Source organism: Streptomyces sp. NRRL F-5755 (assembly GCF_001279365.1).
Lineage (GTDB): Bacteria > Actinomycetota > Actinomycetes > Streptomycetales > Streptomycetaceae > Streptomyces > Streptomyces rimosus.
This window is the reverse complement of the sequence record NZ_LGCW01000263.1, coordinates 1-54,918: the sequence shown is the minus strand read 5'-3', so window position 1 is coordinate 54,918 and position 54,918 is coordinate 1. Positions and strand designations below refer to the sequence as shown.

Annotated in this window: 55 protein-coding genes (1 of these 55 only partly in view); 37 read left to right on the top strand and 18 right to left on the bottom strand. The window is 71.9% G+C overall.

Annotated features, from left to right (window positions below; genetic code table 11):
- The 3 genes from ADK86_RS22895 to ADK86_RS22885 form a co-directional block, all read left to right on the top strand.
- On the top strand, positions 1–563 hold the 3' portion of the coding sequence (locus ADK86_RS22895) for a DUF5819 family protein (protein WP_030374479.1). 106 nt of this gene lie to the left of the window's left edge; the window shows 563 of its 669 coding nt (coding positions 107–669); the start codon falls outside the window, past its left edge; the stop codon is at positions 561–563.
- A 164-nt stretch (positions 564–727) separates the two neighbouring features.
- Positions 728–2,122 carry an HTTM domain-containing protein gene (locus tag ADK86_RS22890; RefSeq protein ID WP_420718874.1) on the top strand — a complete coding sequence of 465 codons (1,395 nt, stop codon included), beginning with the start codon at positions 728–730 and terminating at the stop codon, positions 2,120–2,122.
- A gap of 89 nt (positions 2,123–2,211) precedes the next feature.
- Positions 2,212–3,045, top strand: a complete 834-nt coding sequence (locus tag ADK86_RS22885) for a TrmH family RNA methyltransferase (protein WP_053698266.1) — start codon at positions 2,212–2,214, stop codon at positions 3,043–3,045.
- A gap of 9 nt (positions 3,046–3,054) precedes the next feature.
- Here ADK86_RS22885 and paaN read toward each other — a convergent pair whose 3' ends face one another.
- Positions 3,055–4,761: a phenylacetic acid degradation protein PaaN gene (gene paaN, locus ADK86_RS22880; protein ID WP_053698265.1), complete on the bottom strand. Its 1,707-nt coding sequence runs from the start codon at positions 4,759–4,761 to the stop codon at positions 3,055–3,057.
- Between the two features lie 223 nt (positions 4,762–4,984).
- Here paaN and ADK86_RS22875 point away from each other — a divergent pair, with 223 nt between their 5' ends.
- Complete coding sequence (locus tag ADK86_RS22875) at positions 4,985–6,505, top strand: 3-hydroxyacyl-CoA dehydrogenase (RefSeq protein WP_053698264.1); 1,521 nt, start codon at positions 4,985–4,987, stop codon at positions 6,503–6,505.
- Positions 6,506–6,507: 2 nt separating this feature from the next.
- A complete protein-coding gene (locus ADK86_RS22870) occupies positions 6,508–7,095 on the top strand; it encodes a TetR/AcrR family transcriptional regulator (protein WP_053698263.1) in 588 nt (195 codons plus the stop codon).
- 43 nt (positions 7,096–7,138) lie between these two features.
- On the opposite strand, the gene ADK86_RS22865 is transcribed toward ADK86_RS22870, so the two are convergent.
- Positions 7,139–7,630, bottom strand: coding sequence for an Lrp/AsnC family transcriptional regulator (locus ADK86_RS22865; protein ID WP_003985299.1), 492 nt, complete (start codon positions 7,628–7,630; stop codon positions 7,139–7,141).
- A gap of 226 nt (positions 7,631–7,856) precedes the next feature.
- Here ADK86_RS22865 and pdhA (ADK86_RS22860) point away from each other — a divergent pair, with 226 nt between their 5' ends.
- The 9 genes from pdhA (ADK86_RS22860) (at position 7,857) to ADK86_RS22820 (ending at position 18,761) form a co-directional block, all read left to right on the top strand.
- Positions 7,857–9,050, top strand: coding sequence for a pyruvate dehydrogenase (acetyl-transferring) E1 component subunit alpha (pdhA, locus tag ADK86_RS22860; protein ID WP_053698262.1), 1,194 nt, complete (start codon positions 7,857–7,859; stop codon positions 9,048–9,050).
- On the top strand, positions 9,047–10,081 hold the full coding sequence (locus ADK86_RS22855; protein WP_053698261.1) for an alpha-ketoacid dehydrogenase subunit beta: 1,035 nt from the start codon (positions 9,047–9,049) through the stop codon (positions 10,079–10,081). Before pdhA (ADK86_RS22860) ends, ADK86_RS22855 begins: the two co-directional genes overlap by 4 nt.
- Positions 10,081–11,571, top strand: coding sequence for a dihydrolipoamide acetyltransferase family protein (locus tag ADK86_RS22850; protein ID WP_053698260.1), 1,491 nt, complete (start codon positions 10,081–10,083; stop codon positions 11,569–11,571). Before ADK86_RS22855 ends, ADK86_RS22850 begins: the two co-directional genes overlap by 1 nt.
- A gap of 114 nt (positions 11,572–11,685) precedes the next feature.
- Complete coding sequence (locus ADK86_RS22845; protein WP_053698278.1) at positions 11,686–12,609, top strand: NTP transferase domain-containing protein; 924 nt, start codon at positions 11,686–11,688, stop codon at positions 12,607–12,609.
- Positions 12,606–14,654, top strand: a complete 2,049-nt coding sequence (locus tag ADK86_RS41215; RefSeq protein WP_234345969.1) for a molybdopterin molybdotransferase MoeA — start codon at positions 12,606–12,608, stop codon at positions 14,652–14,654. Before ADK86_RS22845 ends, ADK86_RS41215 begins: the two co-directional genes overlap by 4 nt.
- Positions 14,651–15,799, top strand: coding sequence for a potassium channel family protein (locus ADK86_RS22835; RefSeq protein ID WP_053698259.1), 1,149 nt, complete (start codon positions 14,651–14,653; stop codon positions 15,797–15,799). Before ADK86_RS41215 ends, ADK86_RS22835 begins: the two co-directional genes overlap by 4 nt.
- Before the next feature lie 68 nt (positions 15,800–15,867).
- Positions 15,868–16,845 (top strand): NAD(P)H-quinone oxidoreductase, encoded by a 978-nt coding sequence (locus ADK86_RS22830; RefSeq protein ID WP_030374489.1) that lies wholly within the window; start codon positions 15,868–15,870, stop codon positions 16,843–16,845.
- A 363-nt stretch (positions 16,846–17,208) separates the two neighbouring features.
- The gene (locus ADK86_RS45240) at positions 17,209–18,054 is read left to right on the top strand and encodes a hypothetical protein (RefSeq protein ID WP_159393915.1); all 846 of its coding nucleotides are present in this window, start codon (positions 17,209–17,211) and stop codon (positions 18,052–18,054) included.
- A gap of 140 nt (positions 18,055–18,194) precedes the next feature.
- Complete coding sequence (locus ADK86_RS22820) at positions 18,195–18,761, top strand: bacterial proteasome activator family protein (RefSeq protein WP_030589819.1); 567 nt, start codon at positions 18,195–18,197, stop codon at positions 18,759–18,761.
- A 121-nt stretch (positions 18,762–18,882) separates the two neighbouring features.
- On the opposite strand, the gene ADK86_RS22815 is transcribed toward ADK86_RS22820, so the two are convergent.
- Positions 18,883–20,601, bottom strand: coding sequence for a Stk1 family PASTA domain-containing Ser/Thr kinase (locus ADK86_RS22815; protein ID WP_053698257.1), 1,719 nt, complete (start codon positions 20,599–20,601; stop codon positions 18,883–18,885).
- Positions 20,602–21,068: 467 nt separating this feature from the next.
- Between ADK86_RS22815 and ADK86_RS22810 the strand changes: the two genes are divergently transcribed.
- Positions 21,069–22,727: a protein kinase domain-containing protein gene (locus ADK86_RS22810; RefSeq protein WP_053698256.1), complete on the top strand. Its 1,659-nt coding sequence runs from the start codon at positions 21,069–21,071 to the stop codon at positions 22,725–22,727.
- A gap of 106 nt (positions 22,728–22,833) precedes the next feature.
- On the opposite strand, the gene ADK86_RS22805 is transcribed toward ADK86_RS22810, so the two are convergent.
- The 3 genes from ADK86_RS22805 to ADK86_RS22795 all read right to left on the bottom strand — a co-directional run bounded on the left by ADK86_RS22805 (position 22,834) and on the right by ADK86_RS22795 (position 25,208).
- Positions 22,834–23,874: a phosphotransferase gene (locus ADK86_RS22805; RefSeq protein WP_053698255.1), complete on the bottom strand. Its 1,041-nt coding sequence runs from the start codon at positions 23,872–23,874 to the stop codon at positions 22,834–22,836.
- Between the two features lie 23 nt (positions 23,875–23,897).
- Entirely contained in the window at positions 23,898–24,314 is a 417-nt protein-coding gene (locus tag ADK86_RS22800) for a pyridoxamine 5'-phosphate oxidase family protein (protein ID WP_053698254.1), read from the bottom strand.
- A gap of 234 nt (positions 24,315–24,548) precedes the next feature.
- The gene (locus tag ADK86_RS22795) at positions 24,549–25,208 is read right to left on the bottom strand and encodes a response regulator (RefSeq protein ID WP_030180780.1); all 660 of its coding nucleotides are present in this window, start codon (positions 25,206–25,208) and stop codon (positions 24,549–24,551) included.
- A gap of 349 nt (positions 25,209–25,557) precedes the next feature.
- Here ADK86_RS22795 and pdhA (ADK86_RS22790) point away from each other — a divergent pair, with 349 nt between their 5' ends.
- From pdhA (ADK86_RS22790) to ADK86_RS22780, 3 genes are read left to right on the top strand one after another with little or no spacing between them, the layout of a single operon-like run.
- Positions 25,558–26,748: a pyruvate dehydrogenase (acetyl-transferring) E1 component subunit alpha gene (gene pdhA / locus ADK86_RS22790; RefSeq protein WP_053698253.1), complete on the top strand. Its 1,191-nt coding sequence runs from the start codon at positions 25,558–25,560 to the stop codon at positions 26,746–26,748.
- A 2-nt stretch (positions 26,749–26,750) separates the two neighbouring features.
- Positions 26,751–27,734 carry an alpha-ketoacid dehydrogenase subunit beta gene (locus ADK86_RS22785; protein WP_030374496.1) on the top strand — a complete coding sequence of 328 codons (984 nt, stop codon included), beginning with the start codon at positions 26,751–26,753 and terminating at the stop codon, positions 27,732–27,734.
- A gap of 21 nt (positions 27,735–27,755) precedes the next feature.
- Positions 27,756–29,174 (top strand): dihydrolipoamide acetyltransferase family protein, encoded by a 1,419-nt coding sequence (locus ADK86_RS22780; protein WP_053698252.1) that lies wholly within the window; start codon positions 27,756–27,758, stop codon positions 29,172–29,174.
- A gap of 81 nt (positions 29,175–29,255) precedes the next feature.
- Here the strand turns inward: ADK86_RS22780 and ADK86_RS43875 are convergent, their stop codons facing one another.
- A complete protein-coding gene (locus ADK86_RS43875) occupies positions 29,256–29,432 on the bottom strand; it encodes a hypothetical protein (protein ID WP_199821603.1) in 177 nt (58 codons plus the stop codon).
- A gap of 237 nt (positions 29,433–29,669) precedes the next feature.
- Here ADK86_RS43875 and ADK86_RS41210 point away from each other — a divergent pair, with 237 nt between their 5' ends.
- The gene (locus ADK86_RS41210; protein WP_053698277.1) at positions 29,670–30,455 is read left to right on the top strand and encodes a GNAT family N-acetyltransferase; all 786 of its coding nucleotides are present in this window, start codon (positions 29,670–29,672) and stop codon (positions 30,453–30,455) included.
- On the opposite strand, the gene ADK86_RS22765 is transcribed toward ADK86_RS41210, so the two are convergent.
- Positions 30,418–30,858 carry an ATP-binding protein gene (locus ADK86_RS22765; protein ID WP_053698250.1) on the bottom strand — a complete coding sequence of 147 codons (441 nt, stop codon included), beginning with the start codon at positions 30,856–30,858 and terminating at the stop codon, positions 30,418–30,420. The two genes, ADK86_RS41210 and ADK86_RS22765, sit on opposite strands and share 38 nt — an antisense overlap.
- A 152-nt stretch (positions 30,859–31,010) precedes the next feature.
- On the opposite strand from ADK86_RS22765, the gene ADK86_RS22760 reads away from it, so the two are divergent.
- Complete coding sequence (locus tag ADK86_RS22760) at positions 31,011–31,883, top strand: helix-turn-helix domain-containing protein (RefSeq protein WP_053698249.1); 873 nt, start codon at positions 31,011–31,013, stop codon at positions 31,881–31,883.
- 3 nt (positions 31,884–31,886) lie between these two features.
- Entirely contained in the window at positions 31,887–32,096 is a 210-nt protein-coding gene (locus tag ADK86_RS22755; RefSeq protein WP_053698248.1) for a DUF397 domain-containing protein, read from the top strand.
- 24 nt (positions 32,097–32,120) lie between these two features.
- On the opposite strand, the gene ADK86_RS22750 is transcribed toward ADK86_RS22755, so the two are convergent.
- Both ADK86_RS22750 and ADK86_RS22745 read right to left on the bottom strand, forming a co-directional pair.
- On the bottom strand, positions 32,121–32,384 hold the full coding sequence (locus ADK86_RS22750; RefSeq protein ID WP_053698247.1) for a hypothetical protein: 264 nt from the start codon (positions 32,382–32,384) through the stop codon (positions 32,121–32,123).
- The gene (locus tag ADK86_RS22745) at positions 32,377–32,736 is read right to left on the bottom strand and encodes a hypothetical protein (RefSeq protein ID WP_030589856.1); all 360 of its coding nucleotides are present in this window, start codon (positions 32,734–32,736) and stop codon (positions 32,377–32,379) included. The genes ADK86_RS22750 and ADK86_RS22745 overlap by 8 nt, the downstream gene beginning before the upstream one ends.
- 196 nt (positions 32,737–32,932) lie before the next feature.
- On the opposite strand from ADK86_RS22745, the gene ADK86_RS22740 reads away from it, so the two are divergent.
- The gene (locus tag ADK86_RS22740) at positions 32,933–33,229 is read left to right on the top strand and encodes a hypothetical protein (RefSeq protein WP_053698246.1); all 297 of its coding nucleotides are present in this window, start codon (positions 32,933–32,935) and stop codon (positions 33,227–33,229) included.
- A 63-nt stretch (positions 33,230–33,292) separates the two neighbouring features.
- Here ADK86_RS22740 and ADK86_RS22735 read toward each other — a convergent pair whose 3' ends face one another.
- Entirely contained in the window at positions 33,293–34,039 is a 747-nt protein-coding gene (locus ADK86_RS22735) for a TetR/AcrR family transcriptional regulator (protein WP_053698245.1), read from the bottom strand.
- A gap of 148 nt (positions 34,040–34,187) precedes the next feature.
- Between ADK86_RS22735 and ADK86_RS22730 the strand changes: the two genes are divergently transcribed.
- Positions 34,188–35,162 (top strand): NAD-dependent epimerase/dehydratase family protein, encoded by a 975-nt coding sequence (locus ADK86_RS22730; protein WP_053698244.1) that lies wholly within the window; start codon positions 34,188–34,190, stop codon positions 35,160–35,162.
- Here the strand turns inward: ADK86_RS22730 and ADK86_RS22725 are convergent.
- Entirely contained in the window at positions 35,125–36,597 is a 1,473-nt protein-coding gene (locus ADK86_RS22725) for an MFS transporter (protein WP_053698243.1), read from the bottom strand. The genes ADK86_RS22730 and ADK86_RS22725 overlap by 38 nt on opposite strands.
- Complete coding sequence (locus ADK86_RS22720; RefSeq protein ID WP_053698242.1) at positions 36,594–37,208, bottom strand: TetR/AcrR family transcriptional regulator; 615 nt, start codon at positions 37,206–37,208, stop codon at positions 36,594–36,596. The genes ADK86_RS22725 and ADK86_RS22720 overlap by 4 nt, the downstream gene beginning before the upstream one ends.
- Before the next feature lie 163 nt (positions 37,209–37,371).
- Here ADK86_RS22720 and ADK86_RS22715 point away from each other — a divergent pair, with 163 nt between their 5' ends.
- The 5 genes from ADK86_RS22715 (at position 37,372) to ADK86_RS22695 (ending at position 43,356) form a co-directional block, all read left to right on the top strand.
- Positions 37,372–37,707 (top strand): hypothetical protein, encoded by a 336-nt coding sequence (locus tag ADK86_RS22715; RefSeq protein WP_063789062.1) that lies wholly within the window; start codon positions 37,372–37,374, stop codon positions 37,705–37,707.
- A 211-nt stretch (positions 37,708–37,918) separates the two neighbouring features.
- Positions 37,919–39,346: a UDP-glucose dehydrogenase family protein gene (locus ADK86_RS22710; protein ID WP_053698240.1), complete on the top strand. Its 1,428-nt coding sequence runs from the start codon at positions 37,919–37,921 to the stop codon at positions 39,344–39,346.
- A 90-nt stretch (positions 39,347–39,436) separates the two neighbouring features.
- Positions 39,437–41,134 (top strand): MFS transporter, encoded by a 1,698-nt coding sequence (locus ADK86_RS22705; RefSeq protein ID WP_234345968.1) that lies wholly within the window; start codon positions 39,437–39,439, stop codon positions 41,132–41,134.
- 201 nt (positions 41,135–41,335) lie between these two features.
- Positions 41,336–42,040, top strand: a complete 705-nt coding sequence (locus tag ADK86_RS22700) for a GntR family transcriptional regulator (protein ID WP_053698276.1) — start codon at positions 41,336–41,338, stop codon at positions 42,038–42,040.
- Positions 42,037–43,356 carry an MFS transporter gene (locus ADK86_RS22695; protein ID WP_078952192.1) on the top strand — a complete coding sequence of 440 codons (1,320 nt, stop codon included), beginning with the start codon at positions 42,037–42,039 and terminating at the stop codon, positions 43,354–43,356. The genes ADK86_RS22700 and ADK86_RS22695 overlap by 4 nt, the downstream gene beginning before the upstream one ends.
- Before the next feature lie 111 nt (positions 43,357–43,467).
- On the opposite strand, the gene ADK86_RS22690 is transcribed toward ADK86_RS22695, so the two are convergent.
- The gene (locus ADK86_RS22690; RefSeq protein ID WP_053698238.1) at positions 43,468–44,292 is read right to left on the bottom strand and encodes a maleylpyruvate isomerase family mycothiol-dependent enzyme; all 825 of its coding nucleotides are present in this window, start codon (positions 44,290–44,292) and stop codon (positions 43,468–43,470) included.
- 143 nt (positions 44,293–44,435) lie between these two features.
- Between ADK86_RS22690 and ADK86_RS22685 the strand changes: the two genes are divergently transcribed.
- On the top strand, positions 44,436–45,224 hold the full coding sequence (locus tag ADK86_RS22685) for a carbon-nitrogen family hydrolase (RefSeq protein WP_053698237.1): 789 nt from the start codon (positions 44,436–44,438) through the stop codon (positions 45,222–45,224).
- A 14-nt stretch (positions 45,225–45,238) separates the two neighbouring features.
- Here ADK86_RS22685 and ADK86_RS22680 read toward each other — a convergent pair whose 3' ends face one another.
- Positions 45,239–45,733, bottom strand: a complete 495-nt coding sequence (locus ADK86_RS22680) for an LURP-one-related/scramblase family protein (RefSeq protein ID WP_053698236.1) — start codon at positions 45,731–45,733, stop codon at positions 45,239–45,241.
- A 177-nt stretch (positions 45,734–45,910) separates the two neighbouring features.
- Between ADK86_RS22680 and ADK86_RS22675 the strand changes: the two genes are divergently transcribed.
- Both ADK86_RS22675 and ADK86_RS22670 read left to right on the top strand, forming a co-directional pair.
- Positions 45,911–46,099 carry a hypothetical protein gene (locus ADK86_RS22675; RefSeq protein ID WP_053698235.1) on the top strand — a complete coding sequence of 63 codons (189 nt, stop codon included), beginning with the start codon at positions 45,911–45,913 and terminating at the stop codon, positions 46,097–46,099.
- Between the two features lie 101 nt (positions 46,100–46,200).
- Complete coding sequence (locus ADK86_RS22670) at positions 46,201–48,048, top strand: NHL domain-containing thioredoxin family protein (protein WP_053698234.1); 1,848 nt, start codon at positions 46,201–46,203, stop codon at positions 48,046–48,048.
- Between the two features lie 45 nt (positions 48,049–48,093).
- On the opposite strand, the gene ADK86_RS40175 is transcribed toward ADK86_RS22670, so the two are convergent.
- Positions 48,094–48,750 (bottom strand): DUF4232 domain-containing protein, encoded by a 657-nt coding sequence (locus ADK86_RS40175; protein ID WP_063789060.1) that lies wholly within the window; start codon positions 48,748–48,750, stop codon positions 48,094–48,096.
- A 351-nt stretch (positions 48,751–49,101) separates the two neighbouring features.
- On the opposite strand from ADK86_RS40175, the gene ADK86_RS22660 reads away from it, so the two are divergent.
- The 6 genes from ADK86_RS22660 to tgmC all read left to right on the top strand — a co-directional run bounded on the left by ADK86_RS22660 (position 49,102) and on the right by tgmC (position 53,679).
- Complete coding sequence (locus ADK86_RS22660; protein WP_053698274.1) at positions 49,102–50,304, top strand: helix-turn-helix domain-containing protein; 1,203 nt, start codon at positions 49,102–49,104, stop codon at positions 50,302–50,304.
- A 195-nt stretch (positions 50,305–50,499) separates the two neighbouring features.
- Positions 50,500–50,883, top strand: coding sequence for a hypothetical protein (locus tag ADK86_RS22655; RefSeq protein ID WP_234345967.1), 384 nt, complete (start codon positions 50,500–50,502; stop codon positions 50,881–50,883).
- 166 nt (positions 50,884–51,049) lie between these two features.
- Positions 51,050–51,310 carry a hypothetical protein gene (locus ADK86_RS22650; RefSeq protein ID WP_053698231.1) on the top strand — a complete coding sequence of 87 codons (261 nt, stop codon included), beginning with the start codon at positions 51,050–51,052 and terminating at the stop codon, positions 51,308–51,310.
- On the top strand, positions 51,307–51,579 hold the full coding sequence (gene tgmA / locus ADK86_RS22645) for a putative ATP-grasp-modified RiPP (protein WP_078952191.1): 273 nt from the start codon (positions 51,307–51,309) through the stop codon (positions 51,577–51,579). Before ADK86_RS22650 ends, tgmA begins: the two co-directional genes overlap by 4 nt.
- Positions 51,580–51,590: 11 nt before the next feature.
- Positions 51,591–52,565 carry an ATP-grasp ribosomal peptide maturase gene (gene tgmB / locus ADK86_RS22640; RefSeq protein ID WP_053698230.1) on the top strand — a complete coding sequence of 325 codons (975 nt, stop codon included), beginning with the start codon at positions 51,591–51,593 and terminating at the stop codon, positions 52,563–52,565.
- Complete coding sequence (gene tgmC / locus ADK86_RS22635; protein ID WP_053698229.1) at positions 52,558–53,679, top strand: ATP-grasp peptide maturase system methyltransferase; 1,122 nt, start codon at positions 52,558–52,560, stop codon at positions 53,677–53,679. The genes tgmB and tgmC overlap by 8 nt, the downstream gene beginning before the upstream one ends.
- 40 nt (positions 53,680–53,719) lie before the next feature.
- On the opposite strand, the gene ADK86_RS22630 is transcribed toward tgmC, so the two are convergent.
- Positions 53,720–53,950: a DUF6458 family protein gene (locus ADK86_RS22630; RefSeq protein WP_003980373.1), complete on the bottom strand. Its 231-nt coding sequence runs from the start codon at positions 53,948–53,950 to the stop codon at positions 53,720–53,722.
- A 97-nt stretch (positions 53,951–54,047) separates the two neighbouring features.
- Positions 54,048–54,752, bottom strand: coding sequence for a DUF4232 domain-containing protein (locus ADK86_RS22625; RefSeq protein ID WP_053698228.1), 705 nt, complete (start codon positions 54,750–54,752; stop codon positions 54,048–54,050).
- Positions 54,753–54,918 lie beyond the last annotated feature (166 nt).

The window sequence follows — 54,918 nt, the reverse complement described above, 5'->3', positions numbered from 1 at the left end:
ATCTGGCGATGATGTTCCTGCACGTCGCACCGTCGAACACGCTGAGCAAGCAGCACGGCGAAGCGATCAACGACTACGTCTTCCCGGAGTACGAGCAGAACTGGAAGCTGTTCGCGCCCAATCCGCTCCAGCAGAACATCGCGGTGCAGGCGCGCGCCCAGCTGCGTACGAAGGACGGCGAGCGGCTGACCACCGGCTGGACCGACCTCTCCGCCCTCGACGGCCGGGCCCTGCTGCACAACCCCGTACCGAGCCACACCCAGCAGAACGAACTGCGCCGCGCCTGGGAGTACTACCTCAACACCCATGACGCCCAGGACCGCTCCACGGGTATGCGCGGCGAGCTGGCCGAGCAGTACATCCGGCGGATCGTGATGCAGCGCATGAGTACGCAGTGGACGGCGCGCGGCGCGGTCGAGCAGATGCAGGTCCGCTCGCGCACGACGGCCGTCAGCCCGCCGCCGTGGAGCACCGAGAAGATCAGCGACAAGCCCCGGTACCGCCAGGTGCCCTGGTGGCAGGTCACCGCGGCCGACCTGCCCGAAGGAGCGAGGATCCAGTGACAGCGCACAGGTTGCCTCCGCAGGCGGCAGGCGAGCCGGCGGCCGCCGGCTCCCGCGCGAACGCGACGGACGGAGCGGCCACGCCGGACGCGCCGGCCGCCGGCTCCCGGCCGGACACCGGCTCCCCGGCGACCCCGGCCGACGCCCGCGTACCCGCACCATCGATCGCGGCGGACTCGTCGAACACAACAGCCGCGTCCAGCACAACAGACACGCCGCCCCCCACCACCCCGGCCACCCCCGCACCCACCAAGAGCGCATGGCCCGCCCTCACCCCGCCGCCCCCCGCCGCATCGCGGCCCGGCGCCGGGAAACGCCCGCGCTCCGAAGAGACGCGCATAGAGCGCGCCTTCGGCCACGCCTTCCGGCGCGTCACGGGCAGCGCCTTCGCCCCGTACCAGTCCGCCGTCATCCGCATCGGATTCGCCGCGACCTGGCTGTTCTTCCTGCTGCGTGAGTGGCCGAACCGTCAGGAGCTGTACGGGCCCCACGGCCCCTGGAGCGGCGACATGGCGCGCCGGCTCCTCGCCGACAACCAGGCGTTCTCCGTCCTGACCTGGTCCGACGGGCGCGGCTGGTTCGAGCTGGTCTACACCCTCGCGATTCTCAGCAGCGCCCTGCTGCTGGTCGGCTGGCGCACCCGCACCATGTCCGTGCTGTTCATGGTGGGCGTGCTGTCGCTGCAGAACCGCAGCATCTTCATCGGGGACGGCGGCGACAACGTCATCCACCTGATGGCCATATACCTGGTGCTGACCCGCTGCGGACAGGTGTGGTCGCTGGACGCCCGCCGTGCGGCGAAGCGTGGGCAGGGGGCTGACCCGGGCCTTCCGGAGCGTGACATCACCGGTGTCGTCCTGTGGGCGGTGCTCGGTCTGTCCCTCGCTGTTGCCCAGGTCATGGGCCTGTCCGGCCTCTCCTGGTTCGGCGCCGGGCCGTTCCCGGGTGTGGGCTGGGGGCTGACCCTGTGGATCCTGTGGTGCGCGCACGGCGCCTGGTGGGCGGTGCGGCGGTACGCGCCCGGGGAGCCGCGCGTCGTCCTCGACATGCTCGGCAAGCTGGCGCACAACGGCGCCATGCTGGTGATCGTCGTCGAGGTGTGCCTGATCTACGCCACCGCCGGCTGGTACAAGATCCAGGGTTCGCGCTGGCAGGACGGCACCGCCGTCTACTACCCGATGCACCTGGACTACTTCTCGCCCTGGCCGGACCTGTCCCGGCTGCTCGCCGACAACGGCCTGATGATCATGCTGATCACCTACGGCACGGTGATCGTGCAGGTCGCCTTCCCCTTCACGCTCTTCAACCGGCGCCTGAAGAACGTGCTGCTCGTGGTGATGATCTGCGAGCACCTGTCGATCGCGTTCCTGCTGGGCCTGCCGTTCTTCTCGCTCGCGATGATCACGGCGGACGCGGTGTTCCTGCCGACGGTGTTCCTCGTCTGGCTGGGCGCCCGCGTCTGCGCCGTACGCGACCGGGTGCTCCCCCGGCGTGCACGGGACGGGGAAAGCGGGATGACGGCCCCGGCAGGGGCACCCTCAGAGGTGTCGGCGCCCTGAAGGCGCGCGGTCACGCGCTGTGCCGCCGGTGGCGCCCGTAGACGGATGTGCCGGATGTCCGCCCGGCGGGCAGTTGAGATAGTGGGGAAATGATCGAGAACGGGACCTCGGACGATCCGGTACGGTGCTGGCGCGCGAGCGCCGGGGACCCCGCCTCGGTCCTCCTGGACGGCTTCCACGCGCTCAAGCACGCGCTGCGCTTCGGCGGGGACGTACGGCAGGTGCTGACCAGCGACAAGGCGGCACTGCTGGCGCTCGCGGAGGAACTCGCCGACGACCTGACCGGCACGCTGGACGCGCTGGCGGAGCAGGTGCCCCTGGCGGCGCTGCGCACGCTGCTGCCGAAGGTCCACCCCACGGGCGTCGCGGCGCTGGCCGTACGCCCCGATGCCGAAGCGAATTTGGCCCGCCTACGGGCCGCGCCACGCCCCTCTCCCGTCGTCCTGCTGGAGAACCCGCGCAACTTGGGCAACATCGGCGCGGTCGTCCGCCTGGCGGCCGGTTTCGGCGCGACCGGTGTGGTCACCACGGGGTCGCTCGACCCCTGGCATCCCAACGCGGTACGCGGCAGCGCGGGCCTGCACTTCGCGAGCGCTGTGGAGCGCCTGACGCTGCCGGAGCTGCCGCCGGGGCCCCTCTATGCTCTCGACCCGGAGGGCGCGGACATCCGGACCGTCACCTTCCCCGACGACGCGATCCTCGCCTTCGGGTCCGAGCGCCAGGGCATCTCGGACGAGCTGCGGGAGCGGGCGACGGCGCTGGTCGCGGTGCCGATGCAGGCGCGGGTCTCCAGCTTCAACCTGGCCACGAGCGTGGCCATGGGGCTCTTCCACTGGATGTCCCGCGCCTCGGCGGCGCCGGCCGCTGCGGCGGATGCCACCGGGGCGGCCGGGCCGTCGTTCTCCGGCTTCCCGCTCTCCTGAACGGGCCTGCTAGCTCTCCTGAACGGGCCTGCGCACCTCCACCGTCCGGAACCGGTTCGCCACGAACGCGCCGTCGCACAGCGCCGCGTTCGCGGCCGGGTTGCCGCCCGAGCCGTGGAAGTCGGAGAAGGCGGCGGTCTGGTTGACGTACACCCCGCCGGTCAGGTTCAAGGAGAGCTGCGCGCACTCCTCCAGGCACGCCTCCTCCACCAGCTTCTCCACCTCCGCCGAGGTGGTGTAGGCGCCGACCGTCATGGCGCCCTTGTCGCGGACCGTGCGCCGCAGCAGGTCCACGGCGTCCGCCGGGGAATCGACGGCCACCGCGAAGGAGACCGGGCCGAAGCACTCCGACAGGTAGGCCGCGTCCGCGCCCGCCCCCTCCCAGAGCTTGCGCGCGCCGTCCATCTTGACCAGCACGGGCGTGCGGACCGTGGCGTCCGGGAAGTCGGGGTTGGTGACCGCGCGGGAGGCCAGAGCCACCTCGCCCAGCCCGGCCGCCGCCTCGATCCGCTCCTTGACCTGCGGGTTGACGATGGCGCCGAGGAGCGCGTTGGCCCGCGTGTCGTCGCCCAGCAGCTTGTCGACCGCGGTGGCGAGGTCGGCGACCACGTCGTCGTACGACTTGGGGCCGGCGTCCGTGGTGATGCCGTCGCGGGGGATGAGGAGGTTCTGCGGGGTGGTGCACATCTGGCCGCTGTACAGGGACAGGGAGAAGGCCAGGTTGCCGAGCATGCCCTTGTAGTCGTCGGTGGAGTCGATGACGACCGTGTTGACGCCGGCCTTTTCCGTGTGGACCTGCGCCTGGGGCGCGTTGGCCTCCAGCCAGTCGCCGAACTCGGTCGAGCCGGTGTAGTCGATGATGCGTACCTCGGGGCGGACCGCGAGGGTCTTGGCCAGGCCCTCGCCGGGGCGGTCCACGGCCAGGGCGACCAGGTCGGGGGAGAACCCGGCCTCGGCCAGCGCCTCGCGCGCCACCCGGACGGTGAGCGCCAGCGGCAGCACGGCCCGCGGGTGCGGCTTGACCAGGACGGCGTTGCCGGTGGCCAGGGAGGCGAACAGGCCCGGGTAGCCGTTCCACGTGGGGAAGGTGTTGCAGCCGACCAGCAGGGAGACGCCGCGGGGCACGGCCTTGAAGGTCTTGGTCAGCTCCAGCGGGTCGCGCTTGCCCTGCGGCTTGGACCACGCGGCTTCGCCCGGAGTGCGGGTCTGCTCCCCGTAGGCGTACGCGACGGCCTCCAGGCCGCGGTCCTGGGCGTGCGGCCCGCCCGCCTGGAACGCCATCATGAACGCCTGGCCGCTGGTGTGCATGACGGCCTGCGCGAACTCGTGGGTGCGCGCGCTGATCCGCGACAGGATCTCCAGGCACACCAGGGCCCGGGTCTCCGGCCCGGCGTCGCGCCAGGCGGGCATCGCGGCGCGCATGGCGGGCAGCAGCACGTCCGGGTCCGGGTGCGGGTAGGTGATGTCCAACGCGATGCCATACGGGGAGACTTCGGCGCCGGTCCAGTCGTCCGTGCCGGGCTGGCCCAGGTCGAACCGCTTGCCGCGCAGCGCCTCGAAGGCGGCCTGGCCGTCGGCCGGGGCGGTTTCGCCGTACGCCTTGGGGTGCTCGGGGTGCGGGGACCAGTACGCCCGGCTGCGGATCGCCTCCAGCGCCTGGTCGAGCGTCGTGCGGTGCTTCTCGCGCAGCTGCGCTGCGGTCGGTTCGGCGGCCATCGAAGACCAACTCCTCGTCGGGCGGCTCTGGGGCCTGCCGTCACGGGTCACCCGCCCCCGCGGGCGCGGACGCCACGCCGGGGAAGCGACGCCACTGCACGGCCAGGTCCGAGGACAGGGCTGGGAACGCGTTCGGCGACGGGGCTAGAGTAACCGAACGATCGGTCGGGGCAAGAGGGTCCGGCGAACCTGTGGACAACTCCGTCGGGGAGGATCAGCCGTCATGACAGCCATCGAAGCGGGACGCACCGTCGCGGTCGTCGGCACGGGCACCATGGGCCAGGGAATCGCGCAGGTCGCGCTGGTTGCGGGCCACCCCGTCCGGCTCTACGACGCCCTGCCGGGCCGGGCCGCCGAGGCCGCCGGGGCGATCGGGCGCCGTCTGGACCGGCTGGTGGAGAAGGGCAAGCTGCCGGCCGCGGAGCGCGAAGCGGCCCGCGCACGCCTGCTGCCCGCCACCGCACTCCCCGAACTTGCCGATGTCGCACTGATCGTCGAGGCGGTTGTGGAGGAACTGCGCGCCAAACAGGAGCTGTTCGCCGCCCTGGAGGACGTGGTGTCCGAGGACTGCCTGCTGGCCACCAACACCTCGTCCCTGTCCGTCACGGCCGTCGCGGGCGCGCTGCGCCTCCCCGGGCGCTTCGTCGGCCTGCACTTCTTCAACCCGGCACCGCTGCTGCCCCTGGTCGAGGTGGTCAGCGGCTTCGCGACGGACGAGGCGGCGGCCACCACCGCGTACGAGACGGCCGCGGCCTGGGGCAAGTCCCCCGTACGCAGCGCCGACACCCCCGGATTCATCGTCAACCGCATCGCCCGGCCCTTCTACGCGGAAGCGCTGCGCGTATACGAGGAGCGGGCCGCGGACCCGGCCACCATCGACGCCGTGCTGCGCGAGTCCGGCGGCTTCCGTATGGGGCCGTTCGAGCTGATGGACCTCATCGGGCAGGACGTGAACGAGGCCGTCACGCGCTCGGTGTGGGAGGGCTTCTTCCGCGACCCGAAGTTCACGCCCTCTTTGGCGCAGCGCCGCCTGGTGGAGGCCGGCCTGCTGGGCCGCAAGGCCGGTCAGGGCTGGTACGACCACGCCGAGGGGGCCGCCGAGCCGGTGCCGCACACCGCGGAGCCGTGCCCGGCGCCGGCCGCGGTGGCGGTGCACACACAGCTCGCCGGGCCCGCCGCCGCCCTCCAGGAGCTGATCGAGGAAGCCGGCATCAAGGTCACGCGGGAGCGTGCGCCGGGGGAGCACGAGGGCTGCATCCGGCTGCCGGGCGGCGCGCGGCTGGCCCTGACCGACGGCCAGCCCGCCACGGGCGACCTGTCGGGGCCCACGATCCGCTTCGACCTGGCGCTGGACTACCGGGCCGCGACCCGCATCGCCCTGGCGCCCGGCGCGGAGGCGTCGTCCCAGGACGTGCGGGAGGCCGTGGGGCTCTTCCAGGCGCTCGGCAAGGCGGTCAGCGTCATCGAGGACGTGCCGGGCCTGATCGTCGCCCGTACGGTCGCGATGATCGTGGACTTCGCCGCGGACGCCGAGGCGCGCGGGGTGGCGAGCCGCGAGGACATCGACACGGCCATGCGGCTGGGCGTGAACTACCCCGGCGGGCCCTCGGAGTGGGCCGACGGCATCGGCCGGCACTGGTTGTGGCACCTGCTGGACAGCATGCACCACCACTACGCCGGCGGACGCTACGCGCCCTCCTGGGCCCTGCGCCGCAGTTTGAAGCCGAACCGCCGGATGCTCTAATCATGACCATGGCCAAGCGCGACACCTACACGCCCGATTCGCTGCTGGCGGTCGCCGTCGCGGTGTTCAACGAGCGCGGATACGACGGCACCTCCATGGAGCACCTCTCCCGGGCGGCCGGCATCTCCAAGTCCTCGATCTACCACCACGTACGCAGCAAGGAAGAACTGCTGCGCCGCGCCATAAGCCGGGCGCTGGACGGGCTCTTCGGGGTCCTCCAGGAGCCCGGGGCACGTAAGGGGCGGGCCATCGAGCGCCTGGAGTACGTGACCAGGCGCGAGACCGAGGTGCTCATGGACGAGCTGCCGTATGTGACCCTGCTGCTGCGGGTGCGCGGCAACACGGACACGGAGCGCTGGGCCATGGAGCGCCGGCGGGAGTTCGACGGCGAGGTCACCGAGCTGCTCAAGCAGGCGGCGGCGGACGGCGACCTGCGCCCGGACGTGGACGTCCGGCTGGCGACCCGGCTGCTCTTCGGGATGATCAACTCGATCGTGGAGTGGTACCGGCCGGGCCGGGGCGGCGCGGCGAGCCGCGAGGAGGTCGCGGACGCCGTGGTGCGGACGGCTTTCGCGGGACTGCGGAAGTAGCCGCGCCGCCGCGCGCACGGAGCCGGCCTGTCCCATCCCCGTCCTATCCCTGCTCGGCCCCCAGATCGGTCTCCTCGAAGACGAGCAAGGTGCGGGTGCTGAGCACTTCCGGTATCGACTGGATACGGGTGAGGACCAGCTCCCGCAGCTCCTGGTTGTCCTTGGTGTGCACCAGCAGCAGCACGTCGAAATCGCCGCTGACCAGCGCGATGTGCGCGGCCCCCGGAAGCGCGGTGAGCTGGGCGCGCACCGTGCGCCAGGAGTTCTGCACGATTTTCAGCGTCACATACGCGGAGGCGCCCTGACCGGCGCGTTCCTGGTCGATGCGGGCGCTGAAGCCGCGGATCACGCCGTCGTCGATTAAGCGGTTGATCCGCGCGTAGGCGTTGGCGCGCGAGACGTGTACACGCTCGGCAACGGAGCGTATCGAGGCCCGTCCGTCGGTCTGGAGCATGCTCAGGATCGCGCGGTCGATGGTGTCCAAGGGACGCGCGGGGCGGTGCCCTCCGTTATTGGCCATCTGTTCGTCCGGCATACCGGCTCGCCTCCCCTTGGTGGACGCTCTGTCCTCATCTCAGGCTGTGGAGAACCGATTGTCCACAGGCTGAGCCCGCCTGTAGCCAAAATGTGCCGACGACCGAACAATCGGTAGGTACGGGCCACCGCCCGTCCCATGGCATTGCTTACCCGCCCGTCGTCCTTCACCGCCCTCGGCGGGGCGCTCGGCGTCACTCTTTCCGAAGTCCAAGGAGGTGCTCGTCATGACGGTTCTTGAGCAGCGCGGCAGCCGGAACGAGAACTACTGGCCCGCTCCGCCGCCCGCCTGGCGTCCCCGCGTCGATCCCGAGCCCCTCCTGCCCGACCCCGAGCCGTACCGGCTGCTGGGCACGGACGCCGCGAGCAGCGTCGATTCCGGTCTGCTGACGGAGCTGTACGGGCACCTGGTGCGCGGCCGCCGGTACAACGCCCAGGCCACGGCCCTGACCCGGCAGGGCAGGCTCGCGGTCTATCCGTCGTCCACCGGCCAGGAGGCGTGCCAGGTGGCCGCCGCGCTGGTGCTGGAGGAGCAGGACTGGCTCTTCCCCAGTTACCGGGACACCCTCGCCGCCGTGGCCCGCGGCCTCGACCCCGTACAGGCCCTCACCCTTCTGAGGGGCGACTGGCACACGGGATACGACCCGCGCGAGCACCGCATCGCCCCCTTGTGCACGCCGCTGGCCACCCAACTCCCGCACGCGGTCGGCCTCGCGCGCGCCGCGCGCCTGAAGGGCGACGACGTGGTCGCGATGGCCCTGGTCGGTGACGGCGGCACGAGCGAGGGCGACTTCCACGAGGCGCTGAACTTCGCCGCGGTGTGGCAGGCCCCGGTGGTCTTCCTGGTGCAGAACAACGGCTTCGCGATCTCCGTGCCGCTGGCCAAGCAGTCGGCCGCGCCGTCCCTCGCCCACAAGGCCGTCGGGTACGGCATGCCGGGCCGCCTGGTGGACGGCAACGACGCGCCCGCGCTGCACGAAGTCCTCACCGAGGCGGTGGAGCGGGCGCGCCGGGGCGGCGGCCCGACGCTCGTCGAGGCGATCACGTACCGCGTCGAGGCGCACACCAACGCCGACGACGCCACGCGCTACCGCACCGATGAGGAGGTCGAGCAGTGGCGCGGGCACGACCCGATAGCCCTGGTGGAGCGCGAGCTGTCGGAGCGCGGCCTGCTCTCCGACGCGTTCGCGCAGCAGGTGCGGGACGGCGCCGAGGAGCTGGCCGCGGGCCTGCGCGACCGGATGAACCAGGACCCCGCGCTGGACCCGATGGATCTCTTCGCGCACGTCTACGCGGAGCCCACCGGCCAGTTGCGGGAGCAGGCGGCGCAGCTGCGGGCCGAGCTGGCGGCGGAGGCCGAGGGTCAGGCCGGAGCGGGTCACGGGCCGGCGCACGAGACGACGGGGAAGGAACGGCCATGACGGCGACCGCAACGGAGGCCGGGCGCAAGCCCGCCAGCATGGCGCAGGCCCTGAACCGGGCGCTGCGCGACGCGATGGCCGACGACCCGGCCGTCCATGTGATGGGCGAGGACGTGGGCGAGCTGGGCGGGGTCTTCCGGATCACCGACGGCCTGGTGAAGGAGTTCGGCGAGGAGCGCTGCGGCGACACGCCGCTCGCCGAGGCGGGCATTCTCGGTACCGCGGTCGGGATGGCCATGTACGGCCTGCGGCCGGTCGTGGAGATGCAGTTCGACGCCTTCGCCTACCCCGGCTTCGAGCAGCTGATCAGCCATGTCGCGCGGATGCGCAACCGCACCCGGGGCGCCATGCCGCTGCCGCTGACCATCCGCGTCCCGTACGGCGGCGGGATCGGCGGCGTGGAGCACCACAGCGACTCCTCCGAGGCGTACTACCTGGCCACCCCCGGCCTCCAGGTCGTCACCCCGGCGACGGTCGCCGACGCGTACGGGCTGCTGCGCGCCGCCATCGCCTCCGACGACCCGGTGGTCTTCCTGGAGCCGAAGCGGCTCTACTGGTCGCGGGCCGACTGGTCCCCCGACGACCCGGCGCCGGTCGCGCCGCTGGGCCGCGCGGAGATCCGGCGGCCGGGCAGCAGCGCCACGCTGATCACGTACGGGCCGTCGCTGCCGGTCTGTATGGAGGCCGCCGAGGCGGCCACGGCCGAGGGCTGGGACCTGGAAGTGCTCGACCTGCGCTCGCTCCAGCCCTTCGACGACGAGACGGTCTGCGCCTCGGTACGGCGTACGGGGCGCGCGGTCGTGGTGCACGAGGCCAGCGGCTTCGGCGGGCCCGGCGGGGAGATAGCCGCGCGGGTCACGGAGCGCTGTTTCCACCACTTGGAAGCGCCGGTGCTGCGGGTCGCGGGCTTCGACATCCCGTATCCGCCGCCGATGCTGGAGCGCCACCACCTGCCCGGTGTGGACCGCATCCTGGACACCGTCGGCCGCCTCCAGTGGGAGGCGGACTGGACCGAGGGGAGCGGTGACTGATGGCCGTGGTGCGTGAGTTCACACTGCCCGACCTCGGCGAGGGCCTCACCGAGGCGACGGTCGTGCGGTGGCTGGTCGAGGTCGGCGAGGTGGTCGCCGTCGACCAGCCGGTGGTCGAGGTGGAGACCGCGAAGGCCCTGGTGGACGTGCCGTGCCCGTACGGCGGCGTGGTCACCGCGCGGTTCGGCGACGAGGGCTCGGAACTGCCCGTCGGATCGCCGCTGCTGACGGTGGCGGTCGGATCCACCGCACCCGCCGGGCCGAGCGCGGGAGGTGACCGGACGCCCGAGGAGGGAATGGGCGACGCGGGCGCCGGGACCGGTCCGACAGCGCCGGATGCGGCCTCCGGAAGCGGCGCCGAAAAGCCCGGCGGCGCGGCCGAGGGGTCGGGGAACGTACTCGTCGGGTACGGCACGAGCGCCGCGGCGGCGCGCCGGCGGCGGGTCCGCCCGGCGGCGGGGGCCGGGACGGCGGAGCCGAGGCGCGCACAACCTGCGGAGGAAGGGCCGGTTCCGGTCATGTCACCGCTGGTACGGCGACTGGCGCGGGAACACGGCCTGGACCTGCGGGAGATACGGGGGTCGGGCCCGGAGGGGCTGATCCTGCGTACGGACGTGGAACGGGCGGTGCGCGAGCGGAGTGCGGCGGAGGCCGGTGCGGGAGCGTCCGGCGTGACTGGCACGTCCGGTGGGATCGGCACGTCCCGCGCGACCGGTGTGACCGGCGCGCCGGGAGCGGCCGGCACGTACGGGGCGACCGGTGCGCAGAGCCGGGCCCTGGCGTACGAAGGTCTTCCCGGCGAGGCCGAGCGGATACCGCTGCGGGGCATGCGCGGGGCCGCGGCCGAGAAGTTCCGGCGCAGCCGGCAGGAGATCCCCGACGCGACGTGCTGGGTGGACGCCGACGCGACGGAACTCCTCGCCGCCCGGCGGGAGATGAACGCCGTCGGCGGCGCCAAGGTGTCGCTCCTCGCGCTGCTGGCCCGGATCTGCACGGCGGCGCTCGCGCGGTATCCGCAGCTCAACGCGACCGTCGACCTGGCGGCCAACGAGATCGTGCGGCTGCCCGCCGTCCATCTGGGCTTCGCGGCGCAGACCGACCGCGGTCTGGTGGTGCCGGTCGTACGGGACGCGCACCGCCGTACGGCCGAGGGCCTGACCGCCGAGATGGCCCGGCTCACCGAGGCCGCGCGGACCGGTTCGCTCGGTCTCGCCGAGCTGACCCACGGCACCTTCACCCTCAACAACTACGGCGTCTTCGGCGTAGACGGCTCCACGCCGATCATCAACCACCCCGAAGCGGCCATGCTGGGCGTGGGCCGAATAGCGGCCAAGCCGTGGGTGCACGAAGGGGAGTTGGCCGTACGCCAGGTCGTGCAGCTGTCGCTCACCTTCGACCACCGGGTGTGCGACGGCGGTACCGCGGGCGGCTTCCTGCGGTTCGTGGCGGACTGTGTGGAGCGGCCGGCGGTGCTGTTGCGCACGCTGTGAGCGGGCCCGGTCGGTGATCGGGGCGGTCCCGGCGATACTCGTGGAGTGACCGACCAGCAGCCCGCTCAGGACCGGGGCCCGCGTGCGGCCGACGACGCGCTCCACGGTGGAGCCGTGCCCGCCCCCGCGGACTCCGGTGCGTACGACGTCATCGTCCCGGCCGGGGGCGCCGCCCGGCGGCTCGGCGGGGTGGACAAGCCCGGGCTGTCCGTCGGCGGGCGCTCGCTGCTGGACCGGGTGCTCGACGCCTGTCCGGACGCCGCGACCGCCGTGGTCGTCGGACCGCCGCGGCCCACCGCGCGGCCGGTCGTCCACACCCGCGAGGACCCGCCCGGCGGCGGCCCGCTCGCCGCGCTGGACGCCGGGCTGCGGCACACCACCGCCCCCGTCGTCCTCGTCCTCTCCGCCGACCTGCCGTTCCTGACGGGTGCGACGGTACGGGCCCTGCGCACGGCGGCCGAGGGGGCCGACGCGGCGCTGCTGCGGGACGCGGAGGGCAAGGACCAGCCGCTGGTCGCCGCGTACCGGGCCGGGCCGCTGCGGCGTGCGCTGGCCGCCGTACGGGCCGAACGCGGCACGCTCACCGGGCAGCCGCTGCGTGCGCTGCTGGCCCATCTGACCCCGCGCCGGGTGTCCGATCCGACGGCCACCGCGTCCTTCGACTGCGACACCTGGGAGGACATCGAGGCGGCACGCGCCCGGATCGGAGCGGCACGCGCCCGTATCAGGGAGCATGGAACCGTGTTGGACGAATGGATCACCGCAGCCAAGGCCGAGCTGGGCATCGAACTCGATGTGGACACGGCGGCACTCCTCGACCTCGCGCGCGACGCGGCGCACGGTGTGGCGCGGCCGGCGGCGCCGCTGACCACCTTCCTGGTCGGTTACGCCGCCGCTCAGCAGGGCCGGGACGTGTCCGTACTGGCGGCCAAGGCGGCCGCGCTGGCCAACCGGTGGGCCGCCGAGGCCGCCGAGGACGCCGACGCCACGCCGGAGGCCGCGCCCGAGGCCAAGCCGAAAGCGAAGCCGGCAAAATGATGGAAGGGGAGTTCGACGACGCGTTGGCGCTGGCCAACGGCGGCCCGGTCGTACCGGCGCGGCCGGAGGACCGCCGGGTACCGGAGCACCGCCGGATGCCGGAGGACCACCGGGTCCCGGGGGGCCGGGCCGATGATCACCGGGCGTGGGGCCGCGGTGGAGGTCCCCTGGCACATGAGGGCGAGGGACAACCCGTACCGGCCCCCGAGGCTCCCGAGTCCCCTGATCGCCACGGCCCCGCACCACTCCCCAGTGAGCGCCCCGCGCCCACCTCCGACCGCTACGCCCCCGTCTTCGACGACGGCTATTCGTGGATCTTCGACGACCGGGAGCCGACCCGGACGACCGGCCGGCCCGGTAAGGCGCCGACGGCCGGTACGGGCCTGGACGACGACTCGCGGCGCGGCCCGTACACGCCGTGGGACACCGCACCTTCCCTGAAGGCGGGCGAGCCGCCGTCCGCGCCCGGCGGCGCGGACGGGCCGCGCGCCCCGGTCCCGTCCGACACTCCTCCTCCGCCGCGACCCGCGTCCGCGCCGGTGTCCCGGTCGGCACCGTCCGGGCCGCCCTTCGGGCCGCCTTTCTCCACCGGGGACACCCCTGGTCACGACCACCCCACCCACCACGGCCGCCGCACCCGGCACGACCACCCCGCGCCGACCCCCTGGCGTACGGCCCGCGGCCTCGCCGCCCGGGCGCCGCGCGGCCCGCTGCCCCCGGTCGCCTGCCCGCTCGGCGCCGCGGCCCTCGGACGTACCCTCGCCGAGCCGCTGACCGCGCTCACCGACCTGCCGTCCTTCGACACCTCCGCGATGGACGGCTGGGCGGTCGCCGGGCCCGGCCCCTGGCACCTCGCCGCCCGGACCCGTCCCGGCGAGCACGAGCACGGCATCCTGGCCGGTCACGACGCGTCCGAGGCCGTCGACGACGGTGCCGCGGTGCCGATCGCCACCGGCGCCCGCATCCCGCCGGGCGCCACGGCCGTGCTGCGCAGCGAGCACGGTGAGGTACGGCAGCGGCCCGACGGCGGCGCGCAGTTGTACGCGCCCGCTCCCGTACCGCCCGGCCAGGACATCCGGCCGCGCGGCCAGGAGTGCCGCCGCGGCGACCAACTCCTGCCCGCGGGCGCGCTGGTGACCCCGGCCGTGCTGGGGCTGGCCGCGGCGGCCGGTTACGACGAGCTGGTCGCGTACGCCCGGCCGCGCGTCGAAATCCTCGTCCTCGGCGACGAGTTGCTGGACGCCGGGCTGCCCGCCGAGGGCCGTATCCGGGACGCGCTCGGCCCGATGATCACACCGTGGCTGCGCGCGCTGGGCGCGGACGCCGGGCCGCCCCGGCACCTCGGCGACGACGCCGACGCGCTGTACGACGCCCTCGCGTCCTCCACCGCCGACCTGGTGATCACCACGGGCGGTACGGCCTCCGGGCCCGTCGACCATGTGCATCCCACGTTGCGCAGGCTGGGCGCCGAGGTGCTGGTGGACGGTGTGGCGGTACGCCCGGGGCACCCCATGCTGCTCGCCCGCCTGGACGCCGACCGGCTGCTGGTCGGCCTGCCGGGCAATCCGCTCGCCGCGGTATCGGGCCTGGTCACCCTGGCCGAGCCGGCGCTGCGTACGCTCGCGGCGCGCCGCCGGACGCCCGCCTACCGGGCGCCGCTGACCGCCGCCGTGTCCGGCCACCCGCACGACACGCGGCTCGTCCCGGTCGCCTTCCGGGAGGGCGCGGCCGACGACGGGGACGGCGGCGCGGTCGTGCCGCTGCGGTTCAGCGGGCCCGCCATGCTGCGCGGCATCGCGGCGGCCGACGCGATGGCCGTCGTACCGCCCGGCGGCGTGGCGCGCGGCGGCGAGGTGGAACTCCTCGACCTGCCGTGGACCGGCGACGGCTCGGCGGCGGAGGCGGTCATGGACACGGTGCCGGACCGGGCGGCCGACGCCCCGGCCCGCTCCGGTACGGACGCGCGCCGCCCCGGAGCCGGGCCGCGCGAACGCCCGAACGTTTCTCCCACCGACGCCCACCCGACCGGCGGAGGCGCCGCGTGAAGCTCCCCACCCACGACGCGGCGGCCCGTGAGGTTCCCGAGGAGTCCAGCTACCGCGTCGTGCTGCCCCGCCGCACCCCGGTGGCCCCGCTGCGCCAGGTCGCCCGCCGCCTGCTGATGGCGCTGCTGGTGCTCGTCGCGACGGTGGCCATCGTCTGGATAGACCGCGACGAGTACCACGACAACGCCAACGGTTCCGTCGACTTCCTCGACTGCGTCTACTACGCCACCGTCACGCTCTCGACCACCGGTTACGGCGACATCGTCCCGTACGGGGACGGTGCGCGGCTGCTCAACATCCTGCTCATCACGCCCCTCCGGGTCCTCTTCCTGATCATTCTGGTCGGCACCACTCTCGAAGTCCTCACCGAGCGCACCCGCGAGCAGTGGCAACTGAACCGCTGGAGAAACGCCTTGCGCGACCACACCGTCATCGTCGGCTTCGGCACCAAGGGCCGGTCGGCGGCCCAGACCCTGCGCGCGACGGGCCTGACCCGCGATCGCATCGTCATCGTCGACCCGAGCCCCAAGGTCATCGACTCGGCGGTGGCCGAGGGCTTCGCGGGCGTGGTCGGGGACGCGACGCGCAGCGATGTCCTCGTACGGGCCGAGATCCAGCGCGCCCGCCAGGTCGTCATCGCCACCCAGCGCGACGACACCGCCGTCCTCGTCTCGCTCACCGCCCGCCAGCTCAACAAGAAGGCCAACATCGTCGCGGCCGTACGGGAGGAGGAGAACGCGCCGCTGCTGCGCCAGTCCGGCGCCGACATGGTCATCACCTCGGCCAGCGCCGCCGGCCGCCTGCTGGGCCTGTCGGTGCACAGCCCGAGCGCCGGCACGGTCCTGGAGGACCTGATCCAGCAGGGCAGCGGTCTGGACCTGATCGAGCGTCCGGTGGTGAAGTCCGAGGTCGGCAAGTCGGTGCGGGAGACCGACGACCTGATCGTCTCGGTGCTGCGCGGCCACCGGCTGCTCGGGTACGACGATCCGGCGGCCAGCCCGTTGCAGCCCGCCGACCGGGTGATCACCATCGTGCGGGCGGCACCGCCGGAGGAGCCGGACGGTCCGGCCAGGCCCGGGACGAAGCCGATGATCCCCCGGACGGGTGTCGCCCCGATGTCGCCCGCCCGCCGGGACGACCAGTAGAACCACGCGCCCTACGGGACGCCACCGCCTCCGTACGCCGTCCCGTGCGGGCGAGTAGCCTCGCGGCCATGCGTGCGATCACCATTCCCGAACCCGGTGGCCCCGACGCCCTCGTATGGGCCGAGGTGCCCGATCCGCAACCGTCCGAAGGGGAGGTCCTGGTCGAGGTGGCGGCCACGGCCGTGAACCGTGCCGACCTCCTCCAGCGCCAGGGCTTCTACGATCCGCCGCCCGGTGCCTCCCCGTACCCCGGCCTGGAGTGCGCCGGCCGGATCAAGGCGCTCGGCCCGGGGGTCGGCGGCTGGGCGGTCGGCGACGAGGTGTGCGCGCTGCTCTCGGGCGGCGGGTACGCGGAGCAGGTCGCCGTACCGGCGGGCCAGCTGCTGCCCGTACCGAAGGGCCTCGACATGGCCGCCGCCGCGGCGCTGCCCGAGGTGACGTGCACCGTGTGGTCGAACGTCTTCATGATCGCGCACCTGCGGCCCGGCGAGACGCTGCTCGCGCACGGCGGCTCCAGCGGCATCGGCACGATGGCGATCCAGCTCGCCAAGGCGGTCGGCGCGCGGGTCGCGGTCACCGCGGGCAGCGCCGACAAGCTGGCCCGCTGCGCCGAACTGGGCGCCGACATCCTCGTCAACTACCGCGACCAGGACTTCGTGGAGGAGGTGCGCAAGGCCACCGACGGCAAGGGCGCGGACGTCATCCTGGACATCATGGGCGCCAAGTACCTCGACCCGAACGTCAAGGCGCTGGCCACCAACGGGCGTCTGGCGATCATCGGTCTCCAGGGCGGCGCCAAGGCCGAGTTGAACCTCGGTGCGCTGCTGACCAAGCGCGGCGCGGTCACCGCCACCTCGCTGCGCGGCCGTCCGCTGGCCGAGAAGGCGGCGATCGTCGCGGCCGTACGGGAACACGTCTGGCCGCTGATCGAGAACGGTCAGGTCCGGCCGATAGTGGACCGTACGCTGCCGATGGCCGAGGCGGCCGAGGCGCACCGGATCGTGGACGCCAGCAGCCATGTGGGCAAGGTCGTCCTGACGGTCTGAACCCGGCGCACGGGTGCGCGACGCGGTGGTGCCGGGGCTACGGTGCCACCGCGCGCCCACCTGTCCGCCCCGCGCGCCCGCCGCGGCGGACGCCGCCCGTTCACCTCGCGGAGCCGCTGGTGGAGCCGCCCCACCACACCCCCGCACCACCCGGGATGCCGCGCACATCCCCCCGTGTGACGCTGAGGAAATCAGGCGACCACTCCGCGGGTACGGGAGGTCATGGGTGTGACGTCGGAACTCGTGGCCCAGGGATATGTGCCGGACCATGTGCCCGGACATCTGCCGGATTCCGGACCGGATCGTGTGCCGGAGAACAAGCTCCCCGCATACCCGCCCCCGGTACCGGTTACTCCGCTGCCCGTGCGCCCGATACCCGTGGACCCGGCAGCGGGACGGCAGTGCCGTCCCCGCCCGCTCCGGCTCCGGCCGCGCCTCGCGGCCCGCCTGCTGCTCACCACGGCCCTGCTGCCCCTCCCGTACGCGACGGCGGCCACAGCGGCCACGGCGCCGGCAGCGGCCCCGCGCCACAGCGTCCTCACCCACAACGTCGCAGGCCAGGCCCGTACACTTCCCGATCGCAACCAGGGCCCCGGCCGCCCGGACGACGCCGACCACGCGGAACCCCCGGAATCCGGCACCGACACGGACACCGGTGCTCCCCATCCGGCCACTCCCCGCCCCACCACCCCCCTCGACGCACTGAGCCGCCTGGTCCCCATCGTCCCCGCCCTCCCGGCCCCCTCCGGCGGACCGGCGTCCGGCTCCGGTACGGACGATCCCCGCCCGGCCGTCCCGCCGGCGCCCGACCCGTCGGCGAACGGCCTCTCGGCCGACGCGGACGCGGGCCCGCAGAACGGCTACGCGTCCCGGCCCCCGTCACCCGCGGCCTCCAAGCCCTCCGGGAAGCCCTCTCGCGCCCCCACGCGGCCCCGCCGGAGCGATCTGGCCGGGCGCCTCGCCAACCGGCCCTACGTACCGCTGCCGCCCCTCCAGGCACCCTCCTCGTCGGCGGCCGCCGCCCGGCCGCACGGTCCCTCCCGTTACGCGCCCGGAGCGGTGCCCGGCGCCGCGTCGGCCGCGCAGCGCACCCCGGGCACCGCCGCCGAGCAGGGCAACGGCGTCCACCGGGTGCTGCCGCTGGGCGCCGGCATGGCGCTGACCGGCCTCGGGCTGGCCTTCATCGCCCTGCGGCTCAGGCGCTCGTGACCGGGCCCGTCACCGCCGGTCCGCACCCCGTACCAAGACCGCCCCGAAGCTCACCCCAAAGCTCATCCCCATCCGGAGGTTGGATCACCTTTCTCCCAGGGCACAACCGTTCCTAGTCAGCTGTACGAGAGAATGGCGGCATGGATATGCCGATGAACGAACGGTCGCAGGAGAGCCCGCACGTCCTGGTTGTCGGCCCGGACGGGATGGCTCTCGGCAGCGCCGGCTCCGGTGGCGGGGACGGCGACGACGAGTCCCGCGAGGTTCCCGTGACGGACATGGTCGAACAGCCCGCGAAGGTCATGCGCATCGGCAGCATGATCAAGCAGCTTCTCGAAGAGGTGAAGGCCGCTCCGCTGGACGAGGCGAGCCGGGTGCGTCTGAAGGAGATCCACTCCAGCTCGGTCAAGGAACTGGAGGACGGCCTCGCGCCCGAGCTGGTCGAGGAGCTGGAGCGGCTGTCCCTGCCGTTCACCGACGACTCGGTGCCCACGGACGCGGAACTGCGCATCGCGCAGGCCCAGTTGGTCGGCTGGCTGGAGGGGCTTTTCCACGGCATCCAGACCGCGCTGTTCGCCCAGCAGATGGCGGCTCGCGCCCAGTTGGAGCAGATGCGCCGCGCGCTGCCGCCCGGTGCGGTGCCGTCGGAGGACCTGGAGCAGTCCCAGAAGAGCCAGGGCGGCGCCCGCTCCGGCCCGTACCTTTAACCCCTTTGACGGACCCGCCCGCTTTCGCAGGCCATGTACAGGCCATATGAAGAAGGGCCCGCCGCGCACCCCGCGCGCCGGGCCCTTCTTGTGTGCTGTCGATCGGCTGCCGCCGGTCCTACTAACTGCGCCCCGTCGACACGGTCAGGTGAATCTTCTCGCCGGACGACGGGTCCCACATCGAGATCGGCGACTGGCCGATGACGGTGTTCTTGCCGTACAGGGAGTTGTTGCGCTCGGAGATGTCGTACGACCAGCCGGCCGCGTCCATGCACTTCTTCACCGAGTCCAGGTTCTTGCCGTAGAAGGACGGCAGGAAGATCTTGCCCTTCTGGCTGTAGCTCTTGACCGGGTCGGTGCAGCGCGTGGTCGAGATGGTGGCCGTCGGGTCCTCCGGCCTGACCGAGTCCGAGGGGGACGGCGAGTAGCTGTACGCGCCGGTGGGGCGCGGGTTCGGGCTGTCGCCGCCGCCGCTCAGGCCGATGCCGATGGCGATCGCGGTGACCACGACCACGCCGACGACGGCGGAGACCACGATCACCGGGGTGTTGCTCTTGCCGGAGCGGTTGCCGCCGGGGCCGGGCCCGACCGGCGCGGGAGCGGGCGTGGAGGGGCCCGCGTACGGGGGCGGGGTCTGGAAGCTGTTGTTGAACGGGGCGGGGCCCGGGCCCTGGGAGGGGATGGGGCCGGGCGGCTGGAAGGCGTTCACCGGCGGCGGCGTGGACGGCGCGGAGGGGCCGAAGCCGGGCCCGCCGTTCGCCGCAGGCCCCGGGCCCATCTGCGGGCCGGCCTGGGGAGCGGCCTGCGTCGGCTGGTAAGGCGTCTGCACGCTCGGCGGTGCGGGGGTGTGCGGTCCGGCGGCGTTCGCGGAGGCGGCCGGGAAGACCGCCGAGGACACCGAGGAGCCGCTGTTACGGGCGCGCGGGCCCTCGCTGATGATGAGCGGCGTCGCGCCGGACTGGCCCGACCCGGCGACGCGCAGGCACTCGTCCCGCATCGCCTCGGCGGTCGGGAACCGCTCGTTGGGGTTCTTCTTCAGCGCGCGGGCGACCAGCGCGTCCACGGCGGGCGGCAGCGACCGGTTGATGCCGGAGGGGACCGGCGGCTCCTCCTGGACGTGCGCGTACGCGATGGCCAGCGGCGAGTCCGCGTCGAAGGGCAGCTGCCCGGTCAGCAGCTCGAAGAGCATGATCCCGACCGAGTACAGGTCCGAGCGGGCGTCCACGCCGCGGCCCAGCGCCTGCTCGGGGGAGAGGTACTGCGGGGTGCCGACGACCATGCCGGTCTGCGTCATGGAGGTGACGCCGGACTGCATGGCGCGGGCGATGCCGAAGTCCATGACCTTGACCACGCCGCGCTTGTTGAGCATGACGTTGCCGGGCTTGATGTCCCGGTGGACCAGACCCATTTCGTGGCTGACCTCCAGGGCGGCCAGCACATCGGCGGTGATCTTCAGCGCCTTCTCGGTGGGCATCGCGCCGTGCTGGGCGATGTCGCTGTCCAGGTCGGAGCGGAGCGGCCGGCCCGCCACGTACTCCATGACGATGTACGGCACCATGCCGCCGTCCAGCTCGTCCTCGCCGGAGTCGAACACCGAGACGATGTTGGTGTGCGTGAGTTTGGCCACGGACTGGGCCTCGCGCCGGAAGCGCTCACGGAACGCCTGCTCGCGGCCCAGCTCGGTGTGCAGGGTCTTGATCGCGACCTCGCGGTCCAGCACGCTGTCGTAGGCGAGGTGCACGGACGCCATGCCGCCGGCGCCCAGAAGATCACGGAGCTGGTAGCGTCCCCCGCCGACCGAACGGCCCTCGTACTGGCCCTGAGCGCCGTCCTGGCTCATGGTTCCGCTTCCCCCTTGGCGCGCTGTTCCTGCGCACGTGTTGCGGCGCGCCGCGCCTCGTGGCTGATGGTGCTGTGCCCGTCCGTGCAGCGCTCCGACGTGTATGACGAGTACAGACGTTACTCAACGTCGTGGGCTGCGGCTCGTGCGCCTGCGGACGTGCCGAGATCAGTATGGGTTGTACGAGATCGGTGTCTGAATCGCAGCCCAGTCTGCACCAGGGCCGGTACACGTCAAGCCGTGTGCCCGTTCCGTGACCAGATGCGCAAGATCCCATTACGGTCCTGAACCATTCGGATCGCCGATCGGCCCGTGATTACCTCGGGTTAACTTGCGACAATGGGGCCGCAGAAGGTGTGATGACCGGTCCATCACGGGACCGGCGTATGCCGCGGAGCCTGTAGCGTGCTCTAGCGAAGACCGAGACCTTACCGCTGTGATGCGGATTGATACGACGGCGAGGACCGATGGCACCGACGCAGAGCCCCCAGGGCCCGTCCGATCCTGATGCCACCGGCTCCCACTCTCCCGATGGGAATCTCCCCGATGCGCCGGAGATGTGGGGCAATGGCGGTTTGGTGGGCGACGGACGCTACCGGCTCACGCGCCGGCTCGGACGTGGCGGTATGGCGGAGGTGTTCGCCGCCGAGGACGTGCGCCTCGGCCGCACCGTCGCCGTCAAGCTGCTGCGGGCCGACCTCGCGGAGGACCCGGTCTCCAAGGCCCGCTTCACCCGTGAGGCACAGTCCGTCGCGGGCCTGAACCACCACGCGGTGGTGGCGGTGTACGACTCCGGCGAGGACTACGTCGGCGGCAACACGGTGCCGTACATCGTCATGGAGCTGGTCGAGGGCCGCACCATCCGCGACCTGCTGCTGAACGCCGACGCGCCGCCGCCGGACCAGGCGCTGATCATCGTCTCCGGGGTGCTGGAGGCACTGGCCTACAGCCACCAGCACGGCATCGTGCACCGCGACATCAAGCCCGCGAACGTGATCATCACGCACGGCGGCGCGGTCAAGGTGATGGACTTCGGCATCGCCCGCGCGCTGCACGGCGCGCAGTCGACGATGACCCAGACCGGCATGGTCATGGGCACGCCGCAGTACCTCTCCCCCGAGCAGGCCCTCGGCAAGACCGTGGACACCCGCTCCGACCTGTACGCGACCGGCTGCCTGCTGTACGAACTGCTCGCGCTGCGCCCCCCGTTCACCGGCGAGACCCCGCTGTCCGTCGTCTACCAGCACGTCCAGGACATGCCGGTGCCGCCCTCCGAGGTCTCCTCCTCGGTGCCGCCGGAGCTGGACGGCCTGGTGATGCGCTCGCTGGCCAAGGACCCGGACGACCGCTTCCAGACCGCGGAGGAGATGCGCGGCCTGGTCCAGTACGCCCTTCAGATGCTCCACGAGCAGGGCGGCCACAGTGGTACGTGGAACACCGGCCCGGTCGCCGTGCACGACGGCGGCCACACCCCGGCCATGGGCTCGATGGCGGCCACCACCGCCCTGCCGCACCCGGACCACGGGCAGACCGCGGCGCAGCCGATCCTGCCGCCCGGTATGCGGGACGGGGACGGCGCCTACGAGGGCGGGCCCCGGCCCGCCAAGGGCGGCCGCGGCAAGATCTGGCTGATCGCGGCGCTCGCGGTGATCGCCATCGCGGTCGGCGTGGCCATCGCGATCAAGAGCGCGGGCGGCGACGGCAAGCAGAAGAACCCGCAGCCGACCAAGAGCCCGTCGGTCTCGCAGAGCACCGAGGACCAGCCGTCGGAGTCGCCGTCCGACGAGCCGTCGACCCCGTACACGCAGCCCGGCGGCACGGGCGGCGACTCGGGCACGTGGAACCGCCCGTCGACGCGCCAGCCGACCACGCCGCGCACGTCCCAGTCGCCCTCCTCGAAGCCGACGCCGTCGTCCAAGCCCCCGTCCTCCCCGCCGCCCAGCAAGCCGTCCACCGGCGGCTCGACCAACGGCAACACGAGCACCGGCACCGACGGCGGCAACAACGGTGACAGCAAGGGCGGCACGACGAACGGCAACACGAGCACCGGCAGCTCGAACGCGGGGACCAGCGCGGGCAGCGGCCCGGCCGGCACCGGCGCGATCGGCGACTCGGACGGCGGCTGACGCCCCGCCGCAGCTCAGCGCCCGACCACGACGGGCGGCCGGACCTCCGGCCGCCCGTCGCGGCGTTCCAGGGCCTCCGGGCTCACGGGCTCCCGCCGCGCCGCCCTCACTCCGTGAAAGCCGCCCGCACCGCCCCGTACTCCCGCGTCCACCACACCGCCAGCGCGGCCGCCGCCGGGAACTGCGGATCGGCCCGCCGGTCGCCCAGCCGGTAGCGCCAGTCGAGCATCCAGAAGTCGTTGAGCCGCTCCCACCACACCCGGTGCACGGCGGCGGCCAGTTCCGCCGCTCCGGCGCCCGAGGCGCGGCGGTAGGCGCCCGCGTAGGCCCCTACCTTCGGCAGGTCCAGGGTGCCCGCGGGCTGGACGAAGAAGATCGCGGCGGCCCGTACGGCCTCCTCGGCGCGGGGCTGCACGGCCAGCCGGTCCCAGTCCACGATGGCGGCCGGTTCGGCGTCCCGGTAGAGCAGGTTGAGCGGGTGGAAGTCGCCGTGCACCCAGCCGGTGGCCGGGACCCGGTCCGCGCCGGGGCGGCGGTGGGCCTCACGTTCCAGCAGGGCTCGGCGCTCCAGCAGCCGGTGTTCGGCGAGCTCGTCGAAGCTGCTGCGCGGCCGGGACCGGCGGGCGAGCGCGAGCAGCTCGTCGATCATCTCGAAGGTACGCGCGGGGTCGGCGCCCGCGTGCTCGTACGGGGCCCCGGGCCCCGCCGTATCGGGCGTTATGACCTGCTCCAGCGCGGTGTGCACCTGCCCCAGCAGGGCGCCGAGGCGGCGCGACTGGTGGCGGGTGAGCGCGGCGCCGTCCCGGTGGCGGCCCTCGACCCAGGGGTGGAGCGCGTAGCAGCGGCCGCCGAGGACCGTGACCGTACGGCCGTCCGCGTCGGCGAGGGGCGGGGCGACGGGCAGGCCGAGGGCGGCCAGGCGGCGCGTGGCGCGGTGCTGGCGGGCGATGGCGGCCTGGTCGCCGTCGAGGTGGTGCTTGAGGAAGTAGCGGCCGTGTGTGGTGGCGAGGCGGTAGCCGCGGTTGAGCAGCCCCTCGGCGACCGGTACGCACGACAACGGCTCCCCGGCGCCGTAGCGGCGCAGCAGGGAGCCGAGGGTGTGTCCGTCGGGCGGGGACGCCGTCCGGACATCGGATGAGCGCAGCACGCGCCAGATGTTAGATCACCGGGTCACGCTGAGTGGGCGTATCGGAACACAGGGACATCGCAGAGGTGGTGGACCTTGACAAACTCCGGTTCTATGCGGAGGAAAACCGGGTCGAAGGGCTCTCCGTCGGCCAGCCGGGGGGTGCGGCCGAACTGCTCGTACTCGGCCGGCGTCGGCGCGATGGCGCGGGCGGTGCCGGTGAACTGTACGGACCAGGTGTCCTGGGCGCCGGAGTTGGCGTTGTCGGCCTCGTAGGCGACGACGTTGCCGTCCAGGGCGCGGTGGTAGCCGTAGCCGCGGTGCAGGCGCAGCAGGAGCCGGCCGTCGACCACGATGTGCCGCGTGACGGCGGTGAAAGGCAGGGCCCGCAGGCTGGCCGACACCCGTCCGTAGGGGGTGCGGTTCAGCAGCTCGATGGCTCGGTAGTCGTCGGTGGGCATGCCTACACCCTGCCGTGCCGGGCCGCGCGAAAGTAGAGGCACCCGCCCTGGCGGAAACGGGACGTTGGTCCTGAATGGGGCGGGAGTTTGTCAGTTCGGGGGCGTTTTACGTGGTCGGGAGCGGTGTGGCGGGGCCGGATTTTTTTTGCGGCGGTCCCTTCGCGGCGGGGTGGACGGATGTATTCCGCTTTCCGTCCCGGCCGTCGTCCGGCCTTCGGCCCTCCGACCCGGCCCTTACTGCCGCTCCGCCTTCATCCGCGCCACATACGCCGCCGCCTGCGACCGCCGTTCCATGCCCAGCTTCGACAGCAGGCTGGAGACGTAGTTCTTGATGGTCTTCTCGGCGAGGTGCAGACGCTCGCCGATCGCGCGGTTGGTCAGCCCCTCGCCGATCAGGTCGAGGATCTTGCGCTCCTGCTCGGTGAGGTTCGCCAGCCGGTCGTCGCCGCGGGCGTTGTTGCCGTCCCGTAGGCGCTCCAGTACGCGGGCGGTGGCCACCGGGTCCAGCAGCGACTTGCCGGCCGCCACGTCCCGTACGGCGGTCAGCAGCTCGTTGCCGCGGATCGCCTTGAGGACGTACCCCGACGCCCCTGCCATGATGGCGTCGAACAGGGCCTCGTCGTCCGCGAAGGACGTGAGCATCAGGCATTTGATGTTCTCGTCCTGGGAACGGATCTCCCGGCAGACCTCGACACCGCTGCCGTCCGGCAGCCGGACGTCCAGCACGGCCACGTCGGGACGGGTCGCAGGGATCCTGACCAGGGCATCTGCGGCGGTGCCGGCCTCGCCGACCACCTCGATGTCCTCCTCCACGGAGAGCATTTCGTGGACGCCGCGCCGGACGACCTCATGGTCGTCCAGCAGGAATACCGTGATTTTTCCGTCTTCGCGCACCTGCTCAGTCTCACACACGAAGTCTTCCAATGCTCCTGGTCACCGATATAACGTGCCGTTGTCCCGGCGGGCTGCAACGCTGAGAACAGGGGATAGCCGACTGATCGGCCACTTGCTCGGAAATCCAAGCAAATTACTTGGAACCCCAAGCAAAGTCGCAGGTCAGCTCCCTTTTCGCCTAGGCTCCGGAAATAGGGCACACCGCCCTCCGGCAGGCCGTGGCCGGGACACCTTGTTCCACCCGGGCCGCGTCGTGCCGCACACACCCCGTGCGCCGTATCGGATACCGGGTGAGCCGCAATACGGCCACCGGCGGACCCCGGGGGCCGGACAGACGGAGGAGCAGCACGTGACCGTGGAGAGCACTGCCGCGCGGAAGACCACCCGCGGTGGCGGGAAGCGCGCCACCGCGAAAAAGGCAGCACCCGCCAAGAAGAAGGCGGTGGCCCCGGCCTCCGCCGAGGCGGAGCAGGACCAGCTCGTACAGCTGCTGACCCCGGAGGGTGAGCGGGTCGAGCACCCGGAGTACTCGATCGACCTGTCGGACGAGGAACTCCGCGGGCTGTACCGGGACATGGTCCTCACGCGGCGCTTCGACGCCGAGGCGACGACCCTCCAGCGCCAGGGCGAGCTGGGCCTGTGGGCCTCGCTGCTGGGCCAGGAGGCCGCGCAGATCGGCTCCGGGCGCGCGCTGCGCGACGACGACTACGTCTTCCCGACCTACCGGGAGCACGGTGTCGCCTGGTGCCGCGGCGTGGACCCGACCAACCTGCTGGGCATGTTCCGCGGTGTGAACAACGGCGGCTGGGACCCCAACAGCAACAACTTCCACCTGTACACGATCGTCATCGGCTCGCAGACGCTGCACGCGACCGGCTACGCGATGGGCGTCCAGAAGGACGGCGCCGACTCGGCGGTCATCGCGTACTTCGGCGACGGCGCCTCCAGCCAGGGCGACGTGGCCGAGTCCTTCACCTTCTCCGCGGTCTACAACGCCCCCGTGGTGTTCTTCTGCCAGAACAACCAGTGGGCGATCTCCGAGCCCACCGAGAAGCAGACCCGCGTCCCGCTCTACCAGCGGGCCCGCGGCTACGGCTTCCCGGGCGTACGGGTCGACGGCAACGACGTGCTGGCCTGCCTGGCGGTGACCCGGGCGGCCCTGGAGCGCGCGCGCTCGGGCGAGGGCCCGATGCTGGTCGAGGCGTTCACGTACCGGATGGGCGCCCACACCACCTCCGACGACCCGACGCGCTACCGCCGGGACGAGGAGCGCGAGGCGTGGGAGGCCAAGGACCCGATCCTGCGGCTGCGCACCTACCTGCTGAACGAGGGCTTCGCCGACCAGGCGTACTTCGACTCCGTCGAGGAGGAGAGCGAGGCGCTCGGCAAGCGGGTGCGTGAGGTGGTCCGGGCGATGCCGGACCCCGACAACATGGCGATCTTTGAGAACATCTACGCCGACGGGCATGCGCTCGTCGACGAGGAACGCGCACAATTCGCCGCGTACCAGGCGTCGTTCGTGGACGCGGAGGAGAACTGACCATGGCCGTCTTCGAAAAGATCACGCTGTCCAAGGCGATCAACGAGTCGCTGCGCGCCTCCATGGAGGCCGACCCCAAGGTCCTGGTCATGGGCGAGGACGTCGGCAAGCTCGGCGGCGTCTTCCGCGTCACCGACGGGCTGCAGAAGGACTTCGGCGAGGAGCGGGTCATCGACACCCCGCTCGCCGAGTCCGGCATCGTCGGCACCGCCATCGGCATGGCGCTGCGCGGCTACCGGCCCGTCGTGGAGATCCAGTTCGACGGTTTCGTCTTCCCCGCGTACGACCAGATCGTCACCCAGCTCGCCAAGATGCACGCCCGCGCGCTCGGCAAGGTCAAGGTGCCGGTCGTCATCCGCATCCCGTACGGCGGCGGCATCGGCGCGGTCGAGCACCACTCCGAGTCCCCGGAAGCGCTCTTCGCGCACGTCGCGGGCCTGAAGTGCGTCTCCCCCTCGAACGCCTCCGACGCGTACTGGATGATGCGCCAGGCCATCGAGAGCGACGACCCGGTCATCTACTTCGAGCCCAAGCGCCGCTACCACGACAAGGGCCGCCTGGACACCGAGGCGATCCCGGACCCGCTGCACAAGGCGCGGGTGGCGCAGACCGGCACGGACCTGACGCTCGCCGCGTACGGCCCGATGGTCAAGGTCTGTCTGGACGCGGCCAAGGTCGCGGCCGAGGAGGGCAAGTCCGTCGAGGTCCTGGACCTGCGCACGATCTCGCCCATCGACTTCGACGCGGTGCAGGCGTCGGTCGAGCGGACCCGCCGGCTGGTGATCGTCCACGAGGCGCCGGTCTTCCTCGGTACGGGCTCGGAGATCGCCGCCCGCATCACGGAGCGGTGCTTCTACCACCTGGAGGCCCCGGTGCTGCGGGTGGGCGGTTTCCACGCGCCGTACCCGCCGTCCAGGCTGGAGGACGAATACCTGCCGGGTCTCGACCGGGTGCTCGACGCGGTCGACCGCGCGCTGGCGTACTGAAGGGCTTGAGGAGTAGTGACCATGACTGCAACCGAGCAGCGCTTCCGCGAGTTCAAGATGCCCGACGTGGGCGAGGGACTCACCGAGGCCGAGATCCTCAAGTGGTACGTCCGGCCCGGTGACACCGTCACCGACGGCCAGGTCATCTGCGAGGTGGAGACCGCCAAGGCCGCCGTGGAGCTGCCCTGCCCGTACGACGGCGTCGTGCAGGCGGTGCACTTCGACGAGGGCGTCACCGTCGACGTGGGCACCTCGATCATCGTGGTGGACACGAACCCGGGCGCGGGCCCGGCCGAGGCCCCGGCGGCGGAGGCCGCTCCGGCGGCCGAGGCGGAGGAGGCCGAGCCGCAGGGCCGGCAGGCCGTCCTCGTCGGTTACGGCGCGGCGCCTTCGTCCACGAAGCGCCGGGCGCGCAAGCCGCAGCCGGGCGCGGCGGCGGAGCCGGCCGCCGCGGCGGTGCAGGCGGAGCTGAACGGGCACGCGGGGACGCCCGCGACCCCAGCCGCTCCCGTCGCCCCCGCCGTTCCCACCGCGGAGCGGCCGCTGGCCAAGCCCCCCGTCCGCAAGCTGGCCAAGGACCTGGGCATCGACCTGGCGACGGTCACCCCGACCGGCCCGGACGGCGTGATCACCCGCGAGGACGTGCACGCGGCGGCGTCCGCGACCGTCCCCGCCGCGCAGGCCCCGGCTCCGGCCCCGGCCGCCGCCGTGGCCACCGGCGGCTCCGAGGCCGTCCGCGCCCGCGAGACGCGTACCCCCATCAAGGGCGTACGCAAGGCCACCGCCCAGGCGATGGTCAACAGCGCCTTCACCGCGCCGCACGTCACGGAGTTCATCACCGTCGACGTGACGCGCACGATGAAGCTCGTCCAGGAGCTCAAGCAGGACCCCGACATGGCGGGCCTGCGCGTCAACCCGCTCCTGCTCGTCGCCAAGGCCCTGCTGGTCGCGATCAAGCGCAACCCGGAGATCAACGCGGCCTGGGACGAGGAGAACCAGGAGATCGTCCGCAAGGACTATGTGAACCTGGGCATCGCCGCGGCCACCCCGCGCGGCCTGATCGTCCCGAACATCAAGGACGCCGAGGCCAAGACCCTGCCCCAGCTGGCCGCCGCCCTCGGTGAACTGGTCAGCACGGCCCGCGAGGGCAGGACGGCCCCCGGCGACATGGCCGGCGGCACCGTCACGATCACCAACGTGGGCGTCTTCGGCGTGGACACCGGCACCCCCATCCTCAACCCCGGGGAGTCCGCGATCCTCGCCTTCGGCGCGGTCAAGCTCCAGCCCTGGGTCCACAAGGGCAAGGTCAAGCCCCGCCAGGTCACGACGCTGGCGCTCTCCTTCGACCACCGCCTGGTCGACGGCGAACTGGGCTCGAAGGTCCTCGCGGACATCGCCGCGATCCTGGAGCACCCGAAGCGCCTGATCACCTGGGCCTGATCTTTCGGGCACCACACACAGGCGGGCCCGGAACGACCTCGTCGGTCGTCCCGGGCCCGCCCGTCGGCTTCTCGTCCCTGCTCAGCCCCGGATGATCTCCACGGCGCGGCTGAGGTGCCCCACGGGCCCGCCCGGCGCGTTGTGGTCGCCCTGCGCCGCGCCCTTCGTCAGCGCGATCCCGCCCCACAGCGCGGCCACGAGCAGTGCGACCATGACGGTGGTCCGAGCGCGGCGGCCGGCGGTCGTCCTGGACTGCATGGTGGTCTCCCCTTGCATACGGTTCGGAGCCTGACCGGCCCCTCCCTTCCATTACGTCACGGCGAAACGCCGATTTCGTACGCGCCAGGTACAGACTCACGTCAGCCTTAAGTCGGACAGGCGGTACATCTTCCGATAGAGATCGCGGCGTACGCGTGGGGCCTGGGACGGGGACGAGGCCACTGTCCCGCGCAAAAGGAGTTGCTGCCTCCGTATGTGCCGCATACCGTCGCACGAATGAGCAGCTGCCCGACGATCATCCGCCCCTACTGTCCGGAGGACGAGCAGGCCGTCACCGGTCTCTGGCCGCAGGCGGTACGGCAGTCATCCCAGACGGACACCTGGGTCGCGGTGGACGAGCGTAATGGCAAGGTCGTCGGCCTTCTCCACCTCCCCGGCTCCGAGATCAGTGGCCTGTATGTCGCCCCCGAGGCGCAGGGGCGCGGCATCGGCACCCAACTCGTGGAACACGCCGCGTCGCTACGGGGCGCCCTCGGGGCGGAAGTCTGTGAACGCGACACGGCTGCCCACGCCTTCTTCACCCACCTCGGCTTCACGGAACGCTCGCACCGTACGGACAAGTCCACCGGCGAAACCCTGCTCGCCCTGGGCCGCCCGGCCCCCCTCCGCTCCGTCGGCTGGCTGCACGTACGGGACGGCCGCCTGCTCAGCGTCCGTACGCGCGGCAACGACACGTTCTACCTCCCCGGCGGCAAGTACGAACCGGGCGAGACCGCCCCCGAGGCGCTGTCCCGCGAACTCTCGGAGGAACTGGGCCTGTCGATCGCTCCGGCAGACCTCGCCCCGGCCTTCACCATCCACGCCACCGCACACGGCGTGAACGCCGGCCGCCGCCTCCACATGACCTGCTTCACCGGCGGCCCGCAGGACATCAACCCCGCCCCCGGCCGCGAGATCGCCGAGTACGCGTGGTTCGACCGCCACGAGGCACGCGAACGCTGCGCCCCCGCACACATGCAGGTCGTCAACCGCCTGATCGCCGAGGGCCGCATGGCCGCGTAACCGCGGCTTGCAGTTCCACCTCGGCCCACACGGTCTTCCCCACGGTACGGGGCTCGATCCCCCACCGATCGGCAAGCTCGCCCACGAGCACAAGCCCGTGCCCGGAGGTGGAATACACCCCGCGCCGCTCCCGCGGCACGCGCTCACCCCGCGGATCACTCACCTCGACCCGCAACAGGCCCTCACCCATCACCAACCGCACTCGGAACAACCGCCCCCGCAACGTCCCGTGCAACAACGCATTGGACGCCAACTCCGAAACAATCAACGCCACATCCCCCGCGATGCCCTCCTGCCCCCACTCCGCCACCAGCCGGGCCGCCCGCCGCCGGGCGAGGGAGACGCTGCGCGCGGTGGGCGTGTAGTCGAGCTTGTCTTCGTACGTGAGTTGGGGAACGGGCATGGCTGATCGCCTCCGTCGGGGTGCCAACGTTCTACTCACTCTGCGAGCGAGTGGACACAGACGGTAGTGTTACTCTGCGCGACACGGCAAGTCGTACGCGCAGAAATTTTTACTCCCGGTAGTTTGGGCAACTTGACGGGAAGGGGCGGGAGATGGCGGGTGACCGACCCGAACGTGGCACTTCGGTTTCCACCGTGCTGGGCCGCAGACTCGGCGGCGAACTCCTCCGCATGCGAGAAGCGCGGGGCATGCGCCAGGCCCAGGCGGCGGAGGCGCTGACCGCCTCGGTACCCAAGGTCGCGAAGATGGAGCGGGGACTGGTTCCCATGCGGGATCCGGATATCCGGGCGCTGTGCCATCTGTATGAGATGGATGACGCCGAAACGGTGGGGCGGCTGTTGGGGCTGGCGAAGCTGGATCGGGAGCGGCGGAGGGCGAAAGGGTGGTGGCGCCATGCGCCGAACGCCGGGGCGCTGGCCGAGTACATCGCCTTGGAAGACGTGGCGAGCCTGGTCCGTAATTGGCAGCTGTCGCTGATCCCGGGGCTGTGCCAGACCGCCGAGTATGCGCGAGCGCTCCTCGGTGCCTGGCACGGGCCGGACGCGATCGAGCGTTCCGTCGAAATTAGGATGCGCAGGCAGGCGAGGCTGACCGGCGAGCGACCCCTGCAGGTGCACGCAGTGGTTTGGGAAGCCGCGCTCCGGCAACTGGTCGGCGGTTCCGAGGTCATGCGCAATCAGCTCGGCAAGCTGCTCGATCTGACCGCGTTGCCCAATGTGACGCTGCAGGTATTGCCGTATGCCGCCGGGGCCCACCCCTGTCTCACGAGCCCTTTCAACATCGTCTCGTTCGCCGAGCCCGGTGCGGTGGACGTGGTTCACCTCGACGGGACTACCTCGACGGTCTGGGTCGAGCATGAGGATGACAGCGCCCTGTACCGGGAATCCTTCGACCGCACTGCCGGGCTGAGCCTCACGCCTGATGACTCAGCGGCCTTTATTGACGATCTGCGCAAGGAGACGTGATTCGTGAACGCATTTCATTTCGTCAAGTCCAGTTACAGCAGCCCCGCCGGTGGTGAGTGCGTTGAGGTGGCGACCAACGTTCCTGCGGTCGTGGCAGTGCGGGACTCCAAGCAGCCATCGGGACCGGCCCTGCTCTTCACGGAACGCGAGTGGCTGGCCTTCCGGTCCGCCGTGATCGACGGGCGGATACGCGCGGCCTCCGTGAGTGCTTGACCGCAACGGCCCGGCGACGAGCTCCTAGCGCGGTGCCAAGGTGACCTGGAGGATGTACACGTGCTGGTGGCGCGGAACGGTCTGGTGGACGAACATGCCGCCGGGAACGATCTCTTGGCCGAGTGCCGGGGATGCGCCCTGGTAGAGCGTGCCCTCAAGATATTGGGCAGCCGCTGCCCGTACCAGCTCGTCGGCCGTCTCCTCGACCCTGGCGATGAACGCCAAGTCGTCGATGCCCCCGATGACGTGCTCCGCGGTGGGGTCGTACTCCCAGCGCCACTCAGCCACCGGTCACCGCGCGGCGAGCCTCGTTGTACACGTCGCGCACCTCGTCCATGGCAGCTCGCCACTCCGGGGCGTCACGGTCGAGAGTGTGGATGATGCGCTGCGCGGCTTCCATGCGCTGGTCGAGGTCGCGGCGCCGCTTCATCTCGATGACGGTGGCCCACTTGAGCTGGAAGCCCTTGATCGGCTCGAACGATCCCGACTCCGTGGCCCGGGTGAACTGGACATCGCGGTCGGCCAGCATCTCCGGCAGCCGCGCGGGAGCGACCCGGGCGAGGGCGGCGCGCAGGCTGGGAAAGGCCAGGTCGGGGCGAGGTACCAGTTCCTCGGGTGGTTCCTCGGGTTGGGCACTCATGCCGCTGCCCTCTCCTTCGTGCCGGGGCTGGCCGGGGTGGCGCCGTTCCCTTGCATCCTAGGGCGGCGTACGAAGCGCGCGCTGCTGAAGCAGGCCGACGGGGCTCAAGTGCACACCGCGTGGCGGTGACCGGCATACCCCGCACCCTCCCTGGGCAGGCGCGCCCGGCACGACTCAGTGTCGAAAGGAACGTGTGATGCGGAGCAAGTGGGTCCAGCGGGCGGCTCTGGCCGCGAGTGGGATCGTCGTGGCAGGGGCATTGCCGCTGGTCGTGGCGAGTCCGGCGCAGGCCTGGGGGTGGGACTGCCAGCAGTATCTGCGGCACGCCGGGTACAAGGTGCCCGTCGGCGGCAAGGCCGCCAAGGCGTGCGGGGTTGCCGAGGACGGTCAGGGCTCGGCGTATTCGCTCGACCTGTGCAGGCAGCAGCTTGAGGGGCTGCACGTGAAGTCGAAGCATGCGAAGCCCGCGTGCAAGAAGGGCGCTGCGAGGTAGCGGCACCACGTACGGGAGGGAGGGCCCTGGCGACCGGTTTTGCCAGGGCCCTCCGTCGTGAGGTCAGGCGCCGGCCAGCCCCACCGCATCGGCCAGGGCGCCCATTTCGAGGTCCAGGAGCGTGCCCGCCTTGTGGCCCATGCCGCCGAAGTTGCCCTGGACTTCGAGGCTGACGATGCCGTGCATGCGGGTCCAGGCCAGGACGGAGGCGGCGAGGGCGGGGACCGGGTCGGTGGCTTCCGGGGCGTAGGCGGCGGCCCACTCGGCGACGGCGGGGGTGTCCGTCACCCAGGCGCGTACCTCGTCGTACAGCGGTTCCGCCGCCGGCCATGGCTCGCCCTCGGCCAGGACGGCCACGAAGGGGCCGATGACCGCGCGGGCGCTGTCCGTGGTGTGGGCGGGCGCCTCGTACGACACGGCGGGGGTCCCCGCGAGGAGCAGGTAGCGGTGCGGCTGGGCGAGGGCCCAGTCGCGGTACGCGTGGGCGAGGGCGAGCAGCCGGGCGCGGGGTGAACGGTCGGCGGCCCGGTGCGCTGCCGTACGGATGGCCTCGGCGGCGTCCTCGTAACCGTCGCTGATGAGCACCGTGAGCAGGTCGTCACGGTTGCGGAAGTACTTGTAGAGGGCCGGGCCCGACATGCCGAGGGTCTTGGCGATGGCGTTGATGCTCAGCGCCTCGATGCCGCCGGCCGCGATCTGCGCCAGCGCGGCCTGCTTGATCTCCTGCTGGACCTGGGCCCGGTAGCGCTGGCGTGGCGTCTGGGCGGTGTCGGGGGTGGATGCGGGGGTGGGGTTGGCGGACGGCGGCATGGGGCGGCTCCGGCGGTCACGAGCGGTGAATTCTCCAGGGGGAATGGTATCGGCTGTAGTTTTGGTTAGAAGCTATAGCTATAGTGAGGATCGTTAGCGCGCTTCGGGTGTCCCGGAGCGGCGTTCCTTCGAACGGAAAGGTTCCGCCATGCCTGCCAAGCCCACCCGCCCACTGCACGTCGTCCTCGGCACCGGCCCCGCCGGCCTCACGCTCGCCCAGGTCCTGTTGCGCCAGGGCCTGCGCGTACGGACCGTCGACCGGACGGGCCGCACCGTGCTGCCCGGCGCGGAGGCCGTCACCGCCGACCTCGGATCGCCGGACGCCGCACGGGAGGCGGTGCGGGGCGCCGAGGTGGTCTACCACTGCGTGAATGTCGCCTACGAGCTTCAGGTCGAGGTGATGCCCGCGCTCCAGAAGGTGATCGTGGAGGCCGTGGCGGCGGCCGGCGCGCGCCTGGTGGTGATGGACACCTTGTACCCGTACGGTCCCTCCCACGGTGAGCCGCTGACCGAGGACTCCCCGTGGCGGGCCACTTCCCGTAAGGGGCGGATGCGGGCAGAGCTGGACGAGGCGTACCTGGCGGCCCACGAGGCGGGGCGGCTGCCGGTCGTGCTGGCCCGCGCCGCCGACTTCTACGGGCCGCGCGTCCTCAACTCGACGCTCGGCGGGGCGACCTTCCCGCCCGCCCTGACCGGCGGCACGGTCATGGCCATCGGCACCCTGGACCTTCCACACAGCTTCACGTACATCGGCGACGTGGCCCGTGGCCTGGCCCGTCTCGGCCAGGAGCCGGTCGAGTACGGGCGGGTCTGGCACCTGCCGACGGCCCCGGCGCCGACCGTGCGCGAGGTGCTGGACCTGGTGCGGGAGTGCGTCGGGACGCCGTTCGAGATCGAGGTGCTGACCGAACCGCGCGCCTGGGGTCCGTTCGACGAAAGCTTCATGGCGGAGTACGCCGAGCTGTTCTACCAGCACACCGAGGGGCAGACGATGGTCTCGGACGCCTTCGAGCAGCGCTTCGGCATGGCGCCGATGCCCCTGCGCGCGGGGATCGGCGCGACGGTCGACTGGTACCGGGGGTGGCTCATGGAGCGGAGTGGGGCAGGCGGTGCGGCGGCCTGACGGCCACCCCGGCCGCCTCCGTACGCCCTGGCAACCGAAGCGCCAGGAGTACGCCGGCGGCCGCCACCCCCGCGAGGATCACCAGCGTGGGGCCCATCGCGGAGACGAAAGCGGAGGGTGGGGTGGCGGTGGAGGATGAGGCTGGGGAGGAGGGCGAGGCGCCCGTCCCCGTCCCCGCGAACGCGGTCATCAGCATCGTCGCCACAGCCACCCCCACCACCGGCCCGACATTCATCGCCGTCTGCTGGAGGCCGCCCGCCACCCCGGCGGTGTGCGCGGGGGCCCGGCGGACGATCGCGGCCGTCGCGGTGACCATCACCGTGCCGAATCCGGCGCCCAGCAGGAAGAAGCAGCCGCCGATGGCCACGCTGCCCGACGTCTGGCCGAGGCGGGACATCAGGAGGACGCCGACGGCGAGCAGCAGGGCCCCGCATGTCGTGGTACGGCGCGTGCCCAGGCGCCGCTGTACCCGGGCCGAGACCGGCGCGCCCACCACCATCATCACGGCCAGCGGCAGGGTTTCCAGCCCGGCGCGGAACGGGTCCAGCGCGAGCACGTTCTGGAGGTAGTACGTGCACAGGAACAGGGCGCCGAACATGGCCGCCGTCGCCGTGACCAGGGTGCCGAGCGCGGGGGTGACGCCCGGCGCGCGCAGTACGTCCGGCGGGATCAGCGGGTCGGGGGTACGCCGCTCGTGCCGTACGAAGACGGCGCCCGCCACGACGGCGGCGGCGAGCCCCAGCACGGTGACCGGTGTCCAGCCGCTCTCCGGCAGGCCGACGAGCGTGTGCACCAGGCCGCTCAGCGCCACGGCCAGCAGGAACGCGCCGGGCAGGTCCAGTCGTACGGCCGCAGCGGAGGGCCGGGGCCGCGGCTCCGGGAGTCGTACGGCGACAGCCAGGCCGCACGCGGCCAGCGCGGGCACGATGGTGAGGAAGAAGACCGCCCGCCAGCCCAGTTGAGCGGCGAGCGCGCCGCCGAGGACCGGTCCGGCCGCGGCGGCCAGCCCGATCGCGCTCGTCCGCACCGCGATCGGCGTGCCGATCCGGTCGGGCGGATAGGCGGCCCGCAGCATGCCCAGCGTGGCCGGTTGCAGCAGCGCGCCGAACACTCCCTGGGCAACGCGCAGCCCGATGAGCCAGCGGATGTCGGTGGCCAGCCCGATGCCCGCCGAGGTGAGGGCGAAGCCGAGTACTCCGGCGGCGAAGACCTGCCGGTGGCCGTACCGGTCGCCGAGGCGGCCCGCGAAGACGAGGAGGCTGGCCACGGCGATCAGATAGCCCGTGCCCGCCCACTGGACCTGCACGAACGAGGCGCCCAGGTCGCGTTGGAGGGTGGGCTGAACGACGGTCAGCACCGTGCCGTCCAGGGCGACGATCACCGCTCCGGTGATGCTGCTGATGAGGGTGAGGTGCTGGAGGCGGCGGGGGTTCACCGGGGGGCCGGGCCCAGGTGGGCGTCGAGCGCGGCCCGCAGCAGCGGCTCCACGTCGTCGGCGCCGGTGGCGAGCTGGAGGCTGCCCCACCCCCACAGTTGGGCGATGCCGTGCAGGTTCGCCCACAGCGCGCCCGCGACGGCGCGTGGTCCGGCGTCCGGGCGGGTGTGTACCTGGGCAACCAGGTCCACGAGCGCGGTGAACATCGGCAGGCTGGTCTCGCGAAGGCCGAGGTGCCCGCTCTCCAGCAGGTCGTGGCGGAACATCAGCTCGTACATACCGGGGTGCCTACGGGCGAAGCCGAGGTAGGCGCGGGCCAGTGCGTGGAGTTGGGCGCGGGGGTCCGAGTGCGGCTGGTCGCCCGCCTCGGCGGCCAGGTGCTCCGACAGTTCCCCGAACCCTCGCCGGGCGATGGCGGAAAGCAGCGAGAGATGCGTAGGGAAATAGCGGCGCGGTGCCCCGTGCGAGACGCCGGCACGGCGCGCGATTTCCCGCAGGGTCAGCGCCTGCACGCCTTCGGCCGCGACCAGTTCGGCCCCGACGGCGACCAGGCGGGTGCGGAGGCCGCCGTCTTCCTGTTCCGGCGTGCCGGGCGTCTTCGGTGTGTCCATAGACACTGTCTACCAGTGGCGAGTAGACAGTGTCTACTCGCGGTGATCGCTGTGGGACAATTGCGCCGTGCTCGTACGGGATCACGGCGGGCGCATGGGCGCGCAATTCCACTGCGCGACCCTTCGGTTACGTGCGCCCGGCCTCTTCCGGGCGGAAACGGGGATGTCTGAAGTGCGCATTACGGGGAAGCGCGGCCGGGTGGCCGGAATCGCGACCGCCGCGGTGTTCGTCGGCGGCATGCTGCTCGGTACGGCCACGCCTGCCAGCGCGAAGTCCAACGACTACGCGTGCGGCGCCTGGAAGAGCGACAAGCACAAGTGGTCCGCCTCCTGCATCGTGTGGAGCGGCAAGGCGCGCTCCGAGACCGAGTGCTACAACGCCAAGAAAAAGAAGACCTACGCCCAGCACGGGGCATGGGTCGGCCGTGGCTCGTGGACGTTCGGCGGGAACTGCGGCAAGGACCGGCTGGTGTCGCTCGACACGCGCTGGAAGCGCTGACCGGTTACGCGAAGCGGCCTGTTTGGCCAGTTGGGAAAAGGCGTGTGGAACGGCTTCGTACGGCCGTTCCGCACGCCTTTTCCGGTCCGGAGGCCCGCTCCGGCTGCGCGCCCGCACCGCACCTCGCACACTGGGAACAATTGCCTCGTCGCCCGGGGGAATCCACTGGCGGGGCGCATCAAATCAGCAGGACCGAAGGGGCTGATTTGGGATGCGAGTCGCGGTCATAGGACAGGGATATGTGGGCTTGACCGGAGCGGTCGCCCTGGCCCATCAAGGGCATCACGTCACCGGGATCGAACAGGATCCGGACCGGCTGCGCGTCCTGGAGGCAGGGCGGGCGCCGGTCTTCGAACCGGGGCTGCCGGAGCAGCTGACGGCCGCACAGGCCACCGGCCGGCTCCGCTTCGCCCGGTCCGTCACCGAAAGCCACCGGCGGACGCCGTTCGACATCGTCCTCGTCACCGTCGGGACGCCACCCGCGCCGGACGGCTCCGCCGACCTGACGCAGGTGACCCCCGTACTGAACGAGGTTCTCCAACTGCTGCCCGCACCCTGCGTGGTGCTCAAGTCGACCGTGCCTCCCGGCACCAGCGCCATGCTCGCCGAGACCTACCCGCGGCTGCGTGAACGCTTCGCGTACAACCCGGAGTTCCTCAACCAGGGCAGTGCGCTGGAGGACTGGGCCGTCCCCGCCCGCATCGTGGCCGGTACGTGGCACGAGGCGGGGCTGCGGGCGCTGCGCGAGCTGTACGCGGGGGTGGCCGCGCCCTGGGTCGAGACGACGCCCTCCGGCGCGGAGATGATCAAGTACGCGAGCAACGCCTTCCTCGCCACGAAGATCAGCTTCGCGAACGAGGTGGCCGGCATGTGCTGCGGCCCGGACATCGACATCGACCATGTGATGCTGGGCGTCGGCTTCGACCCCCGGATCGGCCATGCCTTCCTCCAGCCCGGCCTCGGGTACGGCGACTCCTGCCTGCCCAAGGACACCCATGCGCTGGCCCACTGGGCGAGCACCGAAGGTCTGGCGACCCCGCTGCTGCGCGCCACCATCGCCGTCAACGACGCCCAGTCCGGGCTGGCGATCCAGATGCTGCGCGCCGAACTCGGCGGCGGGCCCGCCGACGGCCTGGCGGACGCGGAGATCGCGGTGCTCGGCGTGCGGTACGAGCCCTGGAGCGACGATCTGCGCGCGGCGCCCAGCCGTACGGTGATCCCGGCGCTGCTCGGCCAGGGCGCGCGGGTGCGGGTCTGGGACCCGGGCACCGATACGGACGCCATCACCGGCCTGTTCCCCGGCGCCCGTGCGGCGGAGGGCCTGACGGAGGCGGTCGAGGGCGCGCACGCCGTCGTGGTGCTGACCGAGTGGCCGCAGGCGATCGAGGCCGACTGGCAGGCGCTGGCCGCTCTGCTCCACGAGCCGCGGCTGATCATCGACGGGAAGAACTGCCTCAGCCCGGAGCGGATGGGGGAGTTGGCCGTGCGCTACCGCAGCATCGGCACCCGGCTGCCCGCCTCGGCCGACGGCGGGCGGCCCGGTCCGGCGGCCGGTGACCGCAGCGGCGCGGAGACGGCGCCGGAAGCCGTCGTCCGCAGGCTCCCTCCGGAGCAGCCGCCCCCTCTCCCAGACCGGTGAATCTCGGGACGTAAGGCACCAATCGCCGCTCGCCGGGGGTACGGACACAGGGACACAGCGGTCGGTCCCACGGCGAGAAGAGCGTTTCACGTGAAACAGCCACCCACGCTGGACGAACCGCCTCCGGGCGGAGTGCCCCCGGAGGCGGTTCCTCCTGAACCGTCGGCGTGGGCCCCCATGCGCCGCCGGATGTTCCGGGCGCTGTGGACGGCCCAGCTGGCGGCCAACATGGGCACCTGGATGCAGACGGTCGGCGCCCAGTGGCTGATGGGCGACCTCGGCGGCGGACCGCTGGAGGTGGCCCTCGTGCAGACGGCCACCACGCTGCCGGTCTTCGCGCTGGTGGTGCCGGCCGGTGCGCTGGGCGACATCCTCGACCAGCGGCGGCTGCTCCTCGGCGGGCAACTGCTGATGTTCCTCGGGGCGGCCGGGCTGGCCCTCGTCACCGGCGCCGGACAGGCGACCCCGACCCTGCTGCTCCTGCTCACCGCCCTGATGGGGGTGGGCGAGGCGTTCTGCATCTCCTCCTTCCAGGCCATCCAGCCCGAGCTGGTCAGCAAGGAGGAGATCCCCCAGGCCGCCCTGCTCAACAGCGCCAACGGCAACGTCGCGCGGGCCGCCGGACCGGCCCTCGGCGGCCTGCTCATCTCCGCCGCGGGCCCGGCGGCCACTTTCGGGATCAACGCGCTGTCCTTCCTGGGCGTCATGGTCGTGCTCTACGCCTGGCGTCGGCCCGCCACCCACCGGCCACTGGGCTCGGAACACGTACGGGGAGCGATCCGCGCGGGCGCCCGGTACGTGCGCAGGGCGCCCGAGTTCGGCGCCGTACTCGGGCGTTCCGGGCTCTTCATGCTTTTCGCGGGCGGGCTGTGGGCGCTGCTCCCGGCCATCGCGCGCGGCCCGCTGGGCATGAGCGCCGGGGGGTACGGGCTGCTGCTGGGCTGTGTCGGGGTGGGTGCGGTGGCCGGTGCGCTCGCGCTGCCCGTCGTCCGGCCCCGTACGACGACGAACGGCCTGGTCACCGTCGCCATGGTGCTGTACGCGGCGACCATGGCGGTGATCGGCCTGGTGAACTCCTCGCTCGTGGCCGCGCTCGCCCTGATCGTCTCGGGCCTGGCCTGGGTGGCCGTGCTGTCCACCCTCTCCGCTTCGGCGCAGATCCTGCTCCCCGTGTGGGCGCGCACCCGCGCGCTCGCCTACTACCAGCTGGTCTTCATGGGCGGGCAGGCGCTGGGCGGGGTGGGCTGGGGCCTGGTGGCCGACTGGTTCGGCGTACAGAGCGCGTTCGTGATCGCGGGCGTGGGGCTGGCGCTGACGACGGTCGCGAGCATGCGGAAGATGCCGATGCCCGCCGGGCACATCGACGTGGAGCACGTCCAGCACTGGCCCGAGCCGGAGAGCCTGGAGACGCCGGGCCGGAACATCGGCCCCGTGCTGGTCATCGTGGAATGGCAGGTGGAACGGGCCAACGCGGAGGCGTTCATCCAGGCCATGCGGCCGGTCGGGCAGGCGCGGCGGCGTACCGGCGCGACGATCTGGGGCCTGTACGAGGACATGGACGACCCGACGGTCTTCCTGGAGACGTTCACCGTCGTCTCCGAGCGCGAGCACCTGCGCCAGCACCTGGAGCGCGGCACCAAGGAGGACCAGGAGCTGGAGCTGCGGGCCCGCGGCCTGACCCGGCCGGGCACCGCCCCTCGCGTACGGCACCTGATCTGGGCGTATGCGCTGGACCGCAGCGAGGAACTGTCGGATCACGACGGGGCGATGGCGGCGCACCAGCACTGATACGGCGGGGCGTACGGGCAGCAGCCCAGGCGCCTCGGGCGAGGCCGGGGCGAGGGCGATCGGACCAGGCGCCCGCTCGGGCGCACCGATCAGCCCGGGCGCCCACTCGCCAGGGGCCTCCCGGCCCCTCCCGCCCTCCATTCCGTCCCGCATCCTGGACCACCCTGCCCGACGCATACGTGTTGTATCTATGCTGTGCGCATGCCATCAGTCGCCGCTCCGGTCACAGCTGCGCCGGAAACCCCCACCCGCACCGCCGCCACCCCCACGAAAACCCCGCCCGCCGCCGAGCGCGTCTACGCGTACGTCAAGCAAGCCGTACTGGAGCGGCGCTACGAGGGCGGGATGCTGCTCACCGAAGGCGAGCTGGCCGAGGCCGTCGGCGTGTCGCGTACGCCCGTGCGGGAGGCGCTGCTGCGCCTTGAGGTCGAGGGGCTGATGAAGCTCTACCCGAAGAAGGGCGCCATGGTCCTGCCGGTCTCCGCGCAGGAGATCGCGGACGTGGTGGAGACCCGCCTGCTGGTCGAGGAGCACGCGGCCCGCAAGGCCGTGCCTGCCTCGCCCGCGCTCATCGCCGAGCTGGAGGAGCAGCTCGTGAAGATGGAGGAACTGGCCGCCTCCGGCGACCTCGCCGCCGTGTCCGTCGCCGACCGCTGCTTCCACGCGGCGATCGTGCGCAGCGCGGGCAACCAGATCCTGGACCGGCTGTACGAGCAGCTGCGCGACCGGCAGCTGCGGATGGGCGTCGCCGTCATGCACGCCCACCCGGACCGCATCGCGAAGAACATCGCCGAGCACGGGGAGATCCTCCGGGCGCTGCGCGCCGGGGACGCGGCCGCGGCCGTGGACGCCGTGCACCGGCACGTCAGCTGGGTGCGGAACCTGGCCCAGGGGGACGTCCGATGAGCGGCTCCACCACCGGCCGGGGCGCCCTGCTGCCCGGCGACCCGCCCGGCGGCCGCAAGGCCATGGCGGTCTGGGGCATCGGTGTCGCCGTCTACTTCGTGGCGATCACCTACCGTACGAGCCTCGGCGTGGCCGGACTGGACGCGGCGGAACGTTTCCACATCAACGCCTCCGCGCTGTCCACCTTCTCCATCCTCCAACTGCTCGTCTACGCGGGCATGCAGATACCCGTCGGCCTGCTGGTCGACCGGCTCGGCACCAAGAAGGTGCTGATCCTGGGCGTGGTGCTGTACACCGTCGGCCAGTTCGGCTTCGCGCTCTCGCAGTCGTACGCGATGGCGCTCGGCTCGCGGGCGCTCCTCGGGTGCGGTGACGCGCTCACGTTCATCAGCGTGCTGCGGCTGGGCGCGCGCTGGTTCCCGGCCCGGCGCGGCCCCCTGATAGCCCAGATCGCCGCCCTCATCGGGATGGCGGGCAACCTCGTCTCCACGCTCGTCCTCGCCCGGCTGCTGCACGCCTTCGGCTGGACACCGACCTTCGCGGCCAGCGCGCTCGGCGGCATCGTCGTCCTCGCTCTGGTGCTGGCCTTCCTCAAGGACCACCCCGAGGGTTACGAGCCCGCCCCGGCGCCCGCCACACACACCGGCGCCGCCTTCGTCCGCCGTCAGATAGCCGACGCCTGGCGCGAGCCGGGCACCCGGCTGGGCATGTGGGTGCACTTCACCACCCAGTTCCCGGCGATGGTCTTCCTGCTGCTGTGGGGCCTGCCGTTCCTCGTCGAGGCCCAGGGCCTGACGCGCGGTGAGGCGGGCGAACTGCTCACCCTCGTCGTGCTGTCCAACATGGTCGTCGGCCTGGTCTACGGGCAGGTCATCGCCCGTCACCACGCCGCCCGTACGCCGCTGGCGCTCGGCACCGTCGCCGCCACCGCACTGCTGTGGGCGATCACGCTGGCCTGGCCGGCCGACCACGCGCCCGTATGGCTGCTGATCGTGCTGTGCACGGTGCTCGGCGCCTGCGGCCCCGCCTCGATGATCGGCTTCGACTTCGCCCGCCCGGCCAACCCGCCGGAGCGCCAGGGCACCGCCTCAGGCATCGTCAACATGGGCGGCTTCACGGCCTCGATGACGACGCTGCTGGCGATCGGCATCCTGCTGGACGCCACCGGCGACAACTACCGCATCGCGTTCGTCTCGGTCTTCGTCCTCCAGGCGCTCGGCGTCGCGCAGATCCTGCGGCTGCGCGGCCGGGCGCACCGGCGGGAGCGGGAACGGCTGGTGACGAGCCGGGTGGAGGCGGTGCACGTACCGGCGTAGCGGGGCGGCGCGTACGGGTGTGACGGGGCGGCGCGCGTACGGGCGTCATGGGATCGCGTACGTACCGGCGTAACGGGACGGCCGAAACCCGGCAGCGCCCGCCTCGGCCCCCTACGGAGTGATCGCGAAGTGCTCCAGGATCGCCGCCGCCAGCTCCCGCTCGCCGTCGATCTTGACCTGGTCGGTGACGGCGGCGGGCCGCACCCGGCCGCAGGCCAGCCGGAGGAAGATCTCCCAGTCCATCGAGAGCGTCACGGCCGGGCCGAGCGAGACGCTCTCGTCGATCGAGCCGTTGCCCTGCGCGTCCACCCGGACCGTCCGCATGAACTCCAGCGCGCCGCTCACGTCGAAGACGACGGCCGAACCGGCGGGCGCGCCCGAGTGCTTGGCGACCACCTTCGGCAGCGCGAGCAGCAGCAGGTCGCGGGTGAGCTGGCCGCCGGGCGAGTCGAGGTTGCCGGGCAGGTTCAGCGCGTGGCGCAGGTCCTGTTCGTGGACCCATACGTCGAACGCCCGCTGCCGCAGGGCGTACGCCAGCGTGCGCTCCTCGCCGAGCGGGGTGCGCAGCACCGTCTCGGGGTCGCGGGTCTCGTTCCGCAGCGACCGCGCGCGACGAATGATCATGTACTCCAGCTCGGCGGTCATCTCCGGACCGGTGTGATGCCGCCGGACGTCCACCTGGAGCTCCATCCGGCGGGCGAAATCCGTGCGTACGTGGTAGAGGTCGCGCGGCAGGGAATGGATGGGCCGGGGGTCGCCGAGCATCTCGCTCTCCAGGCCGATGATGTGCGAGACGACATCGCGCACGGACCACCCCGGAAGATCCGTCGGCCTGTTCCAGTCGCCTTCGACCAGTGGCTTGACCAGCTCGGATATCGCTTCGATGGAGTGCGTCCAGGCGTCGATGGAGGGCTGCAGGCTGGGATGGACGGTCACGGAACCCCTCGGACGGTCGTACGCGGGCTGCTGTCTGTGCAGTTAAGTTACGCTGCGCACGGGCACCCCGGCAGTGCTTTCGGGTGACCATCGTAGGCCGATTTTTGACGGCGACCCGGCTCGAATGCTTAGGCGGTGGTACTGTGCGCGCTTCACTGATCCAGCTTCATGTGGACACGGCGGAACCGGTCAACGCGCGGCGGGAGCGGGCCTGTTCGCTGGTCCGCGAGCGCGCGGCCAGCGATCTCGTCGTCCTCCCCGAGCTGTGGCCGGTCGGCGCCTTCGCGTTCGAGACGTTCGCCGACGAGGCCGAACCGCTCGAAGGCCCCACGTATCAGGCGATGTCGGAAGCCGCCCGCGACACCGGTGTCTGGCTGCACGCGGGCTCGTTCGTGGAGCGCGCCCCCGACGGCACCCTCTACAACACCTCGCTCGTCTTCTCCCCCGACGGCCGGCTCGCCGCCTCCTACCGGAAGATCCACCGCTTCGGTTTCGACAAGGGCGAGGCGGTCCTGATGGGCGCGGGCGAGAAGCCCGTCACCGTCCCGCTCCCGGACACGACCCTGGGCCTGGCCACCTGTTACGACCTGCGTTTCCCGGAACTCTTCCGCCAGTTGGTGGACGCCGGCGCGCAGACCCTCGTCATCCCCGCCGGCTGGCCCGCCCGCCGCCGCGCCCACTGGTCGCTGCTGGCCCGCGCCCGCGCGGTGGAGAACCAGAGCTACGTACTGGCCTGCGGCACCGCGGGCACGAACGGCGGCGTCGAGCAGGCCGGCCACAGTGTCGCCGTCGATCCGTGGGGCGAGGTGCTGGCGGAGGCCGGTCCGTACGAGGAAGTGCTGACCGTGGAGCTCGATCCGGCCAAGGTGGGCAAGACCCGGGAGGACTTCCCGGCGCTGCGCGACCGGGTGCTGGGCCTGGACACCCCGTAACCGGAAGCGGCCCCTCAGTCGTCCCCCCGCTCCCGCTCCGCCAGCCGGATCACCCCCACCGCGACGGCGATGAGCAGCGAGGGATCGGCGTCCTCCCGCACCACCTGCACCGCATAGGTGTCCCGTACGGACAGCCAGCGGCGCGAGATGTCCGCGAGCAGTTCGCCGTCGTACTCGACGGCGAACTCACGGTCCAGGATCTTGCCGCTGACGTCCAGCTCGGTGCCGTCCACCAGCTCCACGCGGTAGTGGTTGCGCAGCAGCGACAGCCGCTTGCGCCGGATGGTGGCCAGCGTCCGGTCGTCCCGCTCGATGGTCATGGTGTCGCGCAGGGCGAGCCACTTCTTGCGGATGGTCACCAGGACGCGCCGGTCGGTGTCCTTCAGCTCGAAGGTCTCGCGCAGTCGCAGCGCCTTCCCGTCGACGAGATAAACGTGCCGCCCGTGCTCGTCATCGATCCAGTAATCGTCACCGATGCCGAAAATCCGGTCGTGAATGAGATACCTCATGCCGGACATGTTCCCGGCCCTCGCCTGCCAACGCCCCGCACCACTCCGCGCCACCTCCCCCATATCCCCGCCTCCTCCCCGGCGCACCACCATCGGGCCCGTACAGCCAGGTGACCTTCCGCGCCCCGTACGCGGGTCCTTCACCACCCCGCGCCGCCCCGCACGGACCATGACCCCATGGCAGAAGCGGTCACCACCCGGCGGTTCACCCCCAAGGCGGGCTGCCCCCGCTGCACCGACCTCGACACGGCCCGCCGCCGGGCGCGGGCCACCCACGACCGGAGCGCCGAGACGGACGCGCGGGTCCTGATCAAGAAGCACATGGGCGGGGAGCACGGGACGGTGCTGGAGGCGGGGTGGACGTGATCCGGACGCGGGAGGGCTTTGTACGGGGTGCGCCCTGTCGGCTGCCTCACACGCCGTACTCCCGTGACCGCGTGTTCATGCCCAGGTGGCACCCTTGAACCATGAACGACGCCCCCGCTTCGAACACCCCGCGCCGCGCCCGAGTCCGCGCCCCCGAGCTGGTCGGAAAGGGCGGCTGGCTGAACACCGGCGGCAAGGAATACACCCTTGCCGACCTGCGGGGCCGCATCGTGATCCTGGATTTTTGGACCTTCTGCTGCGTGAACTGCCTGCACGTACTCGACGAGCTGCGGGAGCTGGAGGAGCGGCACCGGGACACCGTGGTGATCATCGGGGTGCACTCGCCGAAGTTCGTGCACGAGGCCGAGCACCAGGCCGTGGTGGACGCCGTCGAGCGGTACGAGGTCGAGCACCCGGTGCTGGACGACCCGGAGCTGGCCACCTGGAAGCAGTACGCGGTACGGGCCTGGCCGACGCTGGTCGTGATCGACCCCGAGGGGTACGTCGTCGCCCAGCACGCCGGTGAGGGGCACGCGCACGCCATCGAGACGCTGGTCGGTGAGCTGGAGGCGGAGCACGAGGCGAAGGGGACGCTGCGGCGCGGCGACGGGCCGTACGTACCGCCGGAGCCGGTCGCCACCGACCTGCGCTTCCCCGGCAAGGCGCTGCGCCTGCCCGGCGGCACCTTCCTGGTCTCGGACACCACCCGGCACCAGCTCGTGGAGCTGGCCGCGGACGGCGAGACCGTACTGCGCCGGATCGGCAGCGGCGAGCGCGGCTTCGGCGCGGACGCCTTCAGCGAGCCGCAGGGCCTGGCGCTGCTGCCGGACGGCAAGGTCGCGGTCGCCGACACGGTCAACCACGCGATCCGTACGTTCGACCTGGAGACCGGCGAGATCGCCACCGTGGCCGGCACCGGCAAGCAGTGGTGGCAGGGCTCGGCGACCTCCGGCCCCGCCCGCGAGGTGGACCTGTCCTCGCCGTGGGACGTGGCCTGGTGGCAGGACCGGCTGTGGATCGCGATGGCGGGCGTGCACCAGCTGTGGACGTACGACCCGGCCACCGAGACCGTCGAGGCGGCCGCCGGTACGACCAACGAGGGCCTGGTGGACGGACCGGCGGCGGAGGCGTGGTTCGCGCAGCCGTCCGGCCTGGCGGCGGCCGGGGACCGGCTGTGGGTCGCGGACTCCGAGACCAGCGCGGTCCGCTGGCTGGACACGGACCTTGTCGTGCACACCGCGGTCGGCACCGGTCTGTTCGACTTCGGCCATCGCGACGGCGACGCGGCCCAGGCGCTGCTCCAGCACCCGCTGGGCGTCACCGCGCTCCCTGACGGCTCGGTCGCCGTCTCCGACACGTACAACCACGCGCTGCGCCGCTACGACCCCGCGACCGGCGAGGTCAGCACGCTCGCGACCGACCTGCGCGAACCGTCCGACGCGGTGCTCGTCGGCGACGAGGGCTCCGGCGACCCGGAGATCGTCGTGGTCGAGTCGGCACGCCACCGCCTGACCCGGCTGCGGCTGCCCGAGGAGGCCGTACGGGTCGAGTCGGTCGCGCACCGCACCCAGCGCGCGGCCACCGAGGTCGGCCCCGGAAAGCTCCGCCTCGACGTCATCTTCCAGGCCCCCGCGGGCCAGAAACTGGACCTCCGGTACGGCCCGTCCACCCGCCTCCTGGTCAGCTCGACCCCGCCCGAACTGCTGGCCTCCGGCGACGGCGCGGACACCGACCTCGCCCGCGACCTGGTGCTGGCGGACGGCGTGACGGAGGGCGTGCTGCACGTCTCCGCGATGGCGGCGTCCTGCGACGACGACCCGGCGATCGAGTACCCGGCCTGCCATGTGCACCAGCAGGACTGGGGCGTCCCGGTGCGGGTGGTCGAGGGCGGGACGGAGCGGCTGGCGCTGGTGCTGGCGGGGATGGACGAGGGCGCGGCCCAGGAGTAGCCGGGCAGGGGCGGGCGGCCCTCGCCAGGGCCGCCCGCCCCGCCCCTACCCCTTCGGCTTCGTATAGCTCTCCGCCCGGCTCAGCGTGCTCTGCCAGTACGTGACCTGGGAGGCGCCGACCGCCACCGGCGCGTTACGGAAGTCGACGCGCTGCGGCGGCCCCTTCGGAGAGCCGTTCAGATCGCTCCCGCTGAATTCGACCGTCGCGTACGTCTTCTTGCCACTGCCCTTCTGGGCGGCGGTGCCGGTCGGAATACTCGCCCAGACCGTCCCCTTGGGCCGTACGGTCTCCACGTCCCCGCCCATCACATTGCTGTCCTTGAGCAGCGGCAACGGGTCCTTGGCGCCGTTGAAGCGGACCAGCGGGTGGTTGTAGAGCAGGCAGGAACGGGTGCTGCTGATGTTCACGGCCTTGATCACCACATGATCGTTGGGCGCATGCGAATAAATCTCGAACCGGAACATCCCGGGACCGCACGCCCGCGCACCACGCGACCCGGCCGCCGCACCGGCACCCGCCGCCGCGCCACCACCGATGATCTTTTTCGTCTTGCTCTTGGACGATTTCTTCGACGACGACTTCTTCGAGCTGCTCTTGCTGCTCTTCGAATTCCCGGAACATCCGGCCAGAGCAAGCGATCCGGCCATCGCGACGGCCAGTGCCGCGTAGGCGGCGGGGCGGCGGGAGCGGCGTGCGGTCATGGGGTCCCCCAGTGGTGTCACTGCGTTCAGTGGTGCGGATTGGGCGGGGCGTGTGTGGGTGGCATGGCAACGACACCATAGCGAGTGGCCGGTGATACGCCAGAGCCGTCGGGGGGCGCCCCGTCATCAGTGACCGGCCTTGTCACTTTTCTTCGTATTGAGGGTCGGTCCGCGAAGGGTGAGCCGATTGCATTGATCAAGTGCGACGGAATGTCGCATTTCTGGGATGGGTATGGATCGGTGAGTCGGTGCATTTCGCATTCCGGGTGTTCTGCTCACCGTTGGCGTGTCAGTGGCGGGCCCTACCATCGAAGCAAGCCGCCGAGCCTGATCGAACCCACCGAGGTGATCGTGAGCAACTGGGCCGATTTCACGACTGGTAAGCGCATCAAGCACCTGCGCGGTTCCGACCTGACACAGCAGGGGCTCGCCGAGGCCGCGGGCGTCTCCCTCGCCCTGGTGCAGAAGGCCGAGCAGGACCGCGGTGAGCTGTCCGTCGGTTCGCTGCTCAGGATCGCCGGTGCGCTGAATACGGACGTATCCGTGATCCTGGGGCAGCAGGCGCCGCGCCGGGGCGCGAGCCGGGACACCAGGGCCGCTCTGCGGCGGCTTTCCGACGCGGTGCACGAGAGTGCCCTCGGGGACTGGGACGGCGCAGGGGAGCCGAGCACGCTCGGTGAGCTGTCGGCCGCTCACAAGCGCGTGGAAATCACGTACTGGCGCGGCGACTACGGCGAGTTGAGTGAGCTCATCGCCAAGGTGCTGCTCGAAGGGAGCGTCCGGTACGGGCAGGCGACAGGGCACGAGCGGGAACGACTGGGGTCGGTCCTCGCCGGCACCTACCAGTTCGCGTCGTCGGCCGCGATTCTGCTCGGCCAGCGCGATCTCGCCCTGAGCGCGCTCACCTCTGCGCGTCGTCTGGCGGAAGACTCCGGTGATGTGGTGCTGGCCGCGCTCCTGGAGTCGACGTTGTCGTGGGTTCACCTACGCAGCGCGAAGGTGTCCCGGGCTGTTGCCGTCGCCGAGCGTGCCGCGCTGCGGATCGAGCCGTCGTTCAGCAAGGCGTCCGGCCCCCAACTGCTCGCATACGGGCGCCTGATGATCTCCGCTGCGGTCGCCGCCTCACGACGCGGCGATGCCGTATCCGCCGATGACTACCTGTCACAGGCGCATGCGGCAGCGGCGAGGCTCGGTCGGGACGTGGCGCTGTACGGCACCCACTTCGGCCCCACCGCGGCGAGCACCGAAGCCGTGGGAATCGCCGTGGCGCTCGGCAACCACGGAAAGGCGCTGGGCCTGGCATCCCGCACAGAACTGCCGCCTTCCATGCCCAAACTCGCGCGGAACCGCTACAAGCTCGACGTGGCCCTCGCCCAGTGCGGTGCCGGCCTTCATGACCAGGCAGGCAACACGCTGGTCGAAGTCGGGCTCGATGCTCCGGAGTGGGTCAGGCACCAGGCGTTGCCCGCCATCATCGGGAAGCGGCTCGCGAACGTCTCGACGGCGCGTGTCCGGCGGATCGGTGAGGTGATCGGCGTGCCCTTGATCGCATGAGTCCCACGGAGCGTACGAGTCGGGACCGATGGCCGACTTCGGTCCTACGCCCCATCTCTTCACCGTGCGCGAACGCATGGGCACCCTCAGTGCATGGCCAGCGCCGAGAGTGGACAGAGGCAGGGACGGACCACGCACCGTCGAACCGAGCACACCCTGAGACGCCGTCAGGCACTCGCGGACGCGGCAGCGGGTATGCCGACGGGCGAGGACGGCGTACCCGCCGAACCCGCGGGGATCGCGCGCTTCCGCTGCGTGATCTACCTGTGCGGCGCACCTGACACCGACCTCGGCACGGCCCGTAAGGAATGCACCGAGTACGCCGGGGACTTCGGGTGGGAGATCACCGGCGTGATCGAGGAGCACGTCGGGTTGCTGCCGCCCGACGGACGCGACGGGCTCGGGCGGGCAATCGAGCGCGTTCAGCTCGGCGAGGCCGGTGCCGTGCTCACCGCGTGGCGCTCGATGATCTCGCCCGTACCTCAGGAGTACGACGCGATCGCTCGTGAGATCGAAAAGGCCGGCGGTTTCCTGCACGTCAGGGACTCGGGGCGCAAGCGAGAGGGCCGGACACCGTGAACGTTCCGCAGGAAGACCTGAGCCGCCCGCCCGTACCCGCACCAGGCTGCGCGACGTGTACAGCCCTCGCCGCACAGCGAGCCGAGGCCCGGGCCAGATTCGACGCCAGCGCACAGACCGACGCCAACGTCCTCATGCGCCAGCACCAGCGCCGGGAGCACCCCTGATGCCCCGGCGGACGTTCCGGTACGTGCCGTTCACGATCAGCCAGGACCGGACGGCGGAGCCGGAGTACGAGGCCCGGTGCGTGTCCGGTGACGAGACGGAGTGCGGCGCGGAGTCCGGCACACACCACGCCCCGGGCCCCGTCGAGGAGTGGCAGCGCAAGCACACGCAGGAGACGGGGCACCGGCGGTATCGCCGGAACTTCGGTGACTACGCCGTCCTACAGCCAGCCCCGTATGAAGCGATCAAGGAGAAGACATGAAAACGGAACTCGTAGGTACGGAGACCGCTGTACCGACCCCGTGGGGGATGCGCCGCCTGGTACCACTGCGTAACGGGTCTGCCTCGCCGTGGCGGTACGAGGGCATTGACCCCGTCACGCAGACCGGCCGGTGGAGCGGGCAGGTCGGAACGATCACACCTGCCGAACTCGGCAAGCACGGCACGAGCGTGAACACCTACCCGCCCACCCAGGTCGGCAAGGACGGCAAAGTGGATGCCGACTCCGGCCACGACGCCACGCAGGACTAGGCGGCGGCGCTATGGACGGACGCCCGGTATTGGTGTGTACGGAGTACGAGGACGCGACCGCTGACCTCGTCATCACGGAACTGAACCGTCGGCGGGTGCCCGTCCTCCGGTTCGACCCGGGGCGCGACTTCCCGGCGTCCGTCTCGCTCGCCGCGCGTATCGGGGACGGGCGCGCCGGCCGGACGGGGTGGAGTGGGTACCTGACAACCGGGGAGCGTACGGCTGATCTCGCCGCCGTACGAGCCCTGTACCACCGTCGGCCGAGTCCCTACCTGTCGGGCAACGGTGAGCAGTCGGCCAGGTTCGCCGCGCAAGAGGCGCGTCGTGGCCTTGGCGGTGTGCTGGGAGCGTTGCCGGGTTGTCTGTACCTGAGTCACCCGCAGGCCATTGCACGGGCCGAGTACAAGCCCGCTCAGTTGGTTGCCGCGATCCGCGCAGGGCTCACGGTCCCCGCCACTCTCATCACCAACGACACTCGGGAGGCCGAACAGTTCTGTGCCGAACGGCCCGCGATCTACAAGCCGTTGCACGCTGGGCCGTACCAGGTCGAGGGGGAGCCCGCCGGAATCTGGGCCGCTCCGGTCGGGGTGGAGGAGATCGACGGAGCGGTGAGCCGTAGTGCACACCTTTTCCAGGCGCGGGTGCCCAAGGAAGCGGACGTGCGGGCGGTTGTCGTCGGTGAGCAGGCGTTCAGCGCGCGGATCACCGCCCCACCCGGGGTCGTGGACTGGAGAGCCGAATATCAGAACCTCATCTATGAGCCGGTCGCCTGCCCGAGAGAGACAGGCGGTGCGCTAAAGCGTTTTCTCGCCACCTTCGGACTGAACTTCGGAGCCTTCGACTTCGCCGTGACCGCGGACGGCACATGGTGGTTTCTGGAGTGCAACCCCAATGGCCAATGGGCGTGGCTCGAAGACGCGACCGCCCTCCCCATCACCCACGCCATCGCCGACCTGCTGGAGAATGGAACAACCCCGCATGACTGATCCCCGGAATTCGGAGCGCCTACGGGCCGGCCTCGTGCAGCATCTGCTCAAGTCCGGCGCCCTGAGCAGTCCCCGATGGGAGGCAGCTGTCAGGGCGGTGCCCCGCGAGGCGTTCCTATCGCGCGGCTGGTTCGAGTACGAAGAGGGTGGCTGGTACCGGCCTGTGGTGGGGGACGGCCCGGGCGGGCTCGTGCGGGTCTACGAAGACGACACCCTCGTGACGCAGGTCGCCGGGGGTGTCTTCCCCGACCAGGTCGAGGGGCGTATCGCCGCGGCCCCGTCGTCGTCCTCCACCCTGCCGAGCCTGGTCGTGCGGATGCTCGAAGAGCTGCGGGTGGCCGAGGGGATGCGGGTCCTGGAAATCGGTACGGGTACGGGCTATTCGACCGCGCTGCTCTGTCGGGCCGTCGGTGCGGACAACGTGACCACGGTCGAGGTCGACGCCGAGGTGTCCGCCCGTGCCGGGATGGCCCTAGCGGGCTCCGGTCACCGGCCTGTCCGCGTGGTCGGCGACGGGCTCGCGGGCCACGAGGAGGGCGGTCCGTACGATCGCGTGATCGCCACATGCGGCGTGCACACCGTGCCGGCGGACTGGATCGCTCAGACGCGGCCCGGGGGCGAGGTGCTGCTCACGGTGGGCGGATGGATGCACGCGTCCGAGCTCGTACGGCTGACGGTCTCCGACGATGGCACGGCCGGTGGGCCGGTTCTGGGCGGGCAGGTCTCGTTCATGCTGGCCCGGCCCCACCTTCCGCCGCCGTTGGGCCTCTTGCCGAACCTCGGGGAGGGGGACGCGGAACCCACCGAGCTGGGCGCGGACGCGCTCGACGACTGGACGGCCCGGTTCGTCGCACAGTTCGCCGCGCCGCGCGCACAGCGGCTGACGCTGGAACGTGAGGGGCGCGCGGAGCACGTCGTGATCGACGTGGACGCCGAGGCGTGGGCGGTGGTTTTCCACGACGGTGCGCGATGGTTGGTGCGGCAGGGCGGGCCTGCGCGCCTGTGGGACGAGATCACCGGGCGCGTTGTGCGGTGGCAAGCGGACGGGTGCCCGTCGGCCGACCGTATGTGGCTGCGCGTCGGGCCGGAAGGGCAGCGCCTCACCTGGGGGTGATCACGTACCGGCAGCCGTCGCCGGTACGTATCCACGCCCTTCAGTCCTCGTAATGCATCCGATGCGTCTCCTCCACCACCGGGGCCGCCGGGCTCGGGGGCTGCATGCGGCGGCGTTTGAAGATGCTGACGTAGGCCGCTATGCCGATGATGCCTACGGCCATCAGGATCAGGCCGACGAGGTGCAGGTTGACCCCGGCCATGTGCCAGTCCACCGCGAAGGTCAGGATGCCGCCCAGCGCGAGCAGACCGATGCACCATCCGATGCCCATGGTTTCCGCCTCCGTACGCGATTGGATGTTCCGGGCCGGTCGTGGACCGGGTACCCGGCGGCCCGGGTGCCAATCGCGTGGTGTGGGCGGGTGGTTGTCAGGGGGCGAGGGCGCGCTTCAGGTCGCGTTGCCAGTGTGAGACGCGGGCGTCGTCGTCCAGGTGGACGCCCTTCGGGAGCCGGACGCGGGCCTGGAGGCCGGGGAGGGTGTGGCCGTCGCGGTCGGTGAAGCCGATCGAGAGGGTGCGGGCTTCGCGGCCGGTGGTGTGCGTGGTGATGGTGGCGTAGGCGGTGCCGCCGGGGGCGAGGGTGAGCGGGGTGCGGGGCGCGCGGTTGGCGGGCCGTTCACGGAGGTGGGTGGGGTCCGTGTCGCCGGCGCGCAGGTGGGGGGAGCCGTGCAGGTCGCAGGCGGTACGGGAGGTGTTGGTGACCTGGAGGAGGATGCGGCCGGGCGGCTGGGGGAGCGGCTTGGCGGCCAGCGTGACCCGCGCGGGGTCGCAGGACGCGTGGACCCCGGTGGCGGTCCGGTCGGTGCGGGAGCCGGTCACCTCCGGGCCCAGCGGTTCGTCCGCGCCGCCGGAATCCTTGCCGAAGGGGTGGAACGGCTTGCCGTCGCTCGTCTTCAGCGCCTCCTGACCGCCGCACGCGGTGAGCAGGCCGAGAGCGGCCACCGCCGTGAGCCCGGCGGCGGCGGTCCGCAGCGTACGGGTACGGGCGAGCGTACGGGTACGGCCGCGCCCGTCGCCGTGGCGGCTGCGGTCGCGGCGTGCGGTGGCTGCCTCCGTAACGGTGCGGCGCGGCATGGGGTCTCCCGGGGTCGCTGCTGGTGCTGCATGCTGCGATGCCACCTTGACCTGCCGGGCTGCCGCTTGACTAACGCTTCCCTAACGGATGTGGCACGGAGTGGCCGCGAGGGGGGAGGAGCGAGGAGTGAGGAGGGGAGGAGGGGGGCGGTGCGGTCGGCGTCGG

What these genes read in the sequence shown, in the direction of transcription:
- ADK86_RS22870 (WP_053698263.1), top strand. Translation starts at nt 6,508, where the DNA reads ATGACCATGGCCAAGCGCGACACCTACACGCCCGATTCGCTGCTGGCG.
- tgmB (WP_053698230.1), top strand. Translation starts at nt 51,591, where the DNA reads ATGGACGGACGCCCGGTATTGGTGTGTACGGAGTACGAGGACGCGACC.
- ADK86_RS22820 (WP_030589819.1), top strand. Translation starts at nt 18,195, where the DNA reads ATGGATATGCCGATGAACGAACGGTCGCAGGAGAGCCCGCACGTCCTG.
- ADK86_RS22710 (WP_053698240.1), top strand. Translation starts at nt 37,919, where the DNA reads ATGCGAGTCGCGGTCATAGGACAGGGATATGTGGGCTTGACCGGAGCG.
- ADK86_RS22735 (WP_053698245.1), bottom strand. Translation starts at nt 34,039, where the DNA reads ATGCCGCCGTCCGCCAACCCCACCCCCGCATCCACCCCCGACACCGCC.
- ADK86_RS22800 (WP_053698254.1), bottom strand. Translation starts at nt 24,314, where the DNA reads ATGCCCACCGACGACTACCGAGCCATCGAGCTGCTGAACCGCACCCCC.
- ADK86_RS43875 (WP_199821603.1), bottom strand. Translation starts at nt 29,432, where the DNA reads ATGCAGTCCAGGACGACCGCCGGCCGCCGCGCTCGGACCACCGTCATG.
- ADK86_RS22745 (WP_030589856.1), bottom strand. Translation starts at nt 32,736, where the DNA reads ATGAGTGCCCAACCCGAGGAACCACCCGAGGAACTGGTACCTCGCCCC.
- tgmA (WP_078952191.1), top strand. Translation starts at nt 51,307, where the DNA reads ATGAAAACGGAACTCGTAGGTACGGAGACCGCTGTACCGACCCCGTGG.
- ADK86_RS22680 (WP_053698236.1), bottom strand. Translation starts at nt 45,733, where the DNA reads ATGAGGTATCTCATTCACGACCGGATTTTCGGCATCGGTGACGATTAC.
- paaN (WP_053698265.1), bottom strand. Translation starts at nt 4,761, where the DNA reads ATGGCCGCCGAACCGACCGCAGCGCAGCTGCGCGAGAAGCACCGCACG.
- ADK86_RS22730 (WP_053698244.1), top strand. Translation starts at nt 34,188, where the DNA reads ATGCCTGCCAAGCCCACCCGCCCACTGCACGTCGTCCTCGGCACCGGC.
- ADK86_RS22830 (WP_030374489.1), top strand. Translation starts at nt 15,868, where the DNA reads ATGCGTGCGATCACCATTCCCGAACCCGGTGGCCCCGACGCCCTCGTA.
- pdhA (WP_053698262.1), top strand. Translation starts at nt 7,857, where the DNA reads ATGACGGTTCTTGAGCAGCGCGGCAGCCGGAACGAGAACTACTGGCCC.
- ADK86_RS22675 (WP_053698235.1), top strand. Translation starts at nt 45,911, where the DNA reads ATGGCAGAAGCGGTCACCACCCGGCGGTTCACCCCCAAGGCGGGCTGC.
- ADK86_RS22625 (WP_053698228.1), bottom strand. Translation starts at nt 54,752, where the DNA reads ATGCCGCGCCGCACCGTTACGGAGGCAGCCACCGCACGCCGCGACCGC.
- ADK86_RS40175 (WP_063789060.1), bottom strand. Translation starts at nt 48,750, where the DNA reads ATGACCGCACGCCGCTCCCGCCGCCCCGCCGCCTACGCGGCACTGGCC.
- ADK86_RS22720 (WP_053698242.1), bottom strand. Translation starts at nt 37,208, where the DNA reads ATGGACACACCGAAGACGCCCGGCACGCCGGAACAGGAAGACGGCGGC.
- ADK86_RS22815 (WP_053698257.1), bottom strand. Translation starts at nt 20,601, where the DNA reads ATGAGCCAGGACGGCGCTCAGGGCCAGTACGAGGGCCGTTCGGTCGGC.
- ADK86_RS22670 (WP_053698234.1), top strand. Translation starts at nt 46,201, where the DNA reads ATGAACGACGCCCCCGCTTCGAACACCCCGCGCCGCGCCCGAGTCCGC.
- ADK86_RS22630 (WP_003980373.1), bottom strand. Translation starts at nt 53,950, where the DNA reads ATGGGCATCGGATGGTGCATCGGTCTGCTCGCGCTGGGCGGCATCCTG.
- ADK86_RS22650 (WP_053698231.1), top strand. Translation starts at nt 51,050, where the DNA reads ATGCCCCGGCGGACGTTCCGGTACGTGCCGTTCACGATCAGCCAGGAC.
- ADK86_RS22810 (WP_053698256.1), top strand. Translation starts at nt 21,069, where the DNA reads ATGGCACCGACGCAGAGCCCCCAGGGCCCGTCCGATCCTGATGCCACC.
- ADK86_RS22655 (WP_234345967.1), top strand. Translation starts at nt 50,500, where the DNA reads ATGCCGACGGGCGAGGACGGCGTACCCGCCGAACCCGCGGGGATCGCG.
- tgmC (WP_053698229.1), top strand. Translation starts at nt 52,558, where the DNA reads ATGACTGATCCCCGGAATTCGGAGCGCCTACGGGCCGGCCTCGTGCAG.
- ADK86_RS22875 (WP_053698264.1), top strand. Translation starts at nt 4,985, where the DNA reads ATGACAGCCATCGAAGCGGGACGCACCGTCGCGGTCGTCGGCACGGGC.
- ADK86_RS22765 (WP_053698250.1), bottom strand. Translation starts at nt 30,858, where the DNA reads ATGCCCGTTCCCCAACTCACGTACGAAGACAAGCTCGACTACACGCCC.
- ADK86_RS22785 (WP_030374496.1), top strand. Translation starts at nt 26,751, where the DNA reads ATGGCCGTCTTCGAAAAGATCACGCTGTCCAAGGCGATCAACGAGTCG.
- ADK86_RS22865 (WP_003985299.1), bottom strand. Translation starts at nt 7,630, where the DNA reads ATGCCGGACGAACAGATGGCCAATAACGGAGGGCACCGCCCCGCGCGT.
- ADK86_RS22855 (WP_053698261.1), top strand. Translation starts at nt 9,047, where the DNA reads ATGACGGCGACCGCAACGGAGGCCGGGCGCAAGCCCGCCAGCATGGCG.
- ADK86_RS41210 (WP_053698277.1), top strand. Translation starts at nt 29,670, where the DNA reads ATGAGCAGCTGCCCGACGATCATCCGCCCCTACTGTCCGGAGGACGAG.
- ADK86_RS22700 (WP_053698276.1), top strand. Translation starts at nt 41,336, where the DNA reads ATGCCATCAGTCGCCGCTCCGGTCACAGCTGCGCCGGAAACCCCCACC.
- ADK86_RS41215 (WP_234345969.1), top strand. Translation starts at nt 12,606, where the DNA reads ATGATGGAAGGGGAGTTCGACGACGCGTTGGCGCTGGCCAACGGCGGC.
- ADK86_RS22885 (WP_053698266.1), top strand. Translation starts at nt 2,212, where the DNA reads ATGATCGAGAACGGGACCTCGGACGATCCGGTACGGTGCTGGCGCGCG.
- ADK86_RS22715 (WP_063789062.1), top strand. Translation starts at nt 37,372, where the DNA reads ATGTCTGAAGTGCGCATTACGGGGAAGCGCGGCCGGGTGGCCGGAATC.
- ADK86_RS22695 (WP_078952192.1), top strand. Translation starts at nt 42,037, where the DNA reads ATGAGCGGCTCCACCACCGGCCGGGGCGCCCTGCTGCCCGGCGACCCG.
- ADK86_RS22850 (WP_053698260.1), top strand. Translation starts at nt 10,081, where the DNA reads ATGGCCGTGGTGCGTGAGTTCACACTGCCCGACCTCGGCGAGGGCCTC.
- ADK86_RS22740 (WP_053698246.1), top strand. Translation starts at nt 32,933, where the DNA reads ATGCGGAGCAAGTGGGTCCAGCGGGCGGCTCTGGCCGCGAGTGGGATC.
- ADK86_RS22760 (WP_053698249.1), top strand. Translation starts at nt 31,011, where the DNA reads ATGGCGGGTGACCGACCCGAACGTGGCACTTCGGTTTCCACCGTGCTG.
- ADK86_RS22780 (WP_053698252.1), top strand. Translation starts at nt 27,756, where the DNA reads ATGACTGCAACCGAGCAGCGCTTCCGCGAGTTCAAGATGCCCGACGTG.